General features: G+C 71.2%; 36 protein-coding genes and 3 pseudogenes. 20 read left to right on the top strand and 19 right to left on the bottom strand.

The window, feature by feature from the left end; genetic code table 11:
* The coding region (locus KVT45_RS47605; RefSeq protein WP_217557952.1) for a sigma-70 family RNA polymerase sigma factor at nt 1-334 on the bottom strand (334 nt) is incomplete at its 3' end.
* Between the two features lie 1189 nt (nt 335-1523).
* Between KVT45_RS47605 and KVT45_RS47600 the strand changes: the two genes are divergently transcribed.
* Entirely contained in the window at nt 1524-2549 is a 1026-nt protein-coding gene (locus KVT45_RS47600; protein WP_254648402.1) for a cytochrome P450, read from the top strand.
* A gap of 95 nt (nt 2550-2644) precedes the next feature.
* On the opposite strand, the gene KVT45_RS47595 is transcribed toward KVT45_RS47600, so the two are convergent.
* The gene (locus tag KVT45_RS47595; protein ID WP_217557936.1) at nt 2645-3208 is read right to left on the bottom strand and encodes a GNAT family N-acetyltransferase; all 564 of its coding nucleotides are present in this window, start codon (nt 3206-3208) and stop codon (nt 2645-2647) included.
* Nucleotides 3209-3426: 218 nt separating this feature from the next.
* Here KVT45_RS47595 and KVT45_RS47590 point away from each other — a divergent pair, with 218 nt between their 5' ends.
* The 3 genes and pseudogenes from KVT45_RS47590 to KVT45_RS47580 all read left to right on the top strand — a co-directional run bounded on the left by KVT45_RS47590 (nt 3427) and on the right by KVT45_RS47580 (nt 6311).
* Nucleotides 3427-3663, top strand: coding sequence for a ferredoxin (locus tag KVT45_RS47590; RefSeq protein WP_217557968.1), 237 nt, complete (start codon nt 3427-3429; stop codon nt 3661-3663).
* Nucleotides 3660-5024, top strand: a pseudogene (locus KVT45_RS47585) (NAD(P)/FAD-dependent oxidoreductase); the annotation flags it as partial. The gene KVT45_RS47590 and the pseudogene KVT45_RS47585, both read left to right, overlap by 4 nt.
* 273 nt (nt 5025-5297) lie before the next feature.
* Nucleotides 5298-6311 (top strand): cytochrome P450, encoded by a 1014-nt coding sequence (locus KVT45_RS47580; RefSeq protein WP_308311088.1) that lies wholly within the window; start codon nt 5298-5300, stop codon nt 6309-6311.
* A 53-nt stretch (nt 6312-6364) separates the two neighbouring features.
* Here the strand turns inward: KVT45_RS47580 and KVT45_RS47575 are convergent, their stop codons facing one another.
* The 9 genes from KVT45_RS47575 to KVT45_RS47535 form a co-directional block, all read right to left on the bottom strand.
* Nucleotides 6365-7150: a thioesterase II family protein gene (locus KVT45_RS47575; protein WP_217557934.1), complete on the bottom strand. Its 786-nt coding sequence runs from the start codon at nt 7148-7150 to the stop codon at nt 6365-6367.
* 25 nt (nt 7151-7175) lie between these two features.
* Entirely contained in the window at nt 7176-7997 is an 822-nt protein-coding gene (locus KVT45_RS47570; RefSeq protein WP_217557922.1) for a carbon-nitrogen hydrolase family protein, read from the bottom strand.
* Nucleotides 7990-9276 (bottom strand): MFS transporter, encoded by a 1287-nt coding sequence (locus KVT45_RS47565; RefSeq protein WP_217557920.1) that lies wholly within the window; start codon nt 9274-9276, stop codon nt 7990-7992. Before KVT45_RS47565 ends, KVT45_RS47570 begins: the two co-directional genes overlap by 8 nt.
* A gap of 92 nt (nt 9277-9368) precedes the next feature.
* Nucleotides 9369-14519 (bottom strand): non-ribosomal peptide synthetase, encoded by a 5151-nt coding sequence (locus tag KVT45_RS47560; RefSeq protein WP_217557910.1) that lies wholly within the window; start codon nt 14517-14519, stop codon nt 9369-9371.
* A gap of 35 nt (nt 14520-14554) precedes the next feature.
* A complete protein-coding gene (locus KVT45_RS47555; RefSeq protein WP_217557898.1) occupies nt 14555-17725 on the bottom strand; it encodes a non-ribosomal peptide synthetase in 3171 nt (1056 codons plus the stop codon).
* Nucleotides 17722-18984 (bottom strand): ATP-grasp domain-containing protein, encoded by a 1263-nt coding sequence (locus KVT45_RS47550; protein ID WP_217557884.1) that lies wholly within the window; start codon nt 18982-18984, stop codon nt 17722-17724. Before KVT45_RS47550 ends, KVT45_RS47555 begins: the two co-directional genes overlap by 4 nt.
* Nucleotides 18981-21797, bottom strand: coding sequence for a non-ribosomal peptide synthetase (locus KVT45_RS47545; RefSeq protein ID WP_217557870.1), 2817 nt, complete (start codon nt 21795-21797; stop codon nt 18981-18983). The genes KVT45_RS47550 and KVT45_RS47545 overlap by 4 nt, the downstream gene beginning before the upstream one ends.
* A gap of 167 nt (nt 21798-21964) precedes the next feature.
* A complete protein-coding gene (locus KVT45_RS47540) occupies nt 21965-22789 on the bottom strand; it encodes an SDR family oxidoreductase (RefSeq protein ID WP_217557843.1) in 825 nt (274 codons plus the stop codon).
* A gap of 1 nt (nt 22790) precedes the next feature.
* On the bottom strand, nt 22791-23525 hold the full coding sequence (locus KVT45_RS47535; protein ID WP_217557825.1) for a thioesterase II family protein: 735 nt from the start codon (nt 23523-23525) through the stop codon (nt 22791-22793).
* Between the two features lie 1387 nt (nt 23526-24912).
* Here KVT45_RS47535 and KVT45_RS57085 point away from each other — a divergent pair.
* A pseudogene (locus KVT45_RS57085) lies at nt 24913-25111 on the top strand (CorA family divalent cation transporter); the annotation flags it as partial.
* A gap of 352 nt (nt 25112-25463) precedes the next feature.
* On the opposite strand, the gene KVT45_RS47530 reads toward KVT45_RS57085, so the two are convergent.
* Both KVT45_RS47530 and KVT45_RS47525 read right to left on the bottom strand, forming a co-directional pair.
* Nucleotides 25464-25979 carry an SRPBCC domain-containing protein gene (locus KVT45_RS47530; protein ID WP_217557822.1) on the bottom strand — a complete coding sequence of 172 codons (516 nt, stop codon included), beginning with the start codon at nt 25977-25979 and terminating at the stop codon, nt 25464-25466.
* 26 nt (nt 25980-26005) lie between these two features.
* Nucleotides 26006-26269: pseudogene (locus KVT45_RS47525) on the bottom strand (type 1 glutamine amidotransferase domain-containing protein); the annotation flags it as partial.
* A 174-nt stretch (nt 26270-26443) separates the two neighbouring features.
* On the opposite strand from KVT45_RS47525, the gene KVT45_RS47520 reads away from it, so the two are divergent.
* Nucleotides 26444-27400 (top strand): LysR family transcriptional regulator, encoded by a 957-nt coding sequence (locus KVT45_RS47520; RefSeq protein WP_217557819.1) that lies wholly within the window; start codon nt 26444-26446, stop codon nt 27398-27400.
* 18 nt (nt 27401-27418) lie between these two features.
* Here the strand turns inward: KVT45_RS47520 and KVT45_RS47515 are convergent, their stop codons facing one another.
* The 4 genes from KVT45_RS47515 to KVT45_RS47500 form a co-directional block, all read right to left on the bottom strand.
* Nucleotides 27419-28351: an aldo/keto reductase gene (locus KVT45_RS47515; RefSeq protein WP_217557802.1), complete on the bottom strand. Its 933-nt coding sequence runs from the start codon at nt 28349-28351 to the stop codon at nt 27419-27421.
* 35 nt (nt 28352-28386) lie between these two features.
* A complete protein-coding gene (locus KVT45_RS47510) occupies nt 28387-28959 on the bottom strand; it encodes a carboxymuconolactone decarboxylase family protein (protein WP_217557785.1) in 573 nt (190 codons plus the stop codon).
* Nucleotides 28960-28995: 36 nt separating this feature from the next.
* Nucleotides 28996-29157 (bottom strand): hypothetical protein, encoded by a 162-nt coding sequence (locus KVT45_RS47505; RefSeq protein WP_217557758.1) that lies wholly within the window; start codon nt 29155-29157, stop codon nt 28996-28998.
* Nucleotides 29158-29590: 433 nt separating this feature from the next.
* Entirely contained in the window at nt 29591-30415 is an 825-nt protein-coding gene (locus KVT45_RS47500) for an alpha/beta hydrolase family protein (RefSeq protein WP_217557755.1), read from the bottom strand.
* Nucleotides 30416-30614: 199 nt separating this feature from the next.
* Here KVT45_RS47500 and KVT45_RS47495 point away from each other — a divergent pair, with 199 nt between their 5' ends.
* From KVT45_RS47495 to KVT45_RS47475, 5 genes are all read left to right on the top strand, one after another.
* Nucleotides 30615-31418, top strand: coding sequence for an IclR family transcriptional regulator (locus KVT45_RS47495; RefSeq protein ID WP_217557739.1), 804 nt, complete (start codon nt 30615-30617; stop codon nt 31416-31418).
* A 566-nt stretch (nt 31419-31984) separates the two neighbouring features.
* Complete coding sequence (locus KVT45_RS47490) at nt 31985-33607, top strand: ABC transporter substrate-binding protein (protein ID WP_217557723.1); 1623 nt, start codon at nt 31985-31987, stop codon at nt 33605-33607.
* Between the two features lie 64 nt (nt 33608-33671).
* Entirely contained in the window at nt 33672-34610 is a 939-nt protein-coding gene (locus KVT45_RS47485; RefSeq protein ID WP_217557698.1) for an ABC transporter permease, read from the top strand.
* Nucleotides 34607-36547: a dipeptide/oligopeptide/nickel ABC transporter permease/ATP-binding protein gene (locus KVT45_RS47480; RefSeq protein ID WP_217557695.1), complete on the top strand. Its 1941-nt coding sequence runs from the start codon at nt 34607-34609 to the stop codon at nt 36545-36547. The genes KVT45_RS47485 and KVT45_RS47480 overlap by 4 nt, the downstream gene beginning before the upstream one ends.
* Nucleotides 36540-37544 (top strand): ABC transporter ATP-binding protein, encoded by a 1005-nt coding sequence (locus KVT45_RS47475; protein WP_217557692.1) that lies wholly within the window; start codon nt 36540-36542, stop codon nt 37542-37544. Before KVT45_RS47480 ends, KVT45_RS47475 begins: the two co-directional genes overlap by 8 nt.
* Here KVT45_RS47475 and KVT45_RS47470 read toward each other — a convergent pair.
* Both KVT45_RS47470 and KVT45_RS47465 read right to left on the bottom strand, forming a co-directional pair.
* On the bottom strand, nt 37520-38299 hold the full coding sequence (locus KVT45_RS47470; RefSeq protein WP_217557679.1) for an alpha/beta fold hydrolase: 780 nt from the start codon (nt 38297-38299) through the stop codon (nt 37520-37522). The two genes, KVT45_RS47475 and KVT45_RS47470, sit on opposite strands and share 25 nt — an antisense overlap.
* Nucleotides 38299-39498: an Lrp/AsnC family transcriptional regulator gene (locus KVT45_RS47465; protein ID WP_217557668.1), complete on the bottom strand. Its 1200-nt coding sequence runs from the start codon at nt 39496-39498 to the stop codon at nt 38299-38301. The genes KVT45_RS47470 and KVT45_RS47465 overlap by 1 nt, the downstream gene beginning before the upstream one ends.
* Before the next feature lie 50 nt (nt 39499-39548).
* Here KVT45_RS47465 and KVT45_RS47460 point away from each other — a divergent pair, with 50 nt between their 5' ends.
* The 9 genes from KVT45_RS47460 to KVT45_RS47420 form a co-directional block, all read left to right on the top strand.
* Nucleotides 39549-40862 carry an amidohydrolase family protein gene (locus tag KVT45_RS47460; protein ID WP_217557653.1) on the top strand — a complete coding sequence of 438 codons (1314 nt, stop codon included), beginning with the start codon at nt 39549-39551 and terminating at the stop codon, nt 40860-40862.
* Between the two features lie 288 nt (nt 40863-41150).
* The gene (locus tag KVT45_RS47455) at nt 41151-42593 is read left to right on the top strand and encodes an aldehyde dehydrogenase family protein (RefSeq protein WP_217557638.1); all 1443 of its coding nucleotides are present in this window, start codon (nt 41151-41153) and stop codon (nt 42591-42593) included.
* A gap of 33 nt (nt 42594-42626) precedes the next feature.
* Entirely contained in the window at nt 42627-44597 is a 1971-nt protein-coding gene (gene iolD, locus KVT45_RS47450) for a 3D-(3,5/4)-trihydroxycyclohexane-1,2-dione acylhydrolase (decyclizing) (RefSeq protein ID WP_217557609.1), read from the top strand.
* Complete coding sequence (locus KVT45_RS47445) at nt 44594-45364, top strand: HpcH/HpaI aldolase/citrate lyase family protein (RefSeq protein WP_217557570.1); 771 nt, start codon at nt 44594-44596, stop codon at nt 45362-45364. Before iolD ends, KVT45_RS47445 begins: the two co-directional genes overlap by 4 nt.
* An 18-nt stretch (nt 45365-45382) precedes the next feature.
* Nucleotides 45383-46600, top strand: coding sequence for a Gfo/Idh/MocA family protein (locus tag KVT45_RS47440; RefSeq protein ID WP_217557545.1), 1218 nt, complete (start codon nt 45383-45385; stop codon nt 46598-46600).
* Between the two features lie 4 nt (nt 46601-46604).
* Nucleotides 46605-47552, top strand: coding sequence for an NAD(P)-dependent oxidoreductase (locus KVT45_RS47435; protein ID WP_217557531.1), 948 nt, complete (start codon nt 46605-46607; stop codon nt 47550-47552).
* Nucleotides 47549-47707 carry a hypothetical protein gene (locus KVT45_RS47430; protein ID WP_217557970.1) on the top strand — a complete coding sequence of 53 codons (159 nt, stop codon included), beginning with the start codon at nt 47549-47551 and terminating at the stop codon, nt 47705-47707. The genes KVT45_RS47435 and KVT45_RS47430 overlap by 4 nt, the downstream gene beginning before the upstream one ends.
* A gap of 168 nt (nt 47708-47875) precedes the next feature.
* The gene (locus tag KVT45_RS47425) at nt 47876-48724 is read left to right on the top strand and encodes a sugar phosphate isomerase/epimerase (protein WP_217557528.1); all 849 of its coding nucleotides are present in this window, start codon (nt 47876-47878) and stop codon (nt 48722-48724) included.
* Nucleotides 48725-49312: 588 nt separating this feature from the next.
* Nucleotides 49313-50238, top strand: a 926-nt coding sequence (locus tag KVT45_RS47420) for a substrate-binding domain-containing protein (RefSeq protein ID WP_217557511.1), incomplete at its 3' end; no start/stop codon positions are given.

The raw sequence follows: 50238 nt of genomic DNA, 5'->3' as shown, positions 1-50238 counted from the left end.
GCAGCCGGTCCGGATAGGGCTGCAACCACAGCACCTCGCCGCCGGTCGCAGGCTCCGGGCGGTACTTGGCGAGCAGGTCAAGGCAGGCGTTGGTGGCGATCCGGTACAACCAGGCCCGGAACGTCGACCGCCCCTCGAAGGTCTCCCGCCGCCGCCAGGCACGGAGGAATGTTTCCTGCACGGTGTCCTCAGCGTCCTCGAACGACCCGAGCATCCGGTAGCAGTGCACGTGCAGCTCCCGCCGGTGCCGCTCCGCCAGCCCCGAGAACGCCGGCTCGTCGACCTCCCCCAGCCCGCTCACGCCCAGCTCCTCCAGCCGAGTGTCCGCACTCATCACGTCGTCCTTCCGCCTCGTCATGTCCCGTCGTAGGTGTGACGGGTGCGGACGCGAAAACTCATCACCAAGGTCGGCCGGCATGGCTGATCCAGTGACACGACCTCGGCCCACAGGCCGGCCCCACGGCAGGATGCGTCGCCCTGCCGGCCTCGGTGATGACCGAGATCATCCGCTGGATCGACCCGGCCCAGCACCCGGTAATCGCCATTCACCAGCGCCCGCGCGGCGATGCATGACGGTCAGGGGCCGCAGGTCGAGAACCGATCCGCGGCCCCTGACGGGACTCGGAGCCGACCCCACGCCACAGGCCCTCGAACCGGTAAAAGGGACACATGGCTCGCCAAGGGCATACGCACCACGGTGTCCACCAACAATCCCCATGCCCCGCTACGGCGCGTCCGTCCTGTACGGTCCCTGGCCAGACGTGCCGTACTTCCCCACGGACTCAAACCTGCGACCATTGTCGACGCCCTACCGGTTCAGCCGGACGACGCTCCAGATCACCAACTGCTCGCCCAGGAACAGCGGCAATCAAGCGCCGGCCACGGCGTATGCCGACACGGGGAGCGGCGCTACCGCGGTTCCCGAATGCGGTGATCAGCGGTGAATGCGTGCGACCAGCGACCGGAATGCGTCGCATACCTCGGATATGGCATGTGTGGCAATATGTCATGTGTGGCTTTTGGTGCTGAAGACAGGCGAGAGGAGTGCACCATGATCGCCAAGCTGCTCGGCAAGCTGTCCTTCACCCGCCACTACGGTGCGTACGGGGCCCACGAATGGGATGCGTACGCCGGCAACGACTAAGGACTGACCGCACTGCTGGCGGGCGCCCAGAGGCGCCCGCCAGTTGCCAGCCACGCTGCCGACGACATCTGCCTGGACAGGTACGAGAGCCAGGGACGATCTCATGGGCCGAAGGAATGAGCCGCCGCGGTTGCCCGAAGGCAGCTTCGCGGCCTGGAGCCGCGACCGGCTGGCACTGGCGCGCCGTGGCGCTGAAGAGTGCGGGGACGTCTGGCAGCTGGAGCCGGGTGTCTACGTAGCCGCTGCGGCCGGGCCGTGTGAAGCGGTCCTGCGCCGCGCGCAGGACTTCCCCAAGGCACCCTCGCCTCTCTTCCCGCCGTTGAAGCGGTCGAGCGGAGCGCCGACAACCGAGGAGCGTGCGCACGCTCACGCCGCCCGCATGCGCGGACTACGTGCGCAGGCGGTTGCGGCCCGGATCGGTGAGATCGCGCCCCGGACCGCTCGATTTGCCGACCGGTGGCCCACGGACCAGGACGTCGAGATTCTGCCCCCGATCCGGCACGCCCTGGCGGAGATCGGCGTGAGCTACCTCTTCTCCGAAGACGCTCCCGCCCTGCTGCCCTATGCCTCACAGCTCTTCCTGGCCCGGGAGGTGCTCGTACGCCCCTCGCGTTGGGTATGGCCGCGCTGGATCCCCACACCGGCACGACGGTTCCGCACCCGGCAGCAAGTCGCCTTCACCGACGCCTTGCGGCCCATCGTCCGCCGGCGTCGTTCATCGGGCCGGCTCGGTGACGACATGCTGGGGCAGATGCTCCGGCCCTCCCCGCACTACGGCCTGCTGCCGGAAGAGGCCATCCTCGACACTCTCCCCGGAATCACCGTCGCCACCTTCGAGACCCCTTCCCGGGCAGCCGGATGGATCCTGCTCCACCTGGCCCGGCACCCCCGGGCAGCGGGCCGCGTCGCTGCCGAAGCCGCCTCGCTGCCCGCGGACCCGGCCGCGACGACCAGCACCCACCTCGGCAGCCTGCAGTACACCCAGGCACTGGTGAGCGAGGTGCTCCGGCTGTACCCCCCGAGCTGGCTGCTGACCCGGCGCGCCCCGCGACAGACCCAGCTCGCCGACTACACCATCGACGCCGAGTCCACCGTTCTCGTCTGCCCCTACACCGCCCACCGCGACGCACGGGAATACTCCGAGCCGGACCAGTTCCAGCCCGAGCGCTGGCTCGATGATTCGGGCTCGCCGGCGAAACCCGGGGCCTTCCTCTCTTTCGGCACCGGACCGCATGGCTGCGAGGGAGCCGCTCTGGCCATGGCGATGCTGACGCTCCTGACCGCGCAGACCGCCCGCCGCTACCAATTGAGCGAGCCGCCCGGACCGGAACCCTGCTACCAGGTCACCACCCTCGAAGGCCTCGCGACTGTCGGCTTGCGCCTGCGCGCCACCTTGCGCGACTGAGGCAGTCCTGCTTTCGGTCGCAGACCGCCTCCATCAGCGAACAGCGAACGTTGATGAAGTTCGAGTGCCGTTCCGCACCCGCCCGGATGACCGGCTCATGGTTCGCTCAACGTGTGTCGCCGGTCGAACTCGCCCGCGAGCATGCCCATCATGACGAGGTCGTGGTGCCGGCCGGCGAAGAAAACGTGTTCCCGCAAGCGCCCCTCCTCGGTGAAGCCGAGCCGACGGAAAAGTGCCAGCGACGGCTCGTTGTGGGCGAAGACCGCTGCCAGGCATTTGTGATAGCGCCGCTCGGCGAACATGAAGCGCAGCAGCAGCACTATGGCTTCTGCCGCGTAGCCCTTGCGCCGGCGGTCAGCGCCGATCGTGACATCACACTCGAACCAGCCTGAACGAGGGCCGGTGCGATGCGAGCCGACTGTGCCGACCAGCTCTCCCGTGGCCGTCGCCTCGACTGCCAACCGGAAGCGGTCGTCATCGCACTCGGCGGCAACGGCCTGCTCCTTCGCCCAGGCACGGTAGCTCTCGGCGGACCGCGGCAGATCCAGCCGGCTCCCTCGCGGCCCGCCATCGTCGTCGGCGAAGCGCATGAACGCTGTCCAGTCGTCGGGCTCGACAGCGCGTAGGCGTACCCGATCACCAGTCCAGGACGATGCCATGCCCTATTTGATCACGCTGCTGTGCGCGCGAGGCTCAGAGGCACACCGAGGCAGGTGTTGCCCGTCCGGGTCTCTGGCCTGCGGCCATCTGGTCGATCAACGCTGGACTCGCCGGTATCGGTGCCGCTGTTACGCTGATTCTCTGACCGTATTTCGGCGCACCGTGCCACACGGTTTCCGTCGAAACGCGCCCCCGGAGCGGCGCCGGCGCGCAGGGTCTGCAGCCCCCAAAAGTTGTCGTTGATCTTTCCCGATGTGAGGGGTACGCGCAGTGCGCGTCCCTGGCTCCGGAGGCGTTCCGGATGCACGGTGAGGAAGCGCTGATGTACGACCCGGACCCCGACGACGCCCGGCGCGACCCGGGGCTGCACGCCACGGCGGCGTGCCCCGTCCCTGCGATCCTGGTCGACCGGCTGGATGCACGGCACGCACCGGCGGAGGCGGCACCGCCATGACCGGTGCCGACAACCTGCGTGAGTTCAGGCGTGACGGCCGCATCGTGGTAGTCGGGGCGTCGCTGGCGGGGCTGCGGGCCGCGGAGGCTCTGCGCGCCGAGGGTTTCACCGGATCGCTGACGATGATCGGTGACGAGCTGGGCGAGCCCTACGACCGTCCCCCCTTGTCCAAGCAGGTGCTGACGGGGTGGGTGCCGGCCGGGGGCACCACGCTGCCGCGACGTCGTGACATCGATGCGGAGTGGCTGCTGGGCGTGCCCGCGAGCGGTCTTGACCTGGCCACCGACCACGTGCGTCTCGCCGACGGACGCGAGGTTCCCTTCGACCGGGTGCTGATCTCCACCGGGGTGCGGGCCCGCCCGTGGTTCGTCGAGTCCGAGGCGGCGCTGGACGGGGTGTTCGTCGTTCGTACCCGCGAGCACGCCGAGGGTCTGCAGCGGGCCCTCGCTGCCGGGCCCTCCCGGGTGCTGGTCATCGGTGCGGGATTCACCGGCTCCGAGATCGCCTCCATCTGCCGGGAGCGGGACATCCCGGTGACCGTCGCCGAACTCGCGCCGTACCCGCTGGTCGGGGCGCTCGGCGCGATGGTCGGCGAGGTGGCGGCGGAGATGCAGCGCGCCCACGGTGTCGACCTGCGGTGCGGGGTCAAGGTCACCCGGCTGGAGGGCGACGCCCAGGGACGGTTTCGCCGTGCCCACTTCGACGACGGCAGTACGGTCGACGCCGATGTGGCGGTGGTGGCACTCGGGAGCATCCGCAACACCGAGTGGCTGCGGGAGTCGGGACTGGCGGCGGGCGTGTGGGGAATCACCTGTGACACGGGGTGCCGCGCCCTCGACATCAATGGCCGCGTCACCGACGACGTCTTCGCCGCGGGAGACGTGGCACGTTGCCCGAACCCCTTCTACGAACACCGGCTCATCGCACTGGAGCACTGGGCCAACGCCGTGGAGCAGGCCGAGGTCGCGGCACACAACATGCTCCATGGCCAGGCGGAGCGCTGGCCCCACCTGTCCGTCCCGCTGTTCTGGTCGATCCAGTTCGGCGTCAACATCAAGTCCGTCGGCGTGCCGACCTTCGCCGACGAGGTGGTCGTCACCCAGGGGTCGGTGTCCGACCACCGCTTCGTCACCGCATACGGCTATCGGGGCCGCGTCACAGCCGCCGTGAGCTTCAACAACGGCAAGTGGCTGGACCACTACCGACGGTTGATCGAGGCGGCCGCGCCTTTCCCGCCCCCCTGGCCCACGCCGGACCAGCCGGCCGACATGAAACCGGTGCCCGTCGACTTCCCCGGCCCCGCCCTGCTCGCGCAGGGCGCCACGGTGGTCGTCACAGGCCATGAACCGGGTGAGCGCCGCTTCACGGCCGTGCACCGGCATCGGCATCGGCATCGGCATCGGCAGGAGGAAGGCCGGACGACCACGACCCGGACGTCCGGCACGTCCGGCACGTTGCAACGGATCTTCGACTACTCCGCCCGGGCCGACCCCTACCCGCTGTATGCCGAGTTGCGCAGGACGCCGGTGGCCCGGCAGGAGGACGGCAGCTACGTCATCAGCACCTATCGCGCGATCACGGACATACTGAACGACCCGCATCTGAGTTCCGACGTGCGCAATCTGTCGTCTCCGATGCCCTCGGTCGAGGGAGGGGCCCCGTCGTCGTTCATCCACATGGACTCGCCCGAGCACGATCGCCTGCGGCGGATGGCGACGCGTCACTTCGGCCCCCCGCACACCCCGGGGCTGGTGACCGGACTTGACGGCTTCCTGACCGCCACCGTCGGCAGCCTGATCGACGATCTGGCGGGCAAGGAGCGGATCGACGTCGTCGACGATTTCGCCTTCCCGTTCCCCGTAGCCGTGACCTGTCACTTGCTCGGTGTGCCACGCGAGGACGAGCCGAGGTTCCACCTCTGGGTGAACGACATCATGAACTCGGTCGACTACGACCCCGAGACCGACCCGAAGGAGAAACTGGACAAGGGCGTACAGGCCCGCAAGGACCTGCTCCAGTGTCTCGGCGAGCTGGTGGAACAGCGCCACGGCCGACCAGGAGACGATCTGCTGTCACGGCTGGCCAACGACGACGGGCCCGACGGTCGGATGACCGACGCCGAAATCGTCGCCACCGCCAAACTGCTCCTGATCGCCGGCCACGAGACCATCGTCAACCTCATCACCAACGGCATGCTGACGCTGCTGCGCCACCCGCAGGTGCTGCAGCGGCTGCGCAACGAACCGGATCTGGTTGTGCCGCTGGTCGAGGAACTGCTGCGCTACGAGCCGCCCGTGCACATCATTCCCTGGCGGGCGGCGTACAGCGACGTCACCGTCGCCGACACCGTCATCCCCAAGGGCTCGCAGGTCATGCTGATGCTGGCCTCGGGCAGCCGGGATCCGGACCGCTTCCACGATCCGGACCGCTTCGACCCCGACCGGCGCGACAACCAGCACCTCGGCTTCGGCAGCGGCATCCACCTGTGCTTCGGCGGCCCGCTGGCCCGGCGGGAGGCGCAGATCGCGCTGGGAGAGCTGGTACGCCGCCTCGACCGGCCCAGTCTGATCGCCGACCCGCCACCGTACCGGCCCAGCCCCGTGCTGCGCGGGCCGATCCATCTGGACATCGAGCAGGGTGACGGTTGACGCGGCAGCCGAGGGCAGTTGCAAGGTCGCGCCGCGGACGACGGTTCCTCGGGTCAGTTGCGGGCCGGCCCGGTTTCCGCGCTCAGCCCGCGCCTCCCCACCCGGCCGACGAAGTCGAGCAGCACGGGAAGCACCTCGGCACGGCGCGCATCGAGGAAGAAGTGGCCGCCGTCGAACGCGTGCGAGGAGAAGCCCGCGTCGGTGAAACGGCTCCACCCCGCGACCCGGTCCGGCAGGACGAACGCGTCATCGGCCCCGTACAGCGCCTGTACAGGGCAACTGAGCGGGGGCCGGTCCGGCACCTGGTACGTCTCCGACGCCCACAGGTCGTTCCGGATGATCGGCAGAACCATGGCGACGAATTCGGGGTCCCGCAGGAGGAGGTCGTCGAAGCCTCCGAGCGCCCCGAGGTCGGCCAGCAGATCGGCGTCGTCGAGAGCTCGGGTGTCGCGGAACCGGGCGTCCGGGGCGACGGCCGCCGAGACGACCAGGCCGAGGGGGCCGGCGGAGCGGTCGGACAGGCGGTGCGCGACCTCGTACGCGACCAGCGAGCCCATGCTGTGGCCGAGCAGGACCAGGGGCGTCGCGTCGGTCTGTGCCCAGAGTTCCGCGCACACCCGCTCGGCCAGCGCGGTGACGCTGGGGACGAGCGGCTCGCCGGAGCGGTCGTGGCGGCCCGGGTACTGGACCGCCACCACCTCGACCCAGGGCGGCGTCTTCGACGACAGCTCGAAGAACGAGTTCGCCGTGCCGCCCGCATGCGGAAAGCAGAGCAGGCGGATGTGTGCCCCGCCCCGCGCATGGAACCGGCGCAGCCAGCCGCGGCGGCCCCGGTTCACGACCGTCCCCCGGTCACGGTGCTCCTCATGACAGGAGCAGGGCCGGCCGCAGCGACGCACCGTCCGCTGCCGTCGCCCCGCACGCCGCTGGATCGAGGTCGGCGTAGACGAGTTCGGTGGCTTCCGGTCCGGCTTCGGCCAGCACCGTGCCGTCCGGGCCCCATACCGCGCTGGAACCGCACGCGTGCCAGCCGCCGGTGTGCCCGACGTGGTTCGCCATGAGGACGTACAGGCCGTTGTCCCGGGCCCGGTCGGGCAGCCAGGTGCGGGACTCCTGGTAACCGTTGCCGACGCTGAACAGCGCGGAGAGCAGATACGCGTGGCAGCCGTCGGCGGCGACCGTCGCGGCGTGCTCCGGGAACCCGGAGTCGTAGCAGATGCCCAGGCCCAGTCGCCAGCCGTCGAGGTCCAGGGTGCAGTCACGCGTACCGGGACGGTACAGGCCTGTCTCGCTGCCGAAGAGGAACTGCTTGTCGTAGCGCCCGGCGACGGAACCGGCACGGGAGAAGACGAACACCGAGATGGCGAGGCCGCCGCCGTCGGCCGACACCGCACCGACCACCGCCGCCGTACCGCTGTCCCGGCATGCCTCGGCGATCGGGTCCAGGCGCGGGTCGTCCGCCGAGACCGCGAGGCCGGCCGGGTCCGCGGCGACCAGGTCCGGCTCGTAGCCGCAGAGGAACTTCTCCGGGAACACGACCAGTTGGGCGCCGTTCGCGGCGGCCTCCCGGATCGACGCGGCGACGGTCGCCACATTGCGCACGACGTCGCCGGGCACGGGGCAGGCCTGGGCCGCCGCGATCCTGACCGTGCCGCGCGGCCCGTGGAGCTCTGAAAGCTCAGGCATGCTCGGTGACTCCCTTCCCGGCCGGGGCCGGACGTTGGGCGGCGGCGACCAGGGGCCGCACCGCGAGTGTGGCGACCGCCAGGCAGCCGGCGAAGACCACCCAGCCGAGCGTGCCGTGGTCGATCACCCCCGCGGTCACGATCGTCGGGCCGACGACGAACTGCAGACCGGTACCGAGATTGAAGGTGGCCAGGTACTCGGCTCGGCCCTCCTCGGGCGCCAGGGCGTAGGAGACGCCCCAGCCGCCCGCGGACTGGAACAGCTCGGCCCCCGTCATCACGATGACGCCGGCGATCAGCAGCGCGATGACCACCGGGGTGGCGTGGGTGTGGGCCGCGACGAGGAAGAACAGGCAGCAGGCGACCAGCGCCCAGCCGCCGCGTTGCAGCGCGGTGACGCTGCCGTCCAGGGTGTCGGAGCCCTTCGACGCCCACACCTGCCCGAGGACCGCCACGACCGTGTTGACCACGAGCAGCACGCCGACCGTGGACCGGGGCGCGCCGGTGTGCAGCGTCACCCACAGCGGGATACCGACACCGAGCAGTGAGATGTGCAGGCTGAGCACGCCGTTGATCCCGGCGACGGCCAGGTGCCGCTTGTTGCGGAGGTGGGCCAGTCGCAGGGGTGCGCGCCGGGCCGAGCCGGTCTCGCCGTCGGCCGCCGGTGCCGCGGCCAGCATGGCGGCCGCGATGAGGCAGAACACGGCGTTGCCCAGCATGATCATGGAGAACCCGGTGTGGGTCCCGTAACCGATCGCGACCGTGGCGGCCAGGCCGCCGAGGGAGAATCCGACGTTGTAGACGACCCGGGAGCGGGCCATCATCGCCAGCCGTCCTTCGGCGCCGACGGTGCGCTCCACGAGGGCCTGGTAGATCGGCGAGAGGGCCTGCTGTCCGACGCCGATCATCGCGACGGCGATCAGGAACTGCCAGTAGGAATCGGCGAGAAGCAGCACGCCGAAGCTCAGGGCCCGCCAGACGTGGAGCAGCGCGAGCACCTGGCGGGGGCCGTGGCGGTCCGCCAGCCAGCCGAGGACGGGCTGGCAGACCAGTCCGAGCAGCCCGGCCACGGACAGGCCGAGGCCGACCTGCGCGGCGCTCAGGCCGAGGACGGCCACGAAGTAGACGGCCGAGCCGGCCAGGTAGAGACCGGTTCCGGTGCTGTCGATGAGGCCGATGCCGAGCAGGGTGCGGGCGCCGCGCAGGCTTGCCGCGGGGCCGAGGAGGGCGACGGTGAGTCTGCGGCGCCCGGAGGGCTCGGGGGGTTCAGGGGTGGTCACGGGGCTGGCTCCTAAGGGACGGGCCGGGTGGGGGGGACGGGGGAGGAACAGGTCCTCCTCCGCTCAGGTGCGGGTGCCGGGCGGGTCGGCGGTCACGTCCGCGGTGTCTCGTGGACCGCTGTGGCCAGCAGGTCCGCGACCGCCTCCGGCCGGGTCCGCGCGAAGTAGTGGCCGCCGTGTGTCAGCTCGGCCAGCCGCGGTGCGCGGACCGCCGTCTCCCAGGCTCCGTACGCCTCGCCGTAGCCCTCGGTCGCCGGGTCGTCGGCCGCGATCACCACGGTGCACGGCACGTCCAGCGGCTCCGGCGGCGCGGTCCGCAGGCCGAGCAGGTACGTGTTGGCGGTCAGCGAGTCGTGGCGGAACGTGCGCACGAGCAGGTCGCGGGTCGCCTCCTCGGCCGAGTCGATCGCTGTCGAGCCCGTCCAGTCGACGACCAGGTCGCGTACGTCGCCGAAGGAGAGTCGCTCGGCGTTGCCCAGCGTGTCGCGGATGGTGTCGGCATCAGCGAGCAGCTTCGCGGCCAGGAACAGGTGCCGCACCGTCCGGCCCCGCTCGGTGAGCAGCCGCGCCAGGGCGAGAGCCAGGGCCGAGCCGACGCAGTGGCCCCACAGCACCAGCGGCCCGCTCGTCGTCGCGTCGATCTCGGCGGCCAGACGTGAGCAGATCTCGTCGAAGGGCAGCAGATCCGCACCCGACGCCCCCGGAGCATGCCCGGGCAGCTCGGCGGCGGCCACGGCGACCGTGCTGTCGCGCCGGGCGAGCTCCTGTGCGACCGGCCGGAAGTGCACGGCGTTGCCTCCCGCGTACGGCAGGAGGACGACGGTCGCCGCGGCGTTCGCGGGTTCGGTGAACCTGGCCAGCAGCGTGCCCTCCTCCGCGGGGGCGGTGCCGGCCTTCTCGGCCGCGGCCTCCGCGAGCTCGCGCAGGATGGAGCTGCGCATCACGTCCCGCAGCGACACCCACTCCTTCAGCTGCACGCTCACGCGCAGCGCGGCCAGCGAGTTGCCGCCGATGTCGAAGAAGTCGTCGTCGATGCCGATGCCGTCCGGTTCGGTCTCCAGGACCCCTGCCCAGACCGCACGGATCCGCTCGATGAACGGGGCGAGTGCGTCCTCGGTGTCCGGACGAACCGTCAGCCGGGCGGTCGCGGGCGCCGACGGCGCCTCCTCGACCGCCGCGGCGGAGTTGTCGTGGTCCACGAACTCGACGACGCCGTCCGGTCGCCAGAACCCGCGCCGCCCCGTGGGACGCCCTGAGACCACCACGTCGCCCGTCGTCCCGATGGGCGCGGCCGTCCCCCCGGCCGCGTCGACCACCGTCGTGGCGTCCGTGTGGGGTGCGCTGAACGCGGCCAGCTCCGCCAGCTCCGTCTCGTCCAGCAGTTCGGCGGAGTGATGCGGGGCATCGGGCGTGTCGACCATGTGCATCAGGGCCCGGCGGTAGTACCCGCCGATCCGCTCGATGTGCTCGGTGTCGAACACTCCGGTGTGGTAGTGCAGGCTGAGCTGTACCTCGTCCGTGTAGAAGTGCTGCGAGAACTCCGCGCGCAGCGGGAACTCGGTGATCGCCGCTGCCCGTACGTCCAGCAGCGCGAACTCCGGCAGCTCCTTCAGCGCCTTGAGCGAGTGGAAGTGGGTGAAGTTGAAGACCGTCTCGAACAGCGGGTCGGTGGTCCGCTGGTCCTGCTTCACCTTCGCCATCGGATACCGCCGGTAGGGCAGCAGCTCGGCCTCGCTGCGGTACGTCTGCCGGATCAGCTCCGTCCATGTCCCCTCGGCCACCTTCACCCGCAGCGGCATGGTGTTGAGGAAGACGCCCAGCGCGCGGTCCGCGCCCGGCAGTTCGGGCCGGCCGCCGTGCTCGTATCCGGTGATGACGTCGAGGTTTCCGCACAGCAGGGTGTGAACCCGCAGATGCGCGGCGAGCAGGACGTTCTTCACCGGTACACCCAGTCGCCCGGCCAGGGCCACGATCCGGTCCGACAAGCCGTCCGGCAGTTCGATGTCCCGGAACACCACGTCGAGGCGTTCGTCGGCCTCGGCCGGCCGCAGCCGCGGGATCTCGGTGTGCGGCCGCCCGTCCAGCGCCTTGCGCCAGAACTCCTGGAAGTCCGGGGAGTCGATGGCGTGCCGCTCGAGACCGATGAAGTTGCGCAGGTGGTTGACCACCTGGGGGGTGTCGACGGTCCGCCCCTCCAGCAGCGCGTAGTAGATGCCGAACAGCTGGACGTGTACCTGGTTGATGCTCCAGCCGTCCAGTGCCGAGTTGTGCTGGCTGACGCTGTACCGGTAGAGCTCGTCGGACAGGACGTGGATGTGGAACCGGAACAGCCCCGGCTTGTCCCAGTCGAAGGGCCGGTTCTGCTCGCGGTGGAACCACTCGTCGTACCAGGCGTCCTGCTTCGCCCGGTCGAGGTGCCGGATGTCGTGGACGACCAGCGGCAGCTCCTCGATCCGCTCGTGCACCAGCTGCAGGTACTCCGCGTACTCGTGCAGGTGGTAGCTGGTACGGAAGATCGGGTTGCGTTCCACCAGGATGCGTACCGCCTCGCGGAACAGCCCGGGGTCGATGGAGCTCTGGATCAGGTAGCTGATGATGTCGTGGTAGCTCGTGTTGCCGTGCATGATCTCGCTCTGGTAGATCAGCCCGGACTGGAGCATGGCCATCGGATAGGCGTCCTCGACGCCCTCGGGAACCAGGGCCCGGTCGCGGTCGCTGATCAGCTCGAAGGCCCCGAACTCCGTCGGCGGGGCGTCTCCGGCCGCCGCCTCGCCGACGCCCGCCGCGAGTTCCCGCACCGTGGGATGGGCGAACAGCTGCTGGAAGGTGAACTCCAGGCCTTCCTTACGGGCTTTGGCGAGCACCGAGACGAAGTGGATGGAGTTGCCGCCCAGGGCGAAGAAGCTGTCCGTCGCGCCGACCCGTGCCACGCCCAGCACTTCGGCCCAGATACCGGCGAGGGCCCGCTCGGCCTCCGACCCGGGCGCGACGTACTCGGCGGTGCGTACGGCCGGCTCGGGCAGCGCCGAGCGGTCGAGCTTGCCGTTCGGGGACAGGGGGAAGGCCGCGAGCGGGACGATGCGCTCGGGGACCATGTACGCGGGCAGGGTGACGGCGGCGTGCGCGCGCAGGTCGTCCTCGGCGACGTCGCCGGCGCAGACGACGTATCCGTACAGCCGGCCCTGGCCGTCGTCGCCGGTCCGCAGCACCACGACGGCGTCGGTGACCTCCGGGTGGGCCAGCAGCCGCTGCTCGATCTCGCCGAGCTCGATGCGGTACCCGCGCAGCTTGACCTGGAAGTCGATGCGGCCGAGGTACTCGATGGCGCCGTCGGGCAGGCGTCGTACCAGGTCGCCGGTTCGGTAGGCGCGGTCCTCGCCGGGCAGCGGGTCGGTCACGAAGCGCTCGGCGGTGAGTTCCTCGCGGTGCAGGTATCCGCGGGCGAGTCCGGCGCCGGCGATGTACAGCTCGCCGGGCATGCCGACCGGCAGCTCGCGGCCCGCGGCGTCGAGGACGTACAGCCGGGTGTTGTCTATGGGCAGGCCGATCGGCACCACCGTGTCGTCGGCGGCGGTGCGATGGTGGCTGACATCGACGGTGGCCTCGGTCGGGCCGTACAGGTTCACCAGTTCGGCGCCGGTGCCGAGCTGGTGGAACGCGGTCACGTGGTGTCGGCCGAGGGCCTCGCCGCTGGAGAACACGCGGCGCAGCGGGGCCAGTCGGGAGGCCGCGCCGGCAGCTCCGACGTAGTCCAGGAACGCCCCGAGCATCGTGGGGACGAAATGCAGGACGGTCACGCCGAACCGGTCGATCGCCTCGACGATCGCACCCGGCTCGCGCTCGCCCCGCGGTTCGAGCAGACACACGGCGGCGCCTTCGATCAGCCACCAGAACAGCTCCCACACCGAGACGTCGAACGCGGTCGGGGTCTTGTGGAGGATGACGTCGTCGGCGCCGAGGGGGTAGGTGCGCTGCATCCAGTGCAGGCGGTTGACGACACTGCGGTGTTCGACGACGACGCCCTTGGGCAGTCCGGTGGAGCCGGAGGTGTAGATGACGTACGCGGTGTCGTCGGGGCTGCCGAAGGGGACCGGGTCGGCTGGTTCTGCTTCGAAGGCCTCCCGCACCGCGTCGTCGAGGGCGATCACAGTGGCGCCGGCCCCCGGCAGCCGCCCGGCCGAGGCCGCGTCGGCCAGCACCAGGCCCGTCCGGCTGTCGGACACCATGTGGGCCAGCCGCTCCTGCGGCAGCGACGGGTCCAGCGGCAGATACGCGCCGCCGGCCCTGATCACCGCGAGGATCCCGGCCAGCGCCGCGAAGGACCGCTCAGCCAGCACACCCACGATCACGTCCCGCCCGACGCCGGCGGAACGCAGGCGCGCCGCCAGATGCGCGGTCACGTGGTCCAACTCGGCGTAGGTGTAGGCGCGTTCCGGCGTGACGATCGCGGTCTGCCCGGGGCGGGCCGCCATGGTCAGGGCGAACAGCTCTGAGAGCGTCACCTGGTCCGGGAAGGGGCTGGCGGTGTCGTTCGCGGCTTCGGTGGTCCTGCGATCGTGCTCGGTGCGCAGGTCGAGCCCGGCCAGGGGCGCACGCGGTGCGTCCAGCGCGGCGGCCAGGAGAGTGCGGCACCGCTCGGCGAGCAGGTGCGCCGACTCCGGCAGGAAGCGGTCGCCGTCCACCCGGACGACGATCGAACGCCGGGCCGCTCCGAAGCCGATGAAGGTGTCGGCGGCGGGCAGCCGGTCGTCGGCGGGCATGGCATCGCCGAGGACGACGACCTCCGGCAGGTCGGCCACCAGCTCGACCGGGTAGTCCTCGTACAGGCGGCTCTCACCGACCGCCGCGCCGAGCCGGGCCGCGACCGCGGCGAGCGAGTCGTCATCGGCGAGGGTCGTGCGGAGCGGGACGATGTCGGCGAGGCCCCCAGGGGCGCCGGGAAGCCTGCCGATGACCAGGTCGTCGACGCCCGCGAAGGAGCGCAGCAACGCGACGGCGACGGACGCCAGCAGCACGGCGGCGGCCTCGGCGTCCCCCCTGCTGACGGCTTGGAGGCGCTCGCCGGTGTCGGCGTCCAGCGGCAGCTCGGCCGTGTGGCGGTGGGATGCGCGGTCGTCGGAGGGCCGGTCGGCGGGGAATCCGACGGGGGTCGCGTCGGCCAGACGCGAGGTCCAGAACGCGGCGGCCTCGGGGCGCTGGGCCGCTGCTACGCGCCGCTGGCCTGCGGTCAGGTCGGGCGTCATGAGGACGGCTCCTTGGGTGTGATTCATGGTCGGTCTCAGAAGTCGAAGTCGAAGTCGAAGGCCGGCACGGCCGAGGGCGCCGCCGCGGGGACGGCGGACGGCGGCACGACCGGTTCGCCGGGGTCGTCCAGCAGCCGGTCCACGGTCGCCAGCAGCAGTTCCTTGAAGGTCTCGACGGTCGGCGGGTCGAACAGCTCGGTCGAGTACTCCCAGTCGGCCCGGAGCCCCGACGGGTGGTCGTACACCTGGAGGTTCAGGTCGAACATGGTGTGTCCGGGGAACAGCGGGCGCAGCGTCAGCGGTGTGCCGAGGAAGTCGACGGCGAGCAGGTCCGCGGCGTGCAGGGCGAGCATGGTGTCGAACAGCGGGGTGCGGCCCGGGATCTGCTCGGCACCGGCCAGCGCGGCCAGCTCGTCGAGGCCGCAGGTGCTGTGCGCGAGGGCCCCGCCGATTCCCGCCGCGGCCTGCGTGACCAGGGCGGCCAGCGGCGCCTCGGCAGCGGCGTCGAGCCGCAGGCAGACGGTGTCCACGAACATGCCGACGGTCCGGTCGAACGCGGCTTCGCCGCGGCCGATCGTCGGCACCCCGATGGTGACGTCGGCACTCCCGGTCAGAGTGCGCAGGAAGGCTCCGTACCCGGCGGCGAGCACGGGGAACAGCGTGGTGCGCCGCTCGGCTGCCAGCGCCCGCATCCGTGCGGTGCGCTCCGGCCCGAAGTGCAGCTGCGTGGTCGCGCCGGCGAAGGTCCGCAGCGCCGGACGCGGCCGGTCCGCGGGCAGCTCGGGCCGCGCCGGAGCCGAGCGGAAGACGTCCTTCCAGTAGGACCGGTCGGCCTCCCGCCGGGCCGCCGCGGCCCCGCCCTCGGACCAGGCGAGGTAGTCGGCGAACGACCGCGTCGGCGCCTCGACGGGACGCCCGTGGTAGGCGGCGTCGATGTCGGCGAAGACCCGGCGCAGCGAGTCCCCGTCCAGGATCAGGTGATGTGCGTCGACGAGGAGTTGTGCCGCGTCCGCGCCCCGGGAGAGGGCCGCCCGCAGCAGCGGTGCACGGTCGGGCGCGATCGGCCGGATCTCCGCGGCGGGATCCAGCGGTGCGTGCCGCTGCTCCAGGCGGAAGTCCGCCGTGGGTACGACGCGCTGCACGAGGCCGTCCGGCCCGTCGGTGAACTCGGTGCGCAGTGCGTCGTGGATCCCGATCACTTCCGCGAAGGCCCGCTCCAGGGCGGCCGGATCGACGTCGGGTGCCAGGTCGATCAGCAGCGAGACGTTGTACTGGACCGTCTCCGGCCGGCTGCGCTGCGCGGCGTACATGGCGCGCTGCGCCGACGTCAGGGCGAAGGTGTCGCGCTGCTGCGCCCCGTCCGGGTGGCCGGGGGTCTCGGTGGGCGCGCCGTCCACGTGGCCGGAGGTCTCGGTGGGCGCGCCGTCCAGGACCGCGGCGAGCTCACGGATCGTCGGCCGGCCCAGGATCTCCGAGACCGGGATGCTCCGGCCGAACTCGTCCGCGATCGCGCGTGACAGGCGTGCCGCCCCGAGCGAGTCGACGCCGAGGTCGAGCAGCGAGTCGAGGACGCCGGGTGTGTCGATGCCCAGCAGCCCCTCCCAGAGGGAGACGAGCCGCTTCTCGGCCTCGGACTCGGCGGGTACGTACTCCTCCGGCATGTCCGGCATCGACATCGCGTCCGGCAGCGCCGCCCGGTCCACCTTGCCGTGTGCGGTCAGCGGCAGTTCGTCGAGTACGACGAGGTAGCCGGGCACCAGGTGGGGGGAGAGCTTCGATGCCAGATAGGCGCGCAGGTCACGGCTGTCCAGCCAGCTGGTGGCCGCGGCATACCCGACGAGGTACCGGTCGGCCGGCTCCGGGCCCCGGTCGCGCAGGACGACGACCGCGTCGGCGACCTCGGGGTGGCCGCGCAGGGCCTCCTCGATCTCGCGGAGCTCGATCCTGAAGCCCCGCACCTTGACCTGGTCGTCGGCCCGGCCGAGAAACTCGATGACCCCGTCCGCGTGCCGCCGGGCCAGGTCACCGGTCCGGTACATGCGCCCGCCGGGCCGGAACGGGTCGGTGAGGAACCGTTCCGCGGTGAGCTCCGGACGGTTCAGATAGCCCAGCGCGACACCGTCCCCGCCGACGTACAGCTCTCCGGCCGTGCCGGCCGGCGCGGGGTTGCGGGCCTCGTCGAGGATGTAGGCCGAGGAGTTGGCCGGTGGCAGGCCGATCGGGATCGTCCCGGAGGTGTCGGCTTCGGTGATGGTGTGCAGGGTGGAGAACGTTGTGTTCTCCGTGGGCCCGTATCCGTTGACGACGCGCAGGTCCGGGCAGGCCGCCATGACCGCCGCGACATGCCGGCCGACGACGACGTCCCCGCCGACGAACAGTTCCCGCAGCGGCGCGAACAGGCCGGGTTCCTGCCCGGCGAGCTGGCTGAACAGCGGCGCCGTCAGCCACAGCGTGTTCGCGGCGTGCTCGCGCAGCGCGGCGCCGAGCCGGGCCGCGTCCAGGATCGTGTCGTCGTCCACCAGCACCACACAGCCCCCGGCCAGCAGCGGCCCCCAGACCTCGAAGGTGGTCGCGTCGAACGAGACCGCTCCGGTCTGCAGGACCCGCATGTCCGGCCCGAACCGGGCGAACCCCGAGTTCACCACCAGCCGCAGGACGTTGCGGTGCGAGACGACGACGCCCTTCGGGACTCCGGTGGACCCCGAGGTGTACATCACGTAGGCGGGGCTCTCGGCCCGGAGGTCGCCGGGCAGTGCGGTGTCCCACGGACCGCTCGCCCCGGCGTCCAGCACCGGCAGCCCGGCAGGGGCGGTGAAGCCCGTGCCGATCACGGCCTTCGCCCCGCTGTCGGCCAGCAGCAGGGCCACCCGCTGGTCCGGCTCGCGCGTGCTGACCGGCAGCATCGCCGCGCCCGCCTTCAGGACCGCCAGATACGCCGTGATCCAGGCGATGCCGCGGCCCAGCCGCACCGCCACCAGGTCACCCGGCCGCACCCCGGCGGCGACCAGCGCCCTGGCCGACGCGGTGGACGCCTCGTGCAGTTCCCCGTAGGTCACCGAGGCCGTCGGGGTGACCAGGGCGGTGCGGTCCGGGGTGGTCTCGGCGATCCGCGCGAAGACCTGGTGCACGGTCGCGTCCTGCGGATAGTCGGCGGCCGGTCCGTGCGCGCCCGGCCCGGGGTCCGTCTGGGTGGGGGTGACTGTCATGTCGTCGACCTGTCCGGCTGGGAACGGAAAACGGGACGGAATCTCGCGTCGATGGAGGTCACGGTGGCTTCCAGGGCGGCGTGATCGGGAGCGTGTCCGTAGACGACCCCGAGGTGGCTCTGCGTCCCGTCCTGCCGGTCGTAGGTCCGGCCGGGGACGGCGTGGACCTCCACGTGGTCGACGCCGGGCAGCTCCGCGAGCTCGTCCACGCCCTCGACGGCGCTCAGCGTGCCGCCGCCGTCGTCCGGTACCGCCAGGAAGTACTGGTAGGTGACGCCCTGGAACCGGGGCGCCAGGTCGCCGCGGATCGGCCGGCCCAGGGCGTCGTCGACCGCGAGCCGGATCAGGTTGACCCCGGCGGCACGCTTGAGGATCTCCGGGACGTAGCCGCCGACGCGGCCGTTGACCTCGATGACCCGCGGCCCGTCAGGGGTCAGCTTGATCTCCGTGTGGGTGACACCGCTGCTCACGCCGAGCGCCTTGACCGCGGCCGCCTCGACCGCCAGTACGGCGTCCTGGTCCGCGGCGCCCAGCGAACACGGCAGCAGCATCCCGGTCTCGCGGAACGGCTCGGCAAGCCGGAACTTGCCGGTCACACAGACCTGTCGGGAGCCGGTCTCGGTGTGGACGGACTCGACCGAGACGTAGTCGCCGAAGAACGCCCCGGCGACGCCCGGATCCCCCCGCAGCAGTTCCTCCACCACGAACTCGGCGTCGTCGGGCAGCGCGCCGAGGACCGCCTCGGTCTCCTGGGCCGTCGAGAGCCGGAAGGTGTCCCTGCTGCCCGCTCCGCGGCGCGGTTTCACCACGGCCGGCAGGCCCACCGCCTCGATGGCGGCCCGCGGGTCCGGCGACAGGGGCCGGAAGCGGATCGTGTCGACGCCCGCGGCGGCGAACGCGCCGCGCTGCGCGATCTTGTCGGTCAGCAGCGCCACGGTCTGCGGGGTGTGGCCGCGCAGGCCAAGGGCCTCGGCGAGACGGGCGGTCTCGGCGAGCTGGTACTCGCTGAAGGTCACGATCCCCGCCGGCCGGTGCTCGGCGACGGCCCGCACCCGTTCGGCGTCGTCCAGTCCGGTCACGTCGCACAGCACGCCGAGGGGGGCCAGGCCGGCCCAGGCCTCGGCGACATGCGGCCGGTTCCGGTCGCCGACGAAGAGGAGGTCGCAGCTGCGGCCCGCGGCGGCGCGGATCGTGGCGCCGGAGGCCGAGCCGGTGTCGTACACGACCGCGAGCAGCGGCCGCCGTGATGCCGTCGTCATGCCGACGCGTCCTGGGTCCGGCGCGCGAACAGCTCGGCGAGTTCGGTCGGGGTGGCGTGGATGTACAGCTCGCGCAGCGAGATCGCGGGCAGGCCCGCGCGGCGCAGGGAGCCCGACAGGCGCACCGCGAGCAGCGAGTTGCCGCCGCTCTCGAAGAAGTCGTCGTCGGGTTCCGCCGTCTCGCCGAGCACCTCGGACCACGCACTCAGGACCTGGCTCAGGATGGTGTCGGTCCCGGTATCGGTCCCGGTATCGGCCGGCGCGGGTCCGGCGGCGGGCTCCGGCGCGGACCGGACCAGTTCCCTGAGCCGGGCGGAGTCCACCTTGCCGTTGATGGTCAACGGCAGCGCGGCGATGGGCGTGACCGTCGACGGCACCATGTAGGCGGGCAGGTAGGAGGCCATGCGCCGGCGGATGTCGTCGACGTCGCGGTCGCCGTTCACGACGACGTACGCCTCGAGCCGTGCGGTCGCCGAGTCTCCGGCCACGGCCTGGTGCACCGTCACGGCGGCTGCGGTCACACCGGGGTCGGCGAGCAGCACCGAGCGGATCTCGTCCAGTTCGATCCGGAATCCGCGCAGCTTCACCTGGCTGTCGATGCGGCCGAGGTGGTCGAGTCGGCCGTCCGGGGCCAGTCGTCCCAGGTCTCCGCTGCGGTACTGGCGTGTGCCGGTCACCGGGTCATCGACGAAACGCGCCGCGGTCAGCTCGGGCTGATTCAGGTACCGGTCGGCGACGCCGGCCCCGCCGACCCAGATCTCACCCGGCACGCCGTAGGGGAGCACCGCGCCCCGGCGGTCGCGTACCGAGACGGACCAGCCGGGCAGCGCCCGTCCCACCGAACGGCTCACCGCTGCCACATCGCCAGGGGTCACCGTCTGAGCGGTGACATGGACGGTGGTCTCCGTGATACCGAACATGTTCACGAGGCGGCAGCGGGTCGCGGGGTGGCGGCGGAACCAGCCCTGGAGCATGCGCACGTCCAGCGGCTCACCACCGAAGACGACGAGGCGCACCGCGAGGGCGGTGCCCTTGCGGGCGTCGGCCTCCTGCAGGGCCGCGAACGCCGCCGGTGTCTGGCTGAGAACCGTCACGCCGCGGGCGGTGAGGAGGTCGTGGAAGTCCTCGGGCGACCGGGCCGTGTCCGCGCCGACCACCACCAGGTGACCGCCGGTCAGCAGGCAGCCCCAGATCTCCCAGACCGAGAAGTCGAAGGCGCTGGAGTGGAAGAACGACCACACGTCGGAGGAGCCGAGGGACATGTCCCCGCGGGTCGCGTCGACCAGCGCCGCCACGTTGGCGTGCGGGACCGCTACGCCCTTGGGCCGGCCGGTGGAGCCCGAGGTGTAGATGACGTACGCGATGCCGGCCGGGTCGCTCCCGGCCGCTCCGTCCACCCCGTCCGCCCTGTCCGCCCTGTCCGCAGGAGACGAGGCCAGGAGTTCCGCGGTGGTCACCTTCGGGTGGTCGGGAAAGGTCTCGTCATCGGCTGCGGCCGTCACGACCGTCTTCACGGCGGCGTCGGCGACGGTGTAGGCCAGGCGCTCGGCCGGGTAGGCCGGATCGACCGGTACGTAGGCGGCACCGGCCATCATCACGCCGAGCATGGTCGCGACGGTGTCGACGTCGCGGCCCAGGCAGACGGCGACGTGGTCGCCGGGGCCGACCCCGCGCTCGCGCAGCCCCGCCGCGATCCTGCCGCCGCGCTCGGCCAGTTCACCGTAGGTCAGGGTGGTGGCGTGGTCGGACACGGCCGGGGCGTCCGGCTGCGCGCGGACGATGTCGGTGAAGGCGGCCGGGATGGTCGTCGGCCGGAATCCGGTACGGCCCGCGGTGCGGCCGCGTTCGATGATCTCGGCCGCCGTGGCCTCGGGCAGTCGCGCCACCTCGTCGAGCGCCGCGTCGGTGGTGCCGAGCGCGTAGGCGTCCAGCAGTGCGCCGAGGACATGGGCGAACTGTTCGGCGCCCACCGGCGCCATGACGGAGTCCTCGGTGGTGAGGACGGCTGCCAGACCGCGCTCCGGCGTCACCTGCACGGTGACCGTGACGGGGAACGGCGCGGCGCTGAAGGGGATGTAGCGGTCCTGGCCCGTCTCGACCACGAACACGCCGACCGCCGGATCGGTGCCGGCCTCGGCGGTGCCGACCGCCAGAGCGAGCGCGCCGAGGGACGGGGCGTCCTCGTCGTCGTCGGGATTCCTCGTGGTGTGGCAGGAGACCGAGTCGTCGACGAACACGGTGAAGGCGGCCGAGTCCGCGAGGCGGTAGTGCGCGAGCGTCGCCGCTACGGCGTCACGGGCCACCGCGGAGGCCTGCTTCGCGTCACCGACACGCGCCCGGGTCACCGGGACCGCAACCCGAAGGGGCTCGCCGCGTCCCGTCGGTTCTCCCAGGCCCCATGCGGCCGGGCCCGGCCGCGGCCCCGGCTCGGCCGGGAACGTCACCGTGACGTCCGTGCCCTCGGCCAAGTCGGCGAGAGCACCGAGACCGGACCGGCCGAGGCGGTCTCGGTGGGCCACTATCAGCAGGTCGGCGGCGCCGTCCGCGTAGGTGAGGACGGTCAGCCGGGCGACGCCGGCCACCGATCGGCCGATCTCGCGTATGCGGCGTTCCTCGGCGGCGGGGTCGTCGGCGCCGGCCGCGACCGGCTCGTCCCACAGGCGGAGGCCGGCCAGTTCGGGCTGCCGCTCAGAGGCCGTGCCGAGTCGGCTGCGCAGGCTGTCGATGTCGGCGCCTGCGGAGAGCCGCCGGATCAGGGCGTGGCTGCCTTTGTCGGCGGTGCTCCGCGCCGCTCGGGAGGTGGTCGGTGCCATGGTGGTCTGATTCCTTCGGAAAACCGGTGAACACGCCGGGCGCGGTCGCGCCCGGCGGGCGGCCCGGGGTTACGGGCAGGGTGGAGGTGCGGCACACCGGCCGGTCCGTTGGTCGCCGCAGCGTGAACGAACCGATCGGCCGGTGCCGCCGCTGTTTCCTGAGGGCATCAGCGGGCCGTGAAGCCGGAGTCGACGGTGATGACGGTGCCGGTGACCCTCCGGGACTCGCCGCTGACCAGCCAGACCGCGGCGTCCGCCACGTCCAGCGGGTCGACCAGGGCGTTGGTCGGCACCGACTCCAGGTAGACCGCTTCCTGCTCGTCGTAGCTGATGCCGAGCGCGTCGGCCACGACCGCGGTCATCTGGCCATCCATGGCCGGATCGTCACGCACCGGACCGGGGCACAGCGCGTTGACCCTGATGTCGTGGGGGGCGTAGTCGAGGGCGGCCGACTTGGTCAGTCCCACGACGGCGTGCTTGCTGGCCACGTAACCGGCGAAGTGTCGGTAGCCGACCAGACCCGCGGTGGAGGCGACGTTGACGATGGATCCGCCGCCGTCGCGCAGCATGATCGGAGCCACAGCCTTCAGCACCCGCCATTCCCCGGACACGTTCACATCGAGCATGACCTGCCATTCCTGCTCGGTGAACTCGTGGGCCGGCTTGCCGGACGGGGCCCCGATGCCGGCGTTGTTGATCAGCCCGGTGATGGTCCCGAAGCGATCGACTCCCAGCTCGACGGCTGCCTCGACCGCTTCGGCGCTGCGTACGTCGGCCGGCGCCACGAGCACGCTGGCGCCTTCCTTGCGGCACAGGTCGGCGGTGTGCTCCAGCTGCGCGGGCGAACCCAGGCTGTAGGGGACCTCGGAAAGGTCGCCGTCGACGTCGACCAGGATGAGGTCGGCGCCCTCGGCGGCGGCACGCAGTGCGCAGGCCCGTCCGATGCCTCGGGCGGCACCGGTGATCATGACGACGGAGTCGCGCAGTCGCATCTCAGACCTCCACGACCGGGGTCGAGCCGGCCAGCGCGCCGACGACGATGTCGATGAGGGGCTGCGCGTCCGCGGCGACATACATGTGGCCGCCGGCCACCTCGACCTGGCGGAACGGGCCCTGGGTCACCTCGCTCCAGCCGGCCAGCGCCTCACGCGGGACCATCTCGTCGTCGGTGGCGCACACGGCCGTCACCGGGACCTCGACGGGACCTGACCCGGTCGGCGTGTAGCCCTCGTCCATCTGGAAGTCGGCCCGCAGCGCGCCCATGAGGACCTCGCGCATCTCCGGGATCTCCATGGCCGGGTGCGTGTATCCGGTGATACGGCGGACATGGGCGAGGAACTCCTCGTCGGACAGCCCGGCGGTCTGCGCGGAGTTGCCCACGAACGGCGCACGGGCCGCGCTGACGAACAGGTGCTTCACCTGGTCCTCGTACCCGGCGGCGACGAGCCGGAGGCAGATCTCGTAGGCCAGCGTCGCACCGAGGAAGCAGTGGCCCAGCAAGGCGACGGGAGCGGCCTTGGCATGCTCGACGGCGGCGGGCAGAAGGGCGTCCGCCGCGCCGTGCAGATCGGTGAAGGGCTCCTCGTCCAGCAGGCGTTCCCGGCCGGGCAGGTTGAGCGGGGCGAACTGGACCGTGTCCGGGGCGAGTTTGTTCCATGGCCGGAAGAAGCTCGCGCCGGCACCCGCGAAGGGCAGGCAGATCACACGGACGGGAGCAGGGGTACTCATTGGTCTCCTGACAGCACACGGGTGGTGCCTCGTCGGTGGGCACGGTTCTGAGCCGATTCAGGGCTCGGATCGGCCACAGTGAGGTGTGGAAAGCGAGACGCCATGCCAAAGGAACGGTCTTTTGACCGTGGCCCCATAAGGGCGATAACGCGCCTCTAAAGAAACATCTACAGGTCAATGCGTCCGCACGAAGTACTTCCGTAGAAGTCGCGGATCACATGAGCAGCGCGCGATTCATCTTCCCCCCGAATTACTTCCCAATGCTCACCCGGAAGGGTGAGCAAGAGTGCGATCGCGGCACCTGGTGATGGTCTCGGAACCGCGGCAACCAGAGGATAGTACTAATCCGGGCGGCCGCCAAGCCATCAAATCCAGAGGAATGCAGCACTCCGCTACCGACAAATCACACTATATCGGCTAATCTCCGATTAGCCTTTCGTTCAAGCCATTCCGGCGTCAGGGCGAAAGGAATTCGCCAGATTCGCCGACATTTTTTCGCCACCCGGATGCACTCGGCGCATTCCGCAAGAGGACACCGCGGCGGCATTCCGCGGCCTCACGCAGAAGCCGGTTCGGTCGCCCGTACCTTCGCGTGGTTGAAATCAGTTCGTCATACGACCGGCCACACCAGGGGACCGCCCCAGCCTCGCGGCCATGACCCAGGCCCGCCGGGACGAGCCTGCGGGCCCGGCCGATCGACGTCGGGGGGAACTGTCGGCCCGCGAGGGCTCCACTTCCTCACCCTGCGGGAGAACGCCCGCCGTACCGGCGCCCCACACCGTGCGCGCCGCCGCCACTTCCGCACCGTCCGGGCAGACGGCGGCTACGCGGGGCGCCCGGTCGACCGGACGGGCGCCTTCAGCCGGCCGGCGCCCCGAGCAGCATGAACACTCCCGGCCGCACCTGGCGCGCCCACTCGGCCTCCGCCAGCAGCCCGAGCACCGAACGCACCAGCCACCTCCGCAAGCAAGACGAACGGACCGACCACGCCCATCCCTCCCGCCACAAGTCGGATTCATGCCAACCCAGCCCGAATCAAACGATCACGTTCGGAAAGCGCATACCGTCTTACGCGAGCGCGGATTGCAAGAAGTTCGCCAATGCATCCGCTATCAGCAAAGGGCTCGCCGTAAACCGCTCTCTCGGCCCTCTCGGCACGGAGAAGGCGATCCCCTGCGGGCATGCCCAGGCATCCGGAATCACGCACGGCACATGCCACACCCACTTCACAAGCGCGACGATCACGGCCTTCCCCCGGACCCTGCCGGGGAGCATCCGGGGAGTACGGATGCCTCCGGGGAGCGCGCGGGGAGAATCGACTGCGTAACCGAGGACGAGCCTGAAAGACCGCGGAAGAAGGAGCCGCGATGGTCAGGGCCGCCCGGTGGAAGACTTCAAGAAGATCTCCTCCTGGGCCGCAATCCTCTTTGCTCCGACACTCGTTGGAACCATCTACGGCATGAACTTCCCCCCTCACGCCCGAGCTGCACTGAGGGCTCTGACACCCCTTCGCGATCAGCTTGACGGGGGTCGTATGTGTCAGTTTGTACGTCATCTTCAAGCGGCGGGACCGGCTCCAGGAATGAGCACTCACCCACGCGGAGCTTCCACTGTTTACTCTCGCACCTCCCAAAAGTGGGGGCCGAAGACCTGTTCGCCCGCCTCGCCGACGCACCGGCCATCGTCGGTCGCCGAGCAGCTCCCCGACGACGGACACCCAGGAGGCCACCTCGTCATCCTTGAGTCGCTTGTCCCCTTCCTGCGCCGGCCGCGCGATCACTTTTGCGTAGCCGAACAGCGGAGAGTCCTGATGCCCGAGGCAGACGGCGACCCGACCGAGTCGGCAAGCGGGATCCGGACCATCCTGATTCTGTGGCGTGTTGAGGAGGGGGAGCCCGGCCGGGTGTGCCTTGGACGCCGTAGCACCCCCGGAATGGGCTACCTGGAGGCGGCGCCAACGAGGCCGTCAAGCCACGCCTGGTGTCCGTTGAGCATCGGGTTCGGACGCTCGGCCGCCAGCGCGGCAGCCGGCTCGCCGATCTGCGTCTCCTGGGTCAGGATCCGCACCCGTCCGCCGGGGAGGTCCTCCACCAGCCAGGCGTGCAGCACGTCGAGCCGCTCCTCGGGCTTGCCGTCCTGCTTCGCCGTCCAGGACAGGCGGCCCGCGACACCGTCGGCCGGGGCCTGGAACTCGATGACCTGGGCGGCCAGGGGCGGGAAGCCGAAGGTGCCGAAGCTGAAGTGGAGGTCGTCCTTCAACTCGGGGCCGCTGCCGTGCGGGAAGGAGATGTCGGCGACGTTGTCGTAGTACGACTCCCAGGTGGAGGTGTCGGTCAGGTAGTGCCAGACGTGAGTGGCGGTGATGCCCCGGACGATCACCTCGTTGGAGACGAAGTTGTCGCCGGTGCCGGGCAGGTACTTCTCGGGCCAGTTGATCGCGTTCTGCGTGGTCATGGGGGTGCCTTTCGGTAAATGCGTTGTCAGGAAAGCTTCTTGAGCAGCTGGGCGGCGAGCGGGCCGGAGGAGGCCGGGTTCTGGCCGGTGACGACGTTGCGGTCGACCTCGATGTGCGGCGCCCACGGCTCGCCGGCCTCGACCTTCAGGCCGGCCTCGGTCAGCCGGTCCTGAAGCAGCCACTTCGCGCCCTCCGCACTGCCGGCCAGCTGTTCCTCGGTGTTGGTGAAGGCGGTGATCCGGTAGCCGGCGAACGCGTTGGTGCCGTCCTGCGTCACCGCCGCGAAAAGGATCTTCGCCATCTGCTCTCTCCCTTGCTCCAGGCTGTGTCGTCGCCGTTCGAGGTGGTCCGAGACCACTTGGCGACGTCTGCGACGGTAGGGCGGATCGCCATCCGGCTACCAATAGACAGGCCGATTTCCGCTATCGGAACTCCGATACCAAAGGTGGCTACGCTGGGTGCCATGGAGAAGCAGACGCTCACCGCGGGTGAGGCCCCGGCCCCGACGGCCGGAGGCAGGCAGCAGTTGCCGCCGCACGCGGACCTGAACCTGCTGCGCACGTTCCTGGCCGTGTACCGCTCGGGGTCGTTCACGGCGGCAGCCCCACGGCTCGGGCTGTCCCAGCCGACCGTGACCGCGCAGATCCGCACCCTGGAGCAGCAGACCGGGCGGGAGCTGTTCACCCGGCTGCCGCGCGGGGTGGAGCCCACTCCGTACGCGCACGAACTCGCCGGACAGATCGCGGGCCCGCTCGACGCGCTGGCCACGCTGGAGGACGCGGGCGCCACGGCCGCGCCCGTGCACCTGGCCGGTCCGTCGGAGCTGCTCTGCGTCCGCGTCCTGCCTGCCCTCGTCCCGCTCGTCGCCGACGGCGTCCAGCTGCGCGTCACGCAGGGGCTGCCCGAGCCGCTGCTGGAGGAGATGCGGGCCGGCCGGCACGACCTGGTGATCACCACCCGGCGGCCACGTGGCCGGGCGCTGGAGTCGGTGCCGCTCGCGGACGAGGAGTATCTGCTGGTCGCGAGCCCGGTCTGGGCCGACCGTGTCGACGAGCACGCCCAGGCCGACGACCTGTGCGCCGCCCTGCGTGCGGTCCCGATGGTGACGTACGCCGAGGACCTGCCGATCGTCCGCCGCTACTGGCGCAGCGTCTTCGGCAAGCAGCTCACCGCCCGCGCCGCCGTCACCGTGCCCAATCTGTACGCGGTGCTGTCGGCGGTCAACGCGGGCGCCGGCTACAGCGTGCTGCCCCGCTCGCTGTGCCAGGAGTACCTGGATTCCGGGCGCCTCGTCCTCCTCCACGACCCGGAGGAGCCGCCGTTGAACACGCTCTTCCTGGTCCAGCGGCCGGGCGCCGACACCAACCCCGACGTGCTCCGCGTCCGCGACCGGCTCCGGCAGGCGGCCCGGAGCTGGTGACCGGAGATCGGCTCCGACTCACGTGCCGTACTGGAGCCAGTGCACCTGTTCGTCGGTGAGGGACAGCCGGCGTGCCCGGAGCGAGCGGTCGATCTGCTCGGTCGTGCGGGGGCCGATGGACGGCCACACGCCCTGGTGGTGGAGGGTCCAGGCCAGGGCGACGGTCTCCGGCCGGGAGTCCAGCTGTTCGGCGAGCACCCCGCACCGCTCCCGGCGGGCCCGGTTCTGCTCGGTGTCGAAGGGGTCCGGCCGGCCGTCGTGCCGTACACCGCCTGTCGGACGGGCGAAGAATCCGCGAGCCTGCGCCGACCAGCCGAGCAGCGGCAGTCCGTGCCGGCGGACCACCGACAGGAGTACCTCGTCCGCGTACGGGTGGTTCAGCCGTACCGGATCGGGCTTCGCGAGGCTGAACTGGTAGCTGGCCACGGCGGTGTGGCCGCGTTCGGCCAACTGCCCTGCCAGCGCCGCCAGTCGGCCGGCGGACCAGTTCGAGACGCCGATACGGCGGGCGTACCCGGCCTCCACGAGGCTCACCAGGGTGTCCGCGAGTTCCGCGACGGGGCGGGCGGGGTCGTCGCAGTGGTAGAGAAGGATGTCGACGGCCTCTACGCCGAGGCTCTCCAGCGAGCCGCGCACATGGTCGAGCACGTTCTCGCGGCTCAACGGCATGTCGTGGCCCGACTGGTCGTGCCCCACCTTGGTGACCACGCCAAGTCTGCCGGGGTTCTTCCGCAGCCACTCGCCGACCGCCGCTTCGGCCCGCCCGCGCGCGTAGCTGTGCGATGTCTCCACCAACAGGCCGCCCGCGTCCGTGAAATGGCCGAGCCGCGCGAAGGAGTCCGCCAACGGCTCAGAGCCGAACGGACCGCCGAGGACGAACCGGTGGGCCGAGCTCTCCGCGCCTCTCTGATCGAGGAGTTGGCCGAGCAGTTCCAGGGGGGAGTGCGGCATCCGCCACATCCTTTCGGTTCGTTCGCCGGATGTGGTCAGTCGTTCGTGGGGACGCGGCGGAAGCCGTCGATCTCCGCGAACGGCCGCGGCAGGTACTCCCGCAGGGGGATCTGGAAGGTGTTGAGCATCATCGCGGACATGCTGAAGCTGCCGATGCAGCCGATCAGGTCCAGCAGGCCGTCCTCGCCGAACAGCGCCAGCGCGGCGGCGTACGTCTCCTCCGAGACGAAGTGCTCCTCCAGCATCTCGTGCGCGAACGCGTGGAAGAGGCGCTCGTCCCCCGCCTTGAACCCCGGGTCCTCGCCGCGCGCCAGACGCTCCAGGCACTCGGCCGGGACGCCCTCCGCAATCGCCTGCTCGTAGTGGGCGTTCCAGGCGGACTGGCTGTCGAAGTGGCGCCCCACGATCAGCACGCTCAACTCGCGCAGCCGCTGCGGGAATCGCGACTCGTTGCGGCAGTAGGCGCCCAAGTTCTCCACCCAGTGGGCGAGTTCCATGTTGCGGGCCCAGGCGAGGAAGGGCGGAGGCGGTTCGACTCCGGGGCCGACGATGGTTTCGAGCAGTGCGGTCTGTTCGGGGGTCAGGTCGGACAAAGGGCTGAGTCGCATGGTCGTGATTCCTTAGGGTCTTCGGGTGGGTGTGGTTCACCGGGCCGTGGTCTGTGCCTGGAGGAAGCGGCGGTGGAAGTCGGCTCGCGCCGGTCCGGCGAGCGGGATCGGTGCCCAGCCGTGGCCGGTCTCGAAGACCTCCCGCGCTTGGGCGAAGTGCCCGTATCGGCGGGCCGCACGGCGTTCGTACGCCGCCACGGCCAGGGTTTCTGCGTAGGTGCGGGGCAGTACCCGGCCGTCGACGACGTTGAGGTTCGGGCAGTCCTCGCCGGGCGGCAGTCGGGGGGGCGGCGAGGGGGGAGGGCGGCTGGGGGCAGACGGGGCCGGACGCGTGGGCGGGGCGGGTCCCGTGCCAGGGGCCGGGTGGTCGCGGTGGGCGCCGGTGGCGCGGGCCCGCCGTGCTCACCGCGTACGGCGCCCCCTTGGGAGCAGCGCGGGGGCGCCGGAGACCCGGCCGTACTCCGTGCGCGCCGTGGGGCGCGGAGACGTCATGCAGGTGTTCCGTTTCTGGGCAGTACGGATCACCGGCCGGGCGGGGAAACGGGGCGGTCGGCGGGCAAGAGGAGGGTCGACCGGCACGAAGGCTGTGACGTGGGAGCCAACTGCCTTCGCATTAGGGGACGTTCAGGCGTCAGGCGGTGCGCCACCAGGCGTAGTACCTGTCGCCGTAGCCGTCCATGATCTCCGCGTACTCGTGGTCGGCGTCCGGGAACTCGAAGAAGTCGTGCGGGACTTCGAGGTCGGTGAAGCGGGTGTCGAGGTCGCGGATGGTGGGTGCGAGGCGGGTGTCGAGGCGGCCGGACAGCAGGCGGACCTGGCTGGTGCGCCGCAGTTCCGGGGCGTTGGCGAGGACGAGGCTCCAGGGGTGGCAGAGGTCGTAGTACTCCTGGTCGCCGAAGTAGGTGTTGTTGACCCGGTCGGCGGGTTCGTCCTTGAGGTCGCGGAGGATCGCGGGGGCGACCGACGACACCTTGCCGAAGATCTTCGGGTACTTCAGGCCGAGGTGCAGGGCGCCGAACCCGCCCATGGAGAAGCCCTCGACGGTACGGGCGGCGGCCTCGGGGATGGTGCGGTAGGTGGAGTCCATGTGGTCGACCAGGTCGAAGGCGGTGATCTGGGCGAGCGGGCGGGCGCCGTCCTTGGAGTCGACGTACCAGCCGATCGGCAGGATCTGCGGGACGACGACGATCGCCGGGGGCATCACGTCGTCCCGGATGGCCTTGTCGATCCGCGCGACCATGTCCGCGCCCTGGCGTGCGTCCCCGAACCCGCCGTGGAGCCAGTAGATGACGGGGAATCGGCGGTCGGGCTCGGTCTCGTACTGCGGCGGGAGGTAGAGCTGGTAGCTGCCCTGCGCGTCAGCTTGACCCTGGGAGGGCTGGGGGTAGAGCCCGAACGTGGTGAGTTCCTGGTCCTCGCGGACCGGATCGATCCACTGCTGTTCGATCTCTGCCATTTGCTCCGGGGTCGTGCTTACCCTGTGAACCTTCTGCACCACGGGGCTTGTCCTCTCGGGGGGTCTCACGTCGGGACCGGGGCTCTCCGAGGCGGGCGACGGCAGCCCTCCGGCCCGCCGCCCCGGCGTTCCATTACGTGGAACGCTGTATCTTGTGGTGGAACGCTCATCAGTGAAACCGTGAGACTGGAGCCTGTCAATGGCCGGGATCGAAATTTCGGAGGACTCCCAGACCGGCGGTCGCGGGGGGCGCACCTCCCTCGCGGGCAACGCCACCGACAAGGCGCTCAACCTGCTGGAAGCCGCCGTGGCACCCGGATATCCGCACCGGCTGGGCGAGGTCGCGGCGGCGGCCGGGGTACCGAAGGCCAGCGCCCACCGCATCCTGCAGAACCTGGTGACGACCTCGTTCCTGGCCTCCGACGGCACCGGCGGCTACGGCCCCGGCCCGCGCCTGCGGGCACTCGCCGCGAAGGTCACCCAGGGCTGCGAAGAGGACCAGGTGATGCGCGCCGAGCTCGAGGTCCTCAGCCGGCGCGTCGGCACCACCGTGCACCTGGGGGTACGCACCGGGGACGCCGCCACCTGCCTCATCAAGGTGACCGGCCCTGGCCCGGTGCAGACGTCCTCCCGGGTGGGCATGCATCTGCCGCTGCACGCCACGTCGATCGGCAAGTGCATCCTGGCCGGCCTGGGCGACGACGTGCTGACCGCGCTGGTCGAGCGCGTGGGACTGCCGACCCGTACGGAACACACCCTCACCGACCTCGACGCCCTGCGCGCGGACCTCGCCACGGTGCGCGAGCGGGGCTTCGCCCTCGACGAGGAGGAGAACGAGATCGGCGTACGCTGCCTCGGCGCCCCGGTCCGCGACTCCAGGGGCGTCGTCGTCGGCGGCGTCAGCATCTCGACCATCACCTACGTGGAGTCCCGCGAGACCCTCCTCGGCTGGACCGACCTGGTCCGCACGACGGCGGACTCGCTGCACGGCCTGCTCGGCTGATTCCGCGGCCCGCACGCTTATCTTTCGGACCTCGCGCCGGATTGGTCTTGTACGGCCGCTGGACAGCGGCGCACCGTTTCAGCAGAGTTACAGCCCTGGGTCGATCATGTCTCGTCCGCAGTCGGTACGAGCGCTGCCCGGCCCGGGCTCACCGGCCAGCCCCCGGTAGCCCAGTAGGCAGCACCCAGCACCACTGATCCTCGCGAGCAGCGGGAGCATCTCCGGCGTCGCAGCTCACCCGTCACCGCCGACCGCGGTCCGCCCTGTCCTCCCAGGGCCGTCACCGCGCGACGGTCACCAGCGACCGCCCGATCCCTTCCTCCCCTCCCCCTCCGGCCCGTAGGTCGACTCGCTCACCCCGCGACCAGGCGCCCCTCGCAGACACCGCCGGCACGGGTACGACCTTCCGTCGTCCGTCGTCCGTCGTCCGTGTCCGGGACGCGCCCCGCATCTCCCCCGCATCAGTTCGTCCGTCCGGTTCCCGAGTGGGGTTCGGCCCCCGCCCGCAGGCCGGGTGAACCGTCGTCGAGCCGCCGACGGCCGCACCCCGCCGAGCAAGGAGTGACATGAACTCGTACGTCATCACCCCGCCCCCGCCCGCTCCGAGAAAGCGCCCGGCTTCTCGCTCGGCGCGGGTCGGCCTGGCCGCTCTCGGCACGGCGCTCTCGCTCACCCTGGCCGGCTGCGGCGGGGGCACCGGCTCGACCGCCGGCGCGCAGAGCACCGGAAAGGCGGTCGCCGGCGACACCCTGACCGTCGCCGAGCAGCAGGCGCCGCCCACCATGAACCCGGGCAGTCTCGACCTCGGGTTCGTCGACTTCACGATGCTGTCGTACGAGTCGCTGTTCTACCTCTCCCCCGACGGCACCGTGCAGCCGGCGCTCGCGAAGTCCTGGAAGTACGTCGGCTCGGGCAACACGGAACTGTCCGTCACGCTGCGCTCCGGCGTGAAGTTCGCGGACGGCACGCCGGTGACCGCCGACGCGGTGAAGGCGTCCCTGGAGTACGCGAAGAAGGCGCAGGGCAACCAGGCCCACTACCTGACGGACGCGACGATCACGGCCACGGGCCCGCTGGCGCTGACCATCAAGCTGGCCAAGGCCAACCCGATCCTGCCGACCCTGCTGACCCAGTCGTACGGCATCGGGCAGATCATCAGCCCCGAGGGACTGGCGAGCGCGTCGAAGCTGACCCCGACCGCCGCGAGCCAGGGTGCGGGACCGTACATCTACGAGCCCTCGCAGAGCGTGGCCGGCGACCACTACACCTACACGGCCAACCCGTCGTACTACAACAGGTCCAAGCAGCACTACAAGAAGATCGTGATCCGGATCGTGCAGAACGGCCAGACCGCGGTCAACGCCATGAAGACGGGCCAGATCGACGTCTACAAGGGCGACTACACGTCCGCCGCCTCGGCCAAGTCCGCGGGTATGTCCACCGTCGGGCTGCCGGTGATCCTCCAGGGGCTGAGCCTCATCGACCGCGGCGGCGAGGTGTCCAAGCCGCTCGGTGACGTCCGGGTCCGGCAGGCGATCCACTACGCGATCGACCGGGACGCGGTGACGAAGGCGCTGCTCGGCGACAGCGGAACGCCGACCGTCCAGACCGTCATCAAGGGCGGCGACGGCCACTCGTCGGACTACGCGGACCACTACACGTACAACCCCGCCAAGGCCAAGCAGCTGCTGAAGGCGGCCGGTTACCCCGACGGCTTCGAACTCCCCGTCCTCGCGGCCACGTTCGTCGGCTTCGACACGATGGCGCAGGCCGTCGCGGGCCAGTTGTCCAAGGTCGGCATCAAGGTGAAGGTCACCGCCGTCACCAGCATCACCTCGTTCGTCGAGAACCAGACCAACCACAAGTACCCGGCGGTCTCGGGCGGTTTCACCGAGGAGCCCATGTACCTGGAGGGCCAGGACCTCTTCATGCCGGGCTCGAAGGTCTTCAACGGCTTCGGCACCACCTCCCCCGAGTTGACCAGTCTCTACGACAAGGCCGCCGCGGCGGACGCGGCGACCAGGGCCGACCTCGACCGGCAGATGCAGGAGTACCTGGTGAAGAACGCATGGTTCGCCCCGGTCGCCTTCACCCCCGTCAACTACTACGTCCGGCCCGGCATCGGCGGCGTGAAGGTCAGCGCGGGCGCCCCGTTCGCGAGCCCGCTGGCCTTCTACGCCACCAAGTAGACGCGGGCGGCCCCCGTCCTGAACCGGGGGCCGCCCGGCCTCGAAAGCAGTGAGGTGAGATGAGATGCACAGGATTCTCTTCCGCTGGCTCGTCGGAGCCGTCCCGGTCGTGTTCGGCGTCACGGTCCTGACCTTCGTCCTGACCAGCCTGGTCCCCGGCGACCCGGGCCGCTCCATCCTCGGCGCCAACGCGAGTCCCGCCCAGGTGAAGGCACTTGACCAGCAGCTCGGGCTCGACCATCCGCTGCCGGTCCGCTACTGGGACTGGCTGACCGCCGCCCTGCACGGCGACCTCGGCACCTCGATCACGTCAGGAGTTCCGGTCAGCGGGCAGCTGACCTCCCGCCTGGGCGTCACCCTCTCGCTGATCGGCGGGGCGATCCTGGTGGCCGCCGTCGCCGGCGTGGTCCTCGGAGTCGTCAGCGCGTTCCGGGGCGGGCTGCTCGGCCGGGCCGTCGACGGCATCGCACTCGTCGGGCTCGCCGTGCCCAACTTCTGGTTCGGGCTGCTGCTGATGACCGCGTTCGCCGTCCAGCTGCCGCTCTTCCCGGCCACCGGATACGTCGCCTTCTCCGACTCCCCGGTGCGGTGGTTCGAGTCGCTGGTGCTGCCGGTGCTGACGCTGGGCGTGCCGGCCACCGCACCGGTGGCCAAACAGACCCGTGACGGCGTGCTGTCCCAGCTCGACCGGGACTACGTCCGCGTCCTGCGGGCCCGCGGCGTCCCGGAGCGGTCCGTCGTCTTCCGGCACGTGCTGCGCAACCCGGCGGCGCCCATCGTCACCGTCCTCGGCGTCGTCGTGGTGACGCTGTTCGGCGGGACCGTGCTCGCCGAAACCCTGTTCGTCATGCCGGGGTTGGGCGGCCTGGCCGTGACCGCCGCCTCCACCCAGGACATCCCGATGGTCCAGGGCGTCGCCCTGGTCTTCACGGTGACCGTGATGCTGATCAACCTGCTGATCGAAGTGGTGTACACGATGCTCGACCCGAAGGTGCGGACATGAAAAGCCTCGTCCAGAGCTTCGTCAGGAGCTTCGTCCGCAAACGCGCCGCACTGGTCTCCGCCTGCTACCTCCTGCTCGTCCTCGCCGTCACCCTGCTCGCCGGCTGGATCGCCCCGTACGGCCCGGACGACCAGGACCTCACCGCCGCCCTCCGACCACCCAGCGGCGCACACTGGTTGGGCACCGGCGAACTGGGCCGGGACGTACTGAGCCGACTGATGTACGGCGGCCAGGTAACCCTGCTCGGCGTGCTGATCACGCTGGTGGTGTTCCTGAGCATCGGCGTTCCGGCGGGCATGGTGGCCGGTTACCGGGGCGGGTGGTTCGACCGGTTCGTCCTCAAGAGCGCCGACCTCGTCTCGGCCGTCCCCGTCATCATCGTGCTGTTGGTGGTCCTGTCGGTCTTCACCAACAGCGAGAGCGCCGCGATGGCCGCCAACGGCCTGCTCGCCGCACCGCTGTTGGCGCGGGTCGTACGGTCGTCGACGCTGGGGGTGCGCTCCGAGCTGTACGTCCGGGCCGCCGTCGCGAACGGCATCGGCGACGGGGTCATCATCCGCCGGCACGTCCTGCCCCGGGTCACCGGCGTCATCCTCGTCCAGGCATCCGTGTACGGCGCGTACGCCGTGCTGACCGAGACCGGACTCGGCTTCCTCGGCCTGGGGACCACGCAGGCAAGCTGGGGCAACATGATCGCCGAGGCGTCGAAGAACATCGGCACCGATCCGTGGCTGCTGGTGCCCTCCGGCCTCGTGATCGTCTCCTTCATCGTGGCGCTCGGCCTGCTGAGCGACGGCCTGCGCGACACGCTGGCCGAGCGGTACGCGCCTGCGGCCGACCGCCCGCCGTCCCGACGCCGACGCGCGGCAGCCGAGTTGATGAAGACGCCGCCCGCCGTCCTCGCCCGTGCGGCCGGGACCGCCCCGGCCGACGCTCCCGCCGACGTACTGCTGTCGGTGCGCGGCCTCACCGTCGCCCTCCCCGTCGACGGAAAGCCCACCGAGGTCATCCGCGAGGTCTCATTGGATCAGGGCGCGGGCGAGATGATGGGCATTCTCGGCGAGAGCGGCTGCGGCAAGTCCAGCGTCGCCCTCGCCGCCATGGGCCTGCTCGGCCCCGGCGCCTCGGTCGGCGCCGACCGGCTGGAGGCCTGCGGCACCGACCTGCTGAGCAGCGGGCCCCGCGAACTCGAGAGCCTGCGCGGCGACCGGGTGGCCATGGTCTTCCAGGAGCCCATGACCTCGCTCAACCCGTGCATGCGGGTCGGCGCCCAGGTGGCCGAGGTGCTGCGGATCCACGGCCGGGCGAACCGGCAGGAGGCCCGGGACCGGGCCGTGGAGCTGCTGCGCGCGGTGGAGATCCCCTCGCCGGAGCGCAGGGCACGGCAGTTCCCGCACGAACTCTCCGGCGGTATGCGGCAGCGCGTCGTCATCGCCATCGCCATGGCGGGCGACCCGCAGCTGCTGCTGGCCGACGAACCGACGACCGCGCTGGACGTCACCGTGCAGGCCGAGATCCTGCAACTGCTCCGCTCGCTCCAACAGGAGCGCGGCATGGGCATGTTGCTCATCTCGCACGACCTGGGCGTCATCACCGCCATGTGCGACCGGGTGCAGGTGATGTACGCCGGGCAGGTCGTCGAGTCCGGTACGACCGGCCAGGTGCTGACCGCGCCCCGGCACCCGTACACCCGCGCGCTGCTCGCGGCGGTGCCGCGGATGCGGGACGGCGCCGGCACCCGGCTCACCGCGATCCGCGGCCAGCTCACGGACGACGACCGCCGCCGCCCCGGCTGCCGCTTCGCGTCCCGCTGCCCGAGCGTCGCGGAGGCCTGCGCCGCCCCGCAGCCGCTGCGCGAGGTCGGCGACGGGCGGACGTCGCGCTGCTGGCGCGAGCCGGAGAAAGAGACGACGACGAAAGGTGACGGCGATGAGTGAGACGCCGGTCGAGGTGAGGACGGACGGCGACAACAGGCCGCCGCTGCTGGAACTCGCGGGGGTCGGCCACACCTTCGGGCACGGGCCCGGCCGTTCGGGCGTCCGCGCGGTGGACGACGTCTCGCTCACCCTGGGCCGGGGCGAGACCGTGGGCCTGGTCGGCGGGTCCGGCTGCGGCAAGGGCACCCTCGGCCGGATCGCGACCCGGCTGTACCGGCCCTCCCAGGGGGCCGTGCGGTTCGAGGGCCGGGACATGACCCACCGGCCGGACGGCACCGACCTGAAGGCCTTCCGCCGTGCGGTGCAGATGGTGTTCCAGGACCCCAACAGCTCGCTCAACCCCCGGTTGCCCGTCGGCGCGAGCATCGAGGAGCCGCTGCGGGCACGGCGGGTGCCGCGCGCCGACCGGCGGGACCGGCTGGCGCAGGTGCTGGAGGAGGTCGGTCTGGACCGCACGGCCGCCGTACGCTACCCGCACGAGTTCTCCGGCGGGCAGCGCCAACGCCTCGCCCTCGCCCGTGCGCTGGCTCCGCAGCCCGCCGTGATCGTCCTCGACGAGCCGACCTCCGCCCTGGACGTCTCCATCCAGGCGCAGATCCTCAACCTCCTCCAGGACATCCAGCAACAGGACCGCATCGCCTACCTGTTCATCTCGCACAACCTGGGCGTGGTCCGCCACCTCAGCAGCCGGGTCGCCGTGATGTACCTCGGCTCGATCGTCGAACTCGCCCCGTCGCGGCGGCTGTTCGAGGCCCCGCAGCACCCCTACTCCCGGGCGCTCCTGTCCTCCGTCCTGGAACCGGGTGACGGCTCCGGCACGGGCGGGCGGATCGAGCTGAAGGGCGAACTGCCGTCACCGACGGACATTCCGTCCGGCTGTCCCTTCTCCTCCCGCTGCTGGCTCGCCGACGACCGCTGCCGTGCCGAGCGGCCCGCGCTCGTCGAACAGGCTCCCGGCCACCTGACGGCCTGTCACAAGCCGGGCGAGGCCGGGTGATCGGACGGCAGCGCCCGCAGCAGCGCCGCCACGAAGCCCGGGACGTCGTCCGTCACCATGTGATGGTCGGCGTCGGGCACCTCCACGACCGGGATACCGGCCCGCCGGACCCCGTCCTCGCCCGGGTACGGCCGGCTTCGGGCACCGACGATCAGGACGCGCGGCTGCGGCAGGCCGTGGAACAGCTCCGCCACTCCCGGAGTCGTGCCCCGCACCAGGCCGACGGCGCTGCGGTGCACGATCGCCGGGTCCGCCGTCCGCATACGGGCCGCGTACCCGGGTTCCAGACCGGCCAGCAGGGCCCGGAAGCCATGGCCGACGAAGTCCCGCTCCGGCTGGGCGGCGATGGCGCGGCTGTAGAGCCCGCCGCCGGCCAGCAGGTTGGGCTCGGCCACGACCACCCGTGAACACAACTCCGGCCGCCGGGCGGCCAGTACGATCGCCACCGCGCCGCCCATCGAGTGCCCGACGAGTACCGCGCCCCGGACCGCACAGTGGTCGAGGACGGCCGCCACGGTCTCCGCATGCGCCTCCAGCGTGCCCGGGAACGTCTCCGGGCGGTCGCTGTAGCCGTGCCCGAACAGGTCGACGAGGATCGCCCGCCGCCCGGCCAGACCCGGATGCGTGGCGATGCCGGGGAAGTCCGCGGAACCGGCGGACCCCAGCCCGTGCAGGTACACATGCGGGGCGCCCTCGCCCGGGATGTCGGTCCAGCGCACATGAGCGCCGGCCGAGGGAACGTACAGGGAGCGCATCACCGCTCCTGCGCCCTGTCGAAGCCGTCCAGGCCCCCGAAGCCGCTGTACGGGGACACCGCGGCCTCCGGCGCCTGCCGGGTCTCCTGCGGGTGCCGCAGCGGTACGACGCCCACGCAGTGGCCGTCCCGGTCCAGCAGTCGGCCCATGTGCTTGACCGTGCTGAGGACCACCGAACGGTCGTCGATCCGGAGCCGCGGCAGCCGCCGTGCGAGGTGGACCTCGAAGGTGTGCACATCGGCGAGCGTGCGCAGCCAGACGTCGATCACCAGGTTGTGCGGGCCGGTGGTGATCGCGCAGGACCGGACCTCCCGTACGCCGGACAGGACCCGGCCGGTCTCCTCCAGATACTGGGCGGGCACGGACGCGAAGTACACGGCGGACAACGGCCAACCGGACAGCGGCCTGGCCAGGTCACAGCGCAGGCTCACCCGGGAGGCGAGCAGCGACTGGAGCCGACGGCGCACCGTCGTGGCTCCGCCGCCGGTGGCATCCGCGAGGTCGCAGATCGACATCCGGCCGTCCGTGCTGAGCAGTTCCAGCAGCTGTGCGTCCAGCGGATCCCAGGCCGGCACGGTCGTCGCCCGCTGGTCCTGCGGGACGTCCGAGAGGCGGCCGGCCTCCAGGCGGGCGCACTGCGCGTCGTCCAGTTCACGCAGGCGCCAGCGACTGCCCTCGGTGGGCACGCCGGTCGAGACGTGTGTCCGGGTCGCCCGGACCCCCGGCGTCCGCTGGAACAGCTGGGTGGTGAGGTGGGCGAGTTCGTTGAGGTCCGTGGCCTGCACGGTGGCCATCAGATCGCGGCCGCCCGCGGTGAGTTTGACGTTCGCCACCGAGTGCTCCGCGGCGAGGGCCTGGGCCACCTCGTGGGCCCGGCCGGGCTCGGTGTCGACCTCGATGATGCCGGTCACCACGATGCGGTAGTCGGACAGCCGGGGGTAGGCGGTCACCCAGGCCAGGCCCGCGTCCCGGAGCCGCCGCCAACGCCGGGCCGCCGTCACCGGGTTGACCGCGAGCACGTCACCCACCAGCGTCCACGGGGCCCGCGGATGGACCTGGAGCGCGTGTACGACACGGAGGTCCAGCTCATCAAGGCCTTCCGCGGTGGAATCCTGCGCTTTCTGGACCGGCGTATTCCTGCGTGTCTCCGTGGAATCCCCACGCGAAGCTGCACCACGGCACGGGGCGCTCTTGTTCATTCCACACTCCATTTCGCCTGTTCCTGATATCGAGGAGTGCTGCGATCTCCATGACCGAAGCCACGACGTACCAGACCTCCAGGACCGCGCTGCGGGTCGAGAACGCCCGCCTCGTCGACGGCACCGGCGCCCTCCCGGTGGACGACGCCGTCGTAGTCGCGGACGCGGCCGGAGTCCTCACCTACGCCGGCCCCGCCGCCCTGGCCCCGCCGGCCACCGGGGACGCCTCGGCGCTGCGTGTCATCGACGCCGGGGGCCGTACCGTGCTCCCCGGCTTCTTCGACTGCCACACCCACCTGGCCTACGCATACGGCTCGCCGCCCGGCCGCCGTGCCGAGCTCGACCCGGTCCTGGTCACCTACGACACCGCCACCCGGCTGCGGCAGACGCTCGACGCGGGCATCACCACCGCCCGCGACCTGGGCGGCCTCTCCACCGGCTACCGCACCGCCGTCGAGACCGGCCGCATCCCCGGCCCCCGGCTGCACACGGCCGTACGGATCATCAGTCACACCGGCGGCCATGCGGACTTCCGGCTGCTCGACGGCACCGACCTCACCGGCGGCGAGATGGCCGAACTCGCCGACACCGTGGACGAGTCGCGGCTCGCCGTGCGCAGAACGCTGCGCGCCGGCGCGGACCTGATCAAGATCTGCGCCACCGGTGGCATGGCCAGCCCCTACGACCAGCCCGAGGACGAGGGCCTGCTGGAGGAGGAGATCCGCGCGGTCGTGGACGAGTGCCGGCGCCACGGCGGCAAGCCGGTCGCCGCCCACGCCCAGGGCACCGCGGGCATCCTCAACGCGATCCGCGGCGGGGTCACCAGCATCGAGCACGGCTACGGCCTGGACGCCCAGGCACTGGAGATGGCGGGCGAACGGGGCGTCTTCATCGTGCCGACGCTGTCGACGGTCTTCGGCGGAATCGACAGGAACGCGATGCCGGAGCACCACTACCGCAAGAAGGTCCGCTGGTCGGGCGTCACCAAGGAGAACATCGCCCGCGCCATCGAGCAGGGCGCCCGGATCGCGCTCGGCACCGACGCCGCCGTCTGCCCGCACGGCCAGAACCTGAGAGAACTCAGCCACCTCGTGGACCTGGGCATGGATCCCATGGCCGCGATCGTCGCGGGCACCCGCACCTCGGCCGAACTCCTGGGCCTGGCCGACCGCCTCGGTACGCTCACGGCGGGCAAGACCGCCGACCTGGTCCTGTGCGACGGCGACCCGCTCGCGGACATCGGCGTACTCGGGGATCCCGCGAACATCGTGTGCGTGGTCCAGGACGGCGTCGTGCGCAAGGACCTCCTGCCCACGGCCGAACCCGTCGGAACGACCGGAGCGAGCGCTACGGAGGCCCGCTGAGTCCCGCCACCGTGCCCGATCGTCACTCATGCCGGGAGCATACGGACGACCCGAGCACCGCCGAACCGCTCCGTTCCGTTGAGCAGACCCCCGGGGTCTCAAGCCATTCACGATGATGGAAAAAAGACGGCACCGATGATGGACAAATGATTTCTTAGAGGGCTTCAGTAATTCCTTGGCATCGCCCTAGCGTTGCGAGCACGTAAACGGCCTGGCCGTTGGCCTGCGGGACCCGCGTGACATGTCCCGCACGGCCGTGCTCTGACGATCTCCTGAAGGGAGAGGGCGATGGCGCCCGTGGAGTTGCTGATCGGCAGCCGGTGGCAGGTGGCCCGCGGTACCGGGCAGACCCGAGAGATCACCTCACCGTTCGACGGTTCGACGGTGGGCACGGTGGCGCTCGCCGGAACCGAGGACGTCGAGGCCGCCCTCGCGGCGGCGGAGCGCGGGGCGGCGGTCTGGCGCCGTACGCCCGCCCACGAGCGGATGCGCATCCTGCTGCGCGCCGCGGAACTCGCCGACGAGCGGGCCCCGAAGACCGCACAGACCATCAGCGCGGAGTCCGGCAAGACCATCACCGAGGCCACCGCCGAGGCGTCCCGCTCCGGCGACCTGATCCGGCTCGCCGCCTTCGAGGGCACGCAGCTCTACGGCGAGACCCTGCCGCTCGACGCCAACCGCGGCACGGGCCAGGACAAGCTCGGCTTCACCCTGCGCCAGCCCTGTGGCATCGACGTGGCCATCACGCCGTTCAACTACCCGGCACTGCTGGTCCTGCACAAGCTCGCCCCGGCCCTGGCGGCCGGCAACCCGGTCATCCTGAAGCCGGCCACCAGCACCCCGCTGACCGCCCTCGAACTCGCCGAGTGCTTCGTGGACGCGGGCCTGCCGGAAGGCGTGCTCTCCGTGCTCGTCGGCTCGGGCTCGGTGCTCGGCGACGCACTCGTCACCGACCCCCGCGTCCGGAAGATCTCCTTCACCGGCTCGACCGCCACCGGCGAGCACATCTCCCGCGTGGCCGGGGTGAAGAAACTGTCCCTGGAGCTGGGCGCCTCCTGCCCGGTCGTGGTGCTGCCGGACGCCGACATCGAGGCCGCGGCGAGCGCCGTCGCCCTCGGCGGGTACGTCAACGCCGGACAGGTCTGCATCTCCGTCCAGCGGGTGATCACCCACCCCGCCGTCACCGGTGACTTCCTGGACGCCCTCGTCCCCAAGGTCGAGGCCATCCGCACCGGCGACCCCTCCTCCCCGGACACGACGATGGGCGCCCTCATCACCACGGCGGAGGCGGAGCGCGTCGAGCGGGCCATCGCCCAGGCCGCGACGGACGGGGCGCGTGTCCTGACCGGCGGCGCGCGCGACGGGGCGGTGGTGCAGCCCGCCGTCGTCGCCGACGTCGACCCCCGGTCCGCGCTCAGCCAGCAGGAGTTGTTCGGACCCGCGGTCGCCGTCAGCTCGGCGGCGGACTGGGAGTCCGCCATCGCGCAGGCCAACGGCACCGCGTACGGCCTCGGCGCCGGCATCTTCACCTCCGACGTCGCCGGAGCGGTCCGCGCCGTCCGGGAGATCGACGCCGGTTCCGTCCACATCAACTGGACGCCGCTGTGGCGCGCCGACCTGATGCCGTACGGCGGCCTGAAGGGCAGCGGCTACGGCAAGGAGGGCCCCCGCGCCGCCGTCAGCGAGATGACCGAGGTCAAGACCATCGTGCTGCACGGCCGTCCCTGGTGACCCTGCCCCTTTCCTCTTATCAGGAGCCGACCCATGACTGACCGGACGCCACAGCCAGCGCGCACGGTGCGCCTCACCGTCGCCCAGGCCGTCGTCACCTACCTCTCGCGGCAGTATTCGGTGGCCGACGGCCACCGCCGCCGCCTCGTCCCCGCCGCCCTCGGCATCTTCGGCCACGGCAACGTGGCCGGACTCGGCCAGGCCCTCGACCAGCTCAGCGACCGACTTCCCTTCGTCCAGGGCCGCAACGAGCAGGCGCTCGTCCACATCGCCACCGCCTACGGGAAGGCGACGCGCAGGCACGCCACGCTCGCCGTCACCGCCTCCATCGGCCCGGGCGCCCTGAACATGGTGACCGGCGCGGGCCTCGCCACCGTCAACCGGCTGCCCGTCCTGCTGCTGCCGGGCGACACCTACGCGACCCGCCACCAGGGCCCCGTACTCCAGCAGTTGCAGCACCCCATCGAGGCCGACACCTCGGTCAACGACGCCTTCCGGCCCGTCTCCCGCTTCTTCGACCGCATCACCCGGCCCGAACAGCTGCTGACCGCACTGCCCGCCGCGATGCGCGCGCTCACCGACGTGGACACCGGAGCGGTGGTCGTCTCCCTCCCCCAGGACATCCAGTCGCACGCCTACGACTACCCGGTGGAGTTCTTCGCCGAGCGCGACTGGCCGATCCGCCGCCCGGCGCCGGACGCCGACGAGGTCGCGGCGGTGGCCCGCCTGCTCGCCGAGGCCGAGAAACCGCTGATCATCGCCGGCGGCGGGGTCGTGTACTCCGGTGCCGGCGAGGAGCTGGAGGCGCTGGCCGAGGCGGCGGGGATCCCCGTCGCGGAGACGTTCGCCGGCAAGGGCGCCGTCCAGCGCCGCGCCTGGTGGCAGCTCGGCGGCATCGGCCTGGAGGGCACCCCGGCCGTCAACACCCTCGCCCGGGAAGCGGACTTCGTGCTCACCGTGGGCTCCCGGCTGACGGACTTCGCCACCGCCTCGCACTCCGTCTTCGAGAACCCGGACGTGCGGTTCGCGAGCATCAACGTCAACGTGCACGACGCGGGCCGCCTGGGCGCGACCGGGATCGTGGCCGACGCCAAGCGGGCCCTGGCCGCGCTGGCCGACGCCGTACGCGCGAACGGCACCGGCACGTCGGCGGCCTGGCAGGAGAAGGTACGCGCCCTGGACGAGCAGTGGCGGCGGCAGCGCACCGCCGCGCTCGACCCGGACTCGCCCTTCGACCTCGCGTCGCTGCCCGACGACTCCGACGTCGTACGCGACACCGACGCGGTCCTCACCCAGGGCCAGCTGATCGGCCTGCTCCAGGAGCACGCGCGGTCCGGCGACACCATCATCGCCGCCGCCGGCGGCCCGCCCGGCGACCTCCAGAAGGTGTGGGACGCCACCGAAGGCCGCTTCGCCCACCTGGAGTTCGGTTTCTCCTGCATGGGCTACGAACTGCCCGCCGCGCTCGGCGTCCGCTTCGCCGAGCCGGACCCGTCGAAGCGGGTCGTGTCCCTGCTCGGCGACGGCACCTTCCTGATGGCACCGACCGAACTGGTCACGGCCGCACAGGAGAAGCTCCCGGTCACGATCGTGATCCCGGAGAACCACGGCTACCAGGTCATCCACCGGCTCCAGATGGGCCGCAACGGACGGGAGTTCGGCAACGAGTTCCGCTACCGCGACGGCAGCCTGGAGATCGGCTCCGCCAAGCCCGCCCGCCTGGAGGGCGATTACCTCCAGGTCGACCTCGTACAGATCGCGGCAGGCCTCGGCGCCCGCGCCCTGCGCGCCACCACCGCCCACGAGGTGCGCACCGCCCTGGCCGAGACGCGTGACCACGGCGGTCCCGTCGTCCTCGTCGTCCCGGTGATCCCGCACGCCGACCTGCCCGGCGCGGGTGTGTGGTGGGACGTGGCCCCGGCCGAGGTGTCCGAGCAGGAAGCGGTCGCGCAACTGCGCGGCGAATACGAAGAGGGTCTGGCGTCCCAGAGGTGGTACGGATGAATCGCTCGCCGTTGGACTTCGGCCGCCTGCGCCGCCGCCTCGCCGCCGGCGAGGCCACCCTGGGCACCTTCGTCGGCCTCGCCTCCCCGGTCTCGGCCGAGGTGTGCGCCGCCGCCGGGGCCGACTGGGTGCTGCTCGACCTCGAACACGGCGCCGGCGGCGAGGAACAGGTCCGTACGACCGTCCCGGCCGCGGCGGCCTACGGCGTACCGACCGTCGTACGCGTCGAGTCCGCCGCCCGTATCCGCATCGGGCGCGTCCTCGACCAGGGCGTCGCCGGAGTCATGCTGCCGCGCCTCGACACCGCGGCCGAAGTCGAGGAAGCACTGAGGCACTTGAGGTACCCGCCCGCGGGGGATCGGGGCGTGGCCACCTACAACCGGGCCTGCCGTTTCGGGCTCGACTCCGCGGCTCTGGACCGAGCGGGAGAGATCCTCGGTGTGGTCCAGATCGAGTCGGCGAGGGCGCTGGAGGAGGTCGAGGCGATCGCGGCCCTCGACGGCGCCGACGTCCTCTTCGTCGGCCCCCGTGACCTCAGCCACGACCTCGGCGTGCCGGGCGAGTTCGGTGCGCCCGCCTACCGGGAGGCTCTTGAGCGCGTCCGCAAGGCCGCCGCCGACCACGGCAAGGCATGCGGCCTCCTCGTCCCCGACGGTGCGGCCGCGGCCGCCAAGCGGTCCGAGGGCTGGACGTTCATCGGTATCGGCTCCGACTCGACCCTGCTCGCCGCCGCCCTGGCCGGCGCACTGGACCAAGCCCGGGCCTAGAGACCTCAGGAGACACAGATGACCCCCACCACCCCGGGCGCCGCACGCGAGGTCGGCGTCGGCCTGATCAGCGTCGGCTGGATGGGCAAGCTGCACAGCCGCGCCTACCAGGTACTGCCCTCCGTCTACCCCGAGCTGGGCATCAGGCCCCGGCTCGTGCACGCCGCCGACACGGCCCAGGACCGTGCGGACTACGCCCGTGACGTCCTCGGCTACGAGAAGGCCTCGACCGACTACCGCGCCGTCCTCGACGACCCGGACGTCGAGGTCGTGTCGATCTGCGCGCCGAACATCCTGCACCACGAGATCGGCATCGCCGCCGCCAAGGCCGGCAAGCCGTTCTGGATCGAGAAGCCGGTCGGGCGCAGCGCCGAGGAGACCGCCGAGGTCGCCGCCGCCGCCCGAACGGCCGGAGTGGCCACCTCCATCGGCTACAACTACCGGCACGCCCCCGCCGTCGAACGGGCCCGCCAACTGATAGCCGAGGGCGGACTCGGCCGCGTCACCAACGTGCGCGCCACCTTCTTCTCCGGCTACGCCTCCGAGCCCAAGGGCGCCCTGTCCTGGCGCTTCAAGCGGGACCTGGCCGGCCACGGCGCGCTCGGCGACCTCATGAGCCACGTGGTCGACCTCGTCAGCTACGTCGTCTCCCCGATCAGCGAGGTCTCCGCGCTCACCAGCACCGTCTACACCGAGCGCCCGCTGCTGCCCATGGGTTCCGGGACGCACTTCGCGGTGATCGAGGACGGCGAGATGGCGGAGGTCGAGAACGACGACTACAGCGCCGCCCTGGTCCGCTTCACCGGCGGGGCCGTCGGCACCCTGGAGGCGTCCCGCGTCATCGTCGGCCCGCAGTGCGGCATCGGCTTCGAGATCTACGGCACCGACGGCTCGGTCACCTGGAACTTCGAGCGCATGAACGAACTACGGGTCGCCCTCGGCCGCAGGGGCCCCGACCAGGGCTACACCACCGTCCTCGGCAACGGCCACATGGGCGACTACGCCAGCTTCCAGCCCGGCCCCGGCAACAGCATGGGATACGACGACCTGAAGGTCATCGAGGCCAAGAAGTTCCTCGCCGCCGTGGCCGGCATCGAGCACCACAACTCGACGATCGAGGACGCGCACGCCGTCGCCGAGGTGATCGCGGCGGCCGCCGCCTCCGCGGAAAGCGGCTCCTGGCAGCCGGTGCCCGCGATCCCCGGCGCGAACTTCGGCCACCTGGTCCGGAGTTGATCGCATGAGCAGGCACGTCGTGGTGGCTCTCGGCCCCGTCGACGCGGACACGGTGCGGCCGGTCCTCGGCGAGCGGGTCACCTTCGTCACCGACCCCACCCCCGAGGACCTCGCGGTCGCCGAGGGCGCCATCGTCCGCGCCGACCGGCACGTCGACGCGGACTTCCTGCGGCGGGCGCCGCGGCTTCGGGTCATCGCCCGCACCGGCGTCGGCGTCGACCTGGTCGACGTGGCGGCGGCCTCCGACCGTGGCATCCCCGTGGTCATCACGCCGAACAGCGGCAGCCGCGCGGTCGCCGAGGGCGTGTTCGCCATGGCCCTGCACCTGACCAAGCGGCTGACACCGCTGACCGACCTGGTACGGGAGGGCCGCTGGTCCGAGCGGAGCACCGTACCGGTCGGTGATCTGGACGGCGCGACCATCGGCATCGTCGGCTACGGCCGCATCGGCCACCGGGTCGGCGAACTCGCCGCCGCGTTCGGGATGCGGATCCTCGCCTACGACCCGTTCAGCCCGGTGCCGTCCGAGTTCGCCTGCGCCGACCTGGGCGAACTCGCCGAGTCGAGCGACGTGCTCACCCTGCACGCCCCGCTCATCGAGGCCACCCGGCGCCTGGTGAACGAAGAGCTGCTGGCCCGCGTGAAACCCGGGGCCATTCTCATCAACTGCGGCCGGGGCGGGCTGCTCGACCCGGACGCCACCCTGGCCGCCCTGGAGTCGGGTCGGCTGGCGGGCGCCGGACTGGACGTGTTCGACCCCGAACCGGCCCTCCACCACCCGCTGTTCGACCATCCCGCCGTCGTACTCACCCCGCACCTGATGGGCATGACACGCCGCGCGACGACCCTGACCTTCGTCGACGCCGCGCGCGGCGTCGCGGACGTCCTCGCGGGCCGCGAACCGGCCGCGGTCGCCGACCCCGACTGGAACCGCCGAAAGGCCACGGCATGACCACCCCACAGCTGAACCGGATCGCAGGCGCGCCCATCTCCTGGGGCGTGTGCGAAGTGCCCGGCTTCACCGAAGAACCCCAGGAGAAGGGCCCGGTCGAGGGCGTGTGGGCCAGCGCCGAGCATCTGCGTTCGGTACTCGGGAAAGTCGTATAGCCGCCTGCCGCACGGGCGGTCCTCCGCTCCGGGCATTCACTTCCGGGGAAAGCCGGCGTCCGCTCTCAGAGTCATATTCTGTGCGGCGCCCTTTCGATCGGCTTGAAATCCTTATTTTTTGTTATATCGATGCAGGTAGAAAATACCGAGAAGACTAGAATGCGGGACATGGATACTGAGGATCTGCTGGCCACTTGCTGGACCACCGCGGGCGACTCCGCTCCCGACCGGGACGACCAGCGCAGCCCCCTGAGCCTGCGAGCGCGGGCGGAGGCGGCCGGCGCCGCCGGTTTCAAGGGTTTCGGACTCCTGTACGCGGATCTGGTGGAGGCCGAGCGCGAGTACGGGCTCGCCGGCGTCCGGTCCCTTTTCGAGGACAACGGGCTCGTCCACGTCGAGTTGGAACTCCTGACCGACTGGTGGGCCGACGGACCCCGGCGCTCCGCTTCGGACGCGGTGCGCCGGGACCTGCTGAGGGCGGCCGAGGCACTTGGCGCACGGCACCTCAAGATCGGGCCCGACGTCGAGGACCAGCCATGGGATCTCGACGTCTGGGCCAAGGAATTCGCGGTACTGGCGGCGCAGGCCGACGGCGTGGGCGCCCGGCTCGGGATCGAATTCCTGCCCTGGTCCAACCTCAAGACCGTGCACGACGGACTCCGGCTCGTCGAGGCCGCCGGCCACCCGGCGGGCGGGCTCATCATCGACGTCTGGCACACCGAGCGCGCCCACACTCCCCCGGCCGAACTGGCGGACGTACCGGTCTCGCGCATCGTGGGCGTGGAGCTCAACGACGCCGACAACGACGTCATCGGCAGCCTCTTCGAGGACACCGTCCGGCGCCGCCGGCTGTGCGGGGAGGGCTCCTTCGACCTGCCGGGGATCATCACCGCGCTGCGTACGGCGGGCTGGCACGGCCCCTGGGGGGTGGAGATCCTGTCGGACGCGCACCGCGAACTGTCGGTGCGTGATGCTGCCGATGCCGCGTATCGCACTGCCGTGACGGTGCTCAAGTAAGCCCGCAGGGACGCGGCTCGCCGGTCGGCGAGCCGTGCGCCCGGAAAAGGCCAGACCGCGCGCGACCTCGCCCAGAGCGTCGGAGTGCGCCTTGCCGGACGAACCCTCCTCGCTGGGCTTTCCGTTGATCCAGTGGCGGAGGCGCTGCATGGGGTGCGGGTTTCCTTTCGTGCGGCCGGACTCAGATGTGGTCGCAGCGTGTGTCGAGTGCGGTGCAGGTGAGGCGCGGTCCGGCCGCCTTTTTTTCGACCCCCGTTCGATTCATGGTTAATACATCAAAAGGGCTCCCCCATTCGAGGCCTCCCATATCCGGCGGACACCTTCCCGGTGCCCGCCGCAGGCATGAGGAGAATGAGCTGGGACGCCTGGCTATTTCAGGTGTAGAGGTCACACGCAACCAGCGTCAAGTAATTGTTCTGACATCCTGCCTTGATGGAGAAATGATGTCATTACAAGCGTTGACCCCGAGGTTGCATGACGGTTCCATCTCCGTCATAGGCAACAGCCGTGTTAACGGCATGTGATCCGGAGCGTTCGCCCGATCAACCGCCTCTCCCTTCCCCCGCCGCACAGTGAGGTGCCGGAAAGATGGACCGTTCGTCCCACCCCCGCTCCCGCAGATTCGCCCCTGTCGTCGCAGCTGCGGCTGCGGCCGCACTGCTCGTCGCCGGATGCTCCAGCAGTTCGGGTGGTAAGCAGGCCGAGGAGGGCGGATCCGCCGTCTCCGCCGGCAAGGCCGGCACCCCGCGCATGACGGTCGCGATGATCACTCATGCCGCCCCCGGTGACACCTTCTGGGACACCATCCGCAAGGGTGCCGAGGCCGCCGCCGCGAAGGACAATGTCAAGCTCATCTACTCCTCCGACCCCAGTGGCCCCAACCAGGCCAGCCTGGTCCAGAACGCCATCGACCAGAAGGTCGACGGCATCGCGCTCACCCTCGCCAAGCCGGACGCCGTGAAGGCGGAGGTCGCCAAGGCCGAGCAGGCCGGCATCCCCGTCGTCGGCTTCAACAGCGGCGTGGACGACTGGAAGAAGCAGGGCCTGCTCGAGTACTTCGGCCAGGACGAGAGCATCGCCGGTGAGGCCTTCGGCCGCAAGCTCAACTCGGTCGGCGCCAAGCACACGGTCTGCGTGATCATGGAGCAGGGACAGGTCGCGCTGGAGGCCCGCTGCGCCGGCGTGAAGAAGACCTTCAGCGGCAAGACCGACATCCTCTATGTCAACGGCACCGACATGCCGTCGGTGCGGGCGACGATCACCGCCAAGCTCAAGCAGGACAGCTCCATCGACTACGTGACGACCCTCGGCGCCCCGTTCGCGATGACCGCCATCCAGTCCATCGCCGACGCGGGCAGCAAGGCCAAGCTCGCCACCTTCGACCTCAACAAGGACGCGGTCGGCGCCATCAAGTCCGGCAAGATCCAGTGGGCCATCGACCAGCAGCCCTACCTCCAGGGCTACCTGGCGATCGACTCGCTGTGGCTCTACAAGAACAACGGCAACTACAGCGG

Origin of the sequence: Streptomyces sp. GbtcB6 (assembly GCF_019091475.1) — a bacterium.
GTDB lineage: Bacteria > Actinomycetota > Actinomycetes > Streptomycetales > Streptomycetaceae > Streptomyces > Streptomyces hyaluromycini.
The sequence above is the reverse complement of the archived record's forward strand: the minus strand, read 5'-3'. Positions and strand labels throughout refer to the sequence as shown.

Bases quoted from the DNA above. Each gene is read 5' to 3' on its own strand.
- KVT45_RS47470 (WP_217557679.1), bottom strand. From the start codon at position 38,299: ATGCGCTCCCTGTACGTTCCCTCGGCCGGCGCTCATGTGCGCTGGACC.
- KVT45_RS47460 (WP_217557653.1), top strand. From the start codon at position 39,549: ATGACCGAAGCCACGACGTACCAGACCTCCAGGACCGCGCTGCGGGTC.
- KVT45_RS47475 (WP_217557692.1), top strand. From the start codon at position 36,540: ATGAGTGAGACGCCGGTCGAGGTGAGGACGGACGGCGACAACAGGCCG.
- KVT45_RS47510 (WP_217557785.1), bottom strand. From the start codon at position 28,959: ATGCGACTCAGCCCTTTGTCCGACCTGACCCCCGAACAGACCGCACTG.
- KVT45_RS47440 (WP_217557545.1), top strand. From the start codon at position 45,383: ATGACCCCCACCACCCCGGGCGCCGCACGCGAGGTCGGCGTCGGCCTG.
- KVT45_RS47425 (WP_217557528.1), top strand. From the start codon at position 47,876: ATGGATACTGAGGATCTGCTGGCCACTTGCTGGACCACCGCGGGCGAC.
- KVT45_RS47485 (WP_217557698.1), top strand. From the start codon at position 33,672: ATGCACAGGATTCTCTTCCGCTGGCTCGTCGGAGCCGTCCCGGTCGTG.
- KVT45_RS47550 (WP_217557884.1), bottom strand. From the start codon at position 18,984: ATGACGACGGCATCACGGCGGCCGCTGCTCGCGGTCGTGTACGACACC.
- KVT45_RS47490 (WP_217557723.1), top strand. From the start codon at position 31,985: ATGAACTCGTACGTCATCACCCCGCCCCCGCCCGCTCCGAGAAAGCGC.
- KVT45_RS47580 (WP_308311088.1), top strand. From the start codon at position 5,298: ATGCCCTCGGTCGAGGGAGGGGCCCCGTCGTCGTTCATCCACATGGAC.
- KVT45_RS47540 (WP_217557843.1), bottom strand. From the start codon at position 22,789: ATGCGACTGCGCGACTCCGTCGTCATGATCACCGGTGCCGCCCGAGGC.
- KVT45_RS47480 (WP_217557695.1), top strand. From the start codon at position 34,607: ATGAAAAGCCTCGTCCAGAGCTTCGTCAGGAGCTTCGTCCGCAAACGC.
- iolD (WP_217557609.1), top strand. From the start codon at position 42,627: ATGACTGACCGGACGCCACAGCCAGCGCGCACGGTGCGCCTCACCGTC.
- KVT45_RS47570 (WP_217557922.1), bottom strand. From the start codon at position 7,997: ATGCCTGAGCTTTCAGAGCTCCACGGGCCGCGCGGCACGGTCAGGATC.
- KVT45_RS47555 (WP_217557898.1), bottom strand. From the start codon at position 17,725: ATGACAGTCACCCCCACCCAGACGGACCCCGGGCCGGGCGCGCACGGA.
- KVT45_RS47595 (WP_217557936.1), bottom strand. From the start codon at position 3,208: ATGGCATCGTCCTGGACTGGTGATCGGGTACGCCTACGCGCTGTCGAG.
- KVT45_RS47520 (WP_217557819.1), top strand. From the start codon at position 26,444: ATGGAGAAGCAGACGCTCACCGCGGGTGAGGCCCCGGCCCCGACGGCC.
- KVT45_RS47465 (WP_217557668.1), bottom strand. From the start codon at position 39,498: ATGAACAAGAGCGCCCCGTGCCGTGGTGCAGCTTCGCGTGGGGATTCC.
- KVT45_RS47430 (WP_217557970.1), top strand. From the start codon at position 47,549: ATGACCACCCCACAGCTGAACCGGATCGCAGGCGCGCCCATCTCCTGG.
- KVT45_RS47495 (WP_217557739.1), top strand. From the start codon at position 30,615: ATGGCCGGGATCGAAATTTCGGAGGACTCCCAGACCGGCGGTCGCGGG.
- KVT45_RS47545 (WP_217557870.1), bottom strand. From the start codon at position 21,797: ATGGCACCGACCACCTCCCGAGCGGCGCGGAGCACCGCCGACAAAGGC.
- KVT45_RS47515 (WP_217557802.1), bottom strand. From the start codon at position 28,351: ATGCCGCACTCCCCCCTGGAACTGCTCGGCCAACTCCTCGATCAGAGA.
- KVT45_RS47560 (WP_217557910.1), bottom strand. From the start codon at position 14,519: ATGACGCCCGACCTGACCGCAGGCCAGCGGCGCGTAGCAGCGGCCCAG.
- KVT45_RS47455 (WP_217557638.1), top strand. From the start codon at position 41,151: ATGGCGCCCGTGGAGTTGCTGATCGGCAGCCGGTGGCAGGTGGCCCGC.
- KVT45_RS47435 (WP_217557531.1), top strand. From the start codon at position 46,605: ATGAGCAGGCACGTCGTGGTGGCTCTCGGCCCCGTCGACGCGGACACG.
- KVT45_RS47600 (WP_254648402.1), top strand. From the start codon at position 1,524: ATGCGCGGACTACGTGCGCAGGCGGTTGCGGCCCGGATCGGTGAGATC.
- KVT45_RS47530 (WP_217557822.1), bottom strand. From the start codon at position 25,979: ATGACCACGCAGAACGCGATCAACTGGCCCGAGAAGTACCTGCCCGGC.
- KVT45_RS47445 (WP_217557570.1), top strand. From the start codon at position 44,594: ATGAATCGCTCGCCGTTGGACTTCGGCCGCCTGCGCCGCCGCCTCGCC.
- KVT45_RS47500 (WP_217557755.1), bottom strand. From the start codon at position 30,415: ATGGCAGAGATCGAACAGCAGTGGATCGATCCGGTCCGCGAGGACCAG.
- KVT45_RS47535 (WP_217557825.1), bottom strand. From the start codon at position 23,525: ATGAGTACCCCTGCTCCCGTCCGTGTGATCTGCCTGCCCTTCGCGGGT.